Source organism: Microcoleus sp. AS-A8 (genome assembly GCA_039962225.1).
Taxonomy (GTDB): Bacteria; Cyanobacteriota; Cyanobacteriia; order Cyanobacteriales; family Coleofasciculaceae; genus Allocoleopsis.
This window is the reverse complement of record JAMPKV010000031.1, coordinates 1-57671: the sequence shown is the minus strand read 5'-3', so window position 1 is coordinate 57671 and position 57671 is coordinate 1. Positions and strand designations below refer to the sequence as shown.

Below are 57671 nucleotides of genomic sequence, written 5' to 3'. Positions count from 1 at the left end.
TCGGCACTGTGATCCGATCCGCATTCCGTACTACTAGCACGCGACGAATCGCTTCAGCGCCCTCTCGAATCCCTCGGACTTCACCCGCTTCCTTACACTGAATTTCGGTGCGAGCCACTACAGCTCCGGGGGCAATTTCGTCTCCATCGGAAACCAGAAGCCGTGTCGTCGTGCTTCCGCCCAAGGGATCAGCCGCTGTATCACGGCGAATCACCAGGGATTCAAGAATTACCAACTGTAATCGCATATCCGTCCCGGCAGACGGCGTACTATCACTATCGTCGGCGCTATTATCCTCATCCGTACTGACCAACTCAATGTCAGCACTGAGCTGGGCGGCCCCCGCATGTTCATCTGCCGATTCCTGGAGCATCTCCAAGACTAGCTGAGTGCGGAGTAACTCCAGTCCTTCTACGGACTTCACCCGTTCTCCATCTTTATAAGGCAGCCGCTGGATCGCCCGCAGTTCAATCTTGGTCGCTCCACGAGGGGCTTTTCCAGACTGGATGATATCCTCATTCTTATTAATCGAAGCCTGAGATGGCACAGGCGGTTCATCGGGTACTGGAAACTCGACCACAGGGCGCAACAGGATGGCGGCTCCCTCTGGAGTTTCCACCGCTTCGCCATAACGCAGCTCGGCGGCGACAAGCCCCGGTATCGCTTCGGTGCCGGGATACACAAGCTGACCCTCAGTGATAAAAGCCTCTGGAACTTCATCAACCAGATGCAGTTCCCCTGGCTTAATCACGATTTCCCGCAGAATGTCGTTTTTCTGAACGACTTCCACAATACCCCCGGATTGGCAGAAGATATCCTTCACCACTTCGGTTCCGGCTTCTACATATTGACCGTCTTCCACCAAGAGTAACGAGATATCTTTGTTGACCTCGTGGCATTCTTCGGGAATCCAGAGCAAGGTGCCGCCTTTGACAACTTCGTAACCCTGCTTGGCCTTACCGCGCTTAGAAACTTCGACGCCGGCATATTTAACGATGCCACCCGTCTGGGTGCGATATCGGTCATCAATGAGTTCCGCCACCACCTGGTTGTGGAACACTTTCGTACCGGGAGTAGCCTTCAATAAAAACCGCTGATTATTGGTGGTGTAAATCACATACTGGTCACGACCTGCCGTACTTTCTATCCGTACCATGGCTTGGTCTAACAGTACTGAAGCCGTGATGATGTCAATTTCTCGCTTACCTGGGGTGAGTCGAACGACACCCCCGTTGGCGGTGACTAACTTGGTTTCGGCGAGGACACTTCCTTGGTGGACAGCATCACCGTTTTTAACAACGGGTTCTGCACCTGGCGGTAGGTTATAAACTTCTCCCGATAAAACCCAGAGTAAACCTCCGCGCTGAGCAATCCGGGTGGTATTGCCCTGACGGTCAGTTTTTTCCTCTGGAATCAAGTCAGCAAACAAGACTTCCCCAGCGAGGTCGCTAGCCACGTCTTTCGCCGCTTTTTCTGTGGAAAGGCGAGATTTACCCAAGGCAACTTCTGCCAAGAGTTGATTTTTTGTTACTTTTTCCCCATTGCCTACCATCAGCAAGGAACCAACGGTAACAGGAAAAGTCTGGGACTTTTGAGTTCCATCGGCTGGCTCTAAAATCAGATCCGCCGCCACTTCTACTTGTTCGCGGTCTTCCCCGTGGCGAGTCCGTACCCCTCTGGTTCGTAGTTTTTTCGCGAAGCGTACCACCCCATCAAATGGGGCTTGTACCTGCCGTGCGGCTTCACCCGTGAACACACCACCGGTGTGGAACGTCCGCATGGTTAGCTGGGTTCCAGGTTCTCCGATCGATTGGGCCGCAATAATGCCGACTGCTTCTCCCAAATCCACCATGTGCCCGTGGGCTAAACTCCAACCGTAGCAATGCTGGCAGACCGATCGGGAGGCTTCGCAAGTCAGGGGCGATCGCACGAACACTTCTTTGACACCGGAACGGGCAATTTCTTTGGACAACTCATCTGAGATATCCTGGTTGCGTTCGGCAACGACTTCGCCGGTGGTTGGGTGAATCACATCTTCTCCCAGGACACGACCAAACAGACGGTCTTCCAGAGGAATCAAAGTGCGATCGCCATCGGTCATCGGTATGACTGTCACGCCTCGCGTCGTCCCGCAATCCACTTCTCGCACGATCACATCTTGGGCCACGTCCACCAGACGCCGGGTGAGATAGCCAGAGTCAGCGGTTCTGAGCGCCGTATCCACCAAGCCTTTCCGTGCGCCATAGGATGAGATAATGTATTCGGTAACCGTTAAGCCCTCCCGGAAGTTCGTCTTAATCGGTAAGTCAATAATCTCTCCTTGAGGGTTGGCCATCAGACCCCGCATCCCCACCAACTGACGCACCTGAGCCATGCTCCCCCGCGCCCCAGAGGTAGACATCATGTACACCGAATTCAGGGGGTCTGTGGTTTTGAAGTTGCGGACTACTTCATCTCTTAAGGCTTCAGAGGTGTTATTCCAGGTGTCAATTACCTTTTGAAACCGTTCAACTTCCGTAATTTCGCCCCGTGTGTACCGAGCCTCAGTCTCCCGAATTTGGGATTCCGCTTCCTCCAGCATCTGGCGCTTAATCGGCGGGACTTGCAAATCATCGACACTGATCGAGATACCCGCCTGAGTGGCATAGCGGAAGCCCAGGTCTTTAAGCTGGTCAGCCATCTGGGCGCTACGGGCACTGCCGTGTTCTGTAAAAGCCCAGGATATCAGCTTTTTCAGCTCGCTTTTACTAACAACTCGGTTATAAAAAATCGCTTCGTTCTGGTCTACCATCTGCTTTATCCTTCGTCCTCAGTCTTTAGTGATTAGTCCCAAAAGGGGTTGAAAGTGGGTCGGCAGGAAAGTTAACCGATTCAACCTTCAACCTTCAACTTTTGACTAGCTAATCAGCGCCTCTTGAATGGCTTTGTTGTAAATAATCCGACCTGGAGTAGTACGCACATACTGGGAAATGATTTCCCCATCAGCGGTTTCCCGCACCCGGCGCTCTCTGTAGTGTTTGGTTACGCTGCCATCGGATAATTGTTCCGTCTTGATCACTTCATTGTCAGGTACGGCTGATTCGACGATGCCGTCGAAGCGTAACCAGACATAGGCATGTAAGTCTATTTGCCTTTGTTCGTAGGCTTTAATCGCATCATCTAGATTGGCAAAATATTTATTAGCGCCTTTTTGAGCGTCTAGATTTTCAGCCGTCAGGTAATAGCATCCCAAAACCATATCCTGGCTAGGCGCAACAATCGGGCGACCGGTTGCGGGTGAAAGGATATTATGGGAGGCCAACATTAACAGACGTGCTTCTGCCTGCGATTCTAAAGATAGGGGAACGTGAACCGCCATCTGGTCACCATCAAAGTCAGCGTTAAAAGCCGGACAGACTAAGGGGTGAAGTTGGATGGCGCGACCTTCAACCAAAATGGGTTCAAACGCCTGAATCCCCAAGCGGTGCAACGTGGGTGCGCGGTTGAGGAGGACGGGGTGCCCCGCAATCACTTCCTCTAAGACATCCCACACGCTGGGATCGCCCCGTTGAATCAGCTTTTTCGCCGCCTTGATGTTATTCACCAGACCTTGACGGATCAAACGGTGAATCACGAAGGGTTGAAACAGTTCGATCGCCATTTCGCGGGGCAAACCGCACTGGTGAATTTTCAGTTTGGGTCCGACCACGATCACGGAACGACCGGAGTAGTCAACCCGCTTACCCAAGAGGTTTTGCCGGAAGCGACCTTGCTTACCCTCGATGATGTCGGAGAGGGATTTGAGGGGGCGATTGTTCGCTCCCACCACAGTACGACCGCGACGTCCGTTGTCGATTAAGGCGTCCACCGCTTCTTGGAGCATCCGCTTTTCGTTGCGGACAATAATTTCCGGTGCCAGGATTTCCTGGAGACGTGCCAGTCGGTTGTTGCGGTTGATGACTCGCCGATAGAGGTCATTCAGGTCTGAGGTAGCAAAGCGACCGCCGTCTAGCTGTACCATCGGGCGCAGGTCTGGAGGAATGACCGGAATGACCGTCAGTACCATCCACTCCGGCAGAGAACCCGTGGCGATGAAGTTGTCAATCACCCGTAAACGTTTGATCAGTTTGGCGCGTTTTTGCCCCTTAGCCGTGGTAATTTCTTCGCGGAGCTTTTCACCCTCAGCATCTAAATCAACGTCCTGCAAAAGCCGCTGGAGTGCCTCCGCACCAATTCCCACCTCAACACCGGTGAGTTGAGAATCTTCGCTATAAAGCTGCTCTTCAATTTCCAGCCATTGATCTTCCGTAAGCAGCTGCTTGTAAGTGAGATTCTCGGCATTGCCGGGACTCAAGACAACATAGGCGTTGAAGTAGACAATCTGTTCCACATCACGCAGGGGCATATCCAGCAGAATGCTCAGGTAGCTGGGAATCCCCTTGAGATACCAGACGTGAGCGACGGGTGCGGCTAGTTTGATATAACCCATCCGGTGACGACGCACCCGTGACTCGGTGACTTCTACACCGCAGCGTTCGCAGACAATGCCCCGGTGGCGTACCCGCTTGTACTTGCCGCAATGGCATTCCCAGTCCTTAGCTGGCCCAAAGATTCGTTCGCAGAACAGCCCATCCATTTCGGGTTTGAGCGTGCGATAGTTAATCGTTTCGGGTTTAGTGACTTCACCGACCACCTGGCCGTTGGGGAGGGTTCTTTCTCCCCATTGCCGAATCCGCTCTGGAGAAGCGATCGCAATTTTGACGTAGTCAAACCGCTGTTCTAGCTGATGTCTCATTCGATTAAGGATTGAAGGTTCAAGGTTTAAAGGTTGATGGTTGGAAGAGGGGAGTTGAAGGTTGGAACAGGAGGCTGAAGGTCTAAGGTCATTCACTTTCAACCTTCAACCTTCAACCTGCTAACTTTCAACCTTGTTAGACTTCGTCTTCTTCAAGTTCCTCGCGGTTCAGAGATTCATACGTGGGTCGGCTGGGGGTTCGGCGGCGATCCACATCTGCCATCAAATCGACTTCCACATCCCGACTGGTTCCATCCTCTGCGGTTTCGACTTTGTGAACCGCTATATCTAACCCCAAGGATTGGAGTTCCCGCATCAACACCTTGAAGGATTCAGGCGTACCGGGTCGGGGAATCGCCTTACCCTTGACAATCGCATTGAGTGCCTCATTCCGCCCCTGCATATCGTCGGACTTCACTGTCAGCAACTCTTGCAGGGTATAAGCCGCACCGAAGGCTTCCAGTGCCCACACTTCCATTTCTCCGAAGCGCTGACCGCCCTGCTGTGCTTTCCCGCCCAACGGCTGCTGCGTGACCAGAGAGTAAGGGCCTGTCGAACGCGCGTGAATTTTGTCGTCCACCAAGTGAACCAGCTTCAACATATAAGCCTTACCTACCGTGATCGGTCGGTCAAACGCTTCGCCAGTGCGACCATCATAGACCTTGATTTTTCCGGGGTGTTCCGGGTTAAACACCCAGTCCTGATCTTCCTCCTCACTCGCTTGCTTCAGCTTGCCGTGGACTGTCGTTCGGGAGGATTCTTCCCCATACATTTCATCAAACGGGGTCAGCTTAAACCGGAGGCCCAAGTTCTCCCCAGCCCATCCCAGTAAACATTCAAACACCTGACCGACGTTCATCCGTGACGGCACACCCAGAGGATTGAGCACAATATCAAGAGGCGTCCCATCCGGGAGGTAGGGCATATCTTCCATCGGCAAAATCCGGGAAATAATCCCCTTGTTGCCGTGACGTCCCGCCATCTTGTCCCCAACCTGGATTTTCCGCTTCTGGGCAACATAAACCCGAACCACCATGTTCGCCCCAGGAGGGAGTTCATCGCCCTGCTCACGCGTAAACACCCGGACATCAACCACGCGACCTTTTTCGCCGTTGGGTACTCGCAGGGAGTTGTCTCGGACATCTCTGGCTTTTTCACCGAAGATGGCTCGCAGCAGTTTCTCTTCCGGCGGCTGGTCAGATTCCCCTTTTGGCGTTACCTTACCCACCAGAATGTCACCGGCTTCCACCCAGGCCCCAATCCGAATAATCCCGGTTTCGTCTAACTGACGTAGGGCATCTTCCCCAACGTTGGGAATTTCGCGCGTGATTTCTTCGGGTCCCAGCTTCGTCTGCCGCGCCTCAATCTCATACTTCTCGATGTGAATACTGGTATAGACATCATCCATCACCAGCCGTTCACTAATCAGAATCGCGTCCTCGTAGTTGTAGCCTTCCCAAGGCATATAAGCCACCAGGATATTCTGTCCTAGTGCCAGCTCACCACCCTCGGTTGCCGAGCCATCGGCAATCACTTGACCGGCAACAACATCATCGTTTTCAAACACCAAAGGGCGCTGATTCAAACAAGTATCTTGGTTTGAACGCTGATACTTTTGAAGCTCATAGGCCGTCTCCCGACCGGTCTTATCCTTGACCCGAATGTGACGAGCATCTACATGGGTGACTTCCCCATCGGTTCGTGACACAATCACCATCCCCGAATCCCGTGCCGCTTGCGCTTCCAAACCGGTTCCCACTAAGGGGCGCTCCGGTCGTAATAGGGGTACCGCTTGCCGCTGCATGTTCGATCCCATCAGCGCCCGGTTGGCGTCATCGTGTTCCAAGAAGGGAATCAGGGAGGTAGCAACCGAGATAATCTGCACGGGCGACACCGCCACATAGTCCACCTGATCCGGCGTGGTTGTCGTAAAGTCTTGCCGATAGCGCACGGGTACCGACTCACCCAAGATCTTCCCGTCTTCATCCATGGGAATATCCCCTGGTGCTACCCGCAGGTCATCCTCTTCATCCGCTGTCATGTACAGGGGAGGACGGTCTTTGAGGACTCGGCCATTTTCTACTGGGTAAAACGGCGTCTCGATAAATCCGTAGGCATTCACCCGCGCATGGGTGGCCAACGAGCCGATTAGACCGGCATTGGGACCTTCCGGTGTCTCAATCGGGCAAATCCTCCCGTAGTGCGAAGGATGGATATCCCGCACGGCAAAGCCAGCTCGTTCTCGCGTTAAGCCACCTGGGCCGAGGGCAGATAGCCTCCGTTTGTGGGTTAGCTCTGCCAACGGGTTGGTTTGATCCATAAACTGGGATAGCTGCGACGAGCCAAAAAATTCTTTAATGGCTGCAACCAGCGGTTTCGGGTTGACTAAGCTAGCGGGTGTGAGGGTATCCGCATCGCTGACTGTCATCCGTTCCCGGATGATTCGCTCCAAGCGGTTAAGACCGACTCGCACCTGATTTTGCAGCAGTTCACCGACTGAGCGCACACGGCGATTGCCCAAGTGGTCGATATCGTCGGTGCTACCCACATCAAATTCCAGATTAATCAGGTAATCAATCGCTGCCACAATATCCTGCGACGTGAGGACTCGCATCGTATCCGGAACGTTCAGGCGCAGCTTCTTATTGATTTTGTAACGACCCACCCGACCTAAGTCATAGCGTTTCGGGTCAAAAAAGCGCGAGTCCAGTAACTGCTGACCACCGCTGACCGTCGGTGGTTCCCCTGGACGCAGCTTGCGGTATAGCTCCATCAGCGCTTCTTCTTCCGTTGGGTTACCCTCTTTATCCAGGGTTTTCTGATAGTAGTCTGGATGGCGCATTGCATCCATAATCTCACTATCAGAAAGTCCCAACGCCTTCAGCAGTACCTGTGCCGACAACTTGCGGGTTTTGTCAATCCGTACCCACACCAAATCATTTTTGTCGGTTTCAAATTTCAGCCATGCCCCCCGGTTCGGAATCAGCGAAGCACTGTAAGTCCGGCGTCCGTTTTTGTCCGTTTCAGACTTGTAGTATACGCCAGGGCTACGAACGATTTGGTTCACAATCACTCGTTCCGCCCCGTTGATAATGAAGGTACCCCGGTCGGTCATCAAGGGCAGATCCCCGATGAATACCTCTTGTTCCTTAATTTCACCTGTTTCCTTGTTGATCAGGCGGGTGGGAACATACATTTGCACGGCATAGGTGCTGTCTCGCCGCTTCGCTTCATCAACGTCGTACTTGGGTCGTTTGAGCTTGTAGTCTTTACCCAAAAAGTGGAGTTCCAGCTTACCGGTGTAATCGGTAATGGGTGAGAAGCTGTTGAGTTCTTCAATCAGCCCTTCTTCCAGGAACCAGCGAAAGCTGGAACGCTGAATCTCCACTAAGTCGGGCAACATATAGTTGGCTAGAGTGTATGTTTGAGTGGAGGGGGTGTAAATTTGATTAGTCATGCGTCTCCTCTTACGGGGTGAGTCAGCTTCGGAATAGGAGTCCGAGCCAAAGGTACCACGCCGCTGCAACAGCACCGATTGTATCCCTGATTGATAGGTGATACTAATCCACAGAGTGATTTCTGCTAGATAACTGGCGATGATCGCTAATTATCTAGCAACTCTTGCTGTTCAGTTGTTAACTCGTGGCAGCAACAAAATGATCTTGGGAAATGGCTAGTGGATCTAACTATGAGCGTTGCTCGGTTTAAAATTTAGGGCTTTCCCTAGAGACCCGATGAACCGTGTCTCTACGATGTGGCTTTTGACCTTCAGGGGTATCTGCTGTGGATGAGTGGCAGCAATTGAGTAGGGGGAGGGGAAATTTTATTCATAGTAACTCTTCTTAATAATAGTATGGCGCAGAGAAACTGAATCTGACTAAAGGGTGAAGGCTAAAGGCTGAAGGCTAAAAAATTCCTACTTGCGAAGGATACAATAGAGCTTGAAACTCGCAATGACCTATTAGAGAGACTATCCTCCTAGGGAGTGAATCCATCAACCCTATAATTTCTGGGTTCCGTGGCTTTTCCGACTTTTGTCAGGTCGCTATCGCTTGCTAATATCCTTTCCCCTTCTACTTTCTATGGACTGCTGTAACATTCGGTACTCGAAACCGCTCCCCTAGGGAGGGGTAGACCAAAAAGTTCTATGGCATTCTGGGTTGTCTGGGTAGCTAGGGTTTCGACAGGGATATCTCGCAGACGGGCAACGCACTCTGCCACATAACGAACATAGGCAGGTTCATTACGTTTGCCTCGTTTGGGAACGGGTGCCAGGAAAGGACAATCTGTTTCAATCAGAAGGCGATCTAAGGGAACCATCACTGCCGATGCTTGAATCGACTGGGCGTTTTTAAACGTCACAATGCCACTAAAACTAATGTAAAAGCCCAGATCCAAAAACCACTGAGTCTCTTCGGGAGTGCCTCCCCAACAGTGCATTACACCCTTGACGGAACCATGACGTTCCCAAAACTCCTGCAACAGCGTTCTCATAGGGATGGCGGCGTCGCGACAGTGGATAATCACGGGTAAATCTAACTGCTTCGCGATCGCCAGTTGTGCCTCAAATACCGCCTTCTGCTCTTGGGGGTTCTCCGCTTTGAAGAAATCTAATCCCGTTTCCCCAATCGCCACTACCCTGGGATCACAACGAGCTAACGAGAGAATTAAGTCTGTTGTCTGGGATGTCCATTTCTCGGCATCCAACGGATGCAACCCTACCGCATAGAAGAGTTCAGGAAACTGGTCAGCCAAGGCTCGAATGGCCGCTACCTCAGTTGGCTCCACACAAGAATGCACGAGATAGACCACACCAGCTTGACGCCAGCGGTCTCGTATGGCTTCCAGATCTGACTGGAAGGTTTCAAAATTGATGTGGACATGTGTGTCTACCAACGGCATCTGCACAGTCTTCTATCTATTCTAGAGCTATTTTTAACAATTAGCAGGAGCCAGCCGCTCAGCCTGACAAGAATAGGGGAAAGAAGGCTATTCCCCTAGCCCGAGTTAGGTCTTGACAAAGAATCGGCTTAGACTGGAGTACCATTTTCTCTCTTCCGGAGGAAACTCAGCAAGAAAGAGTGGTGCTTTTAGGCCGAGGCTTCTGCTTGCTCAGCCGAGGAATTGACTCCCGGAGTGACCTTTTTGAGCCGAGCCGCCAGCCGAGATTTTTTGCGAGCGCCATTGTTCGGATGCAACACCCGCCGCTTTACAGCTTTGTCGATTTTGCTGTAAGCCTCGGACATACAACTCTTGACTTCCTGCAACGCCTCTGGGTTTGGTTGGCGGGCGTAATCTTCTACGGCAGCGAAGTATTTCTTGATCAGCGTTTTCACCGCTGACTTGTAGGTCTTGTTCCGAACTCGGTTGCGTTCGGCAATTTCTATACGCTTGAGCGCGGACTTGTTATTAGCCACAGTAGCCTTGAGGAAACCTTACTTTTGATAACAAACAAAATACCTGAATGACCACTATAACATCTATTCAGAAAGTATCGCGACCCTTGAAAAATCCAGTTAAGCTATAGGAGTAAGTCCGGGGACGATGCCCCCTTCTTGTCAAAGAGAAGGCTGATGGACCTGGTCTCGGACGGGTAATACCTAAGGATGGGCACTCCGACTCCATGCTGCGAATCATTACTCAGCAGGCTGAGGCACAAACTGAACTGCGACGTATCCGCGATCGCACTTCCCAAGACCACGTTATTCACAAAGAAGCAACAGTGCGGGAGGTCTTACAGGCGATCAAACGCCAGGGAGACAAAGCACTCTTGCACTATACCGAGGAATTCGATCACCAAACCTTAAGTATCGATCAACTTCGCGTCAGTGGCTCAGAATTGGATGCTGCCTACCAGCAGGTATCCAAAGAATTACTCGATGCCATTCAGTTGGCAGCAAAGCAAATAGAGGCATTTCATCGACAGCGCGTCCCGAAATCTTGGGTACAATTTGGCGACGATGATGTAGTCTTAGGCAAGCGCTATACGCCGGTGGATCGAGCAGGACTTTATGTTCCTGGGGGTAGAGCCTGCTATCCCAGTACCGTGTTAATGAACGCCATCCCCGCGAAGGTGGCTAAGGTACCTCAGATCGTGATGGTGACGCCTCCTGGCTCAGACAAAACGATTAATCCGGCTGTCCTTGTGGCAGCGCAGGAAGCCGGGGTTCAAGAAATTTACCGGGTCGGTGGGGCCCAGGCGATCGCGGCTTTAGCTTACGGCACGGAAACCATTCCTAAAGTTGATGTGATTACGGGGCCTGGCAACATTTACGTCACCCTAGCGAAAAAATTGGTCTACGGAACGGTAGGCATTGACTCTTTGGCTGGCCCATCGGAGGTGCTAATCATAGCGGATGAAGCCGCTAATCCCGTCTACATCGCCGCTGATCTTCTGGCTCAGGCCGAACATGACCCGATGGCCGCGGCTATTCTCCTCACATCCGAAGCCCAACTGGCGAAACAAGTGCAGAAAGAGGTGGAACGGCAACTCAAAGACCATCCGCGACGCCTGCTGACCGAAAAAGCGATCGCTCACTTCGGTTTAATTGTCCTAGTGGATTCCCTGGATGAGGCGGCTGAACTCTCTAACGAGTTCGCCCCAGAACACCTGGAACTCGAAATTGCTGAACCTTGGGATTTACTGGAGAAAATTCGCCACGCGGGAGCAATTTTTCTCGGTCACTCCACCCCCGAAGCCGTAGGAGACTACCTGGCCGGGCCCAATCATACCCTACCGACCTCCGGTGCTGCCCGCTACGCCTCTGCTTTGGGTGTCGAAACTTTTATGAAGCACTCCAGTCTGATTCAGTACTCATCGACAGCCCTCAACAAAGTTTCGAGTGCCATTCAGGCGCTAGCTGAAGCTGAAGGGTTACCGTCCCATTCGGACTCGGTGCGATTGCGGACGCAGGAGGAGCTTAGCGATTAGTTGACTTTGACAGGGCAAGCTTATGTCTCTATGTTGATTGATGGGTTCAACCCTGTCACCCAGGTAGACAAATTCTCTACCCAAGGGTGACAATCCCAATAGCTGAAAGCTGAACGCTCAAAGCGGCTTTATGCTTTGCGATCGCTCGCTTTGCTATCCCTGATAGGAGACATTGGTGTTAAAGACAATTCTTGTGGCTATTGACAGTTCAGAACACACACTGCGCGTGATTCAGTTCTTCAAAGAGCTTCAACTACAGCCAGCAACAAAAATAATCCTTGCCCATGTCATTCCCTCACCTGAGCCTGACATGGATATCGCCGTTGACCGACCTCATACTTCAGAGGAGCTTTTGTATCAACAGGTTGAAAAACAGCTACAATCCTACCAAGCTGACCTCCCTGGCGACAGTACTCTAGAAATCGTTACAGGTGACCCACCTGCCGAAATCATCCGCCTCGCTCATATTCACCAGGCTGACTTAATTGTGATTGGCAGTCGCGGTCTAACAGGTCTCCAGCGAATTTTAGAAGGCTCGGTGAGTAGCCAAGTGGTGGCTGAAGCCCCCTGTTCTGTGCTGGTGGTCAAGCCAGACTAGCACTCTAAAGGGAAGTAGCAGTGGATAGGTTTTGTTGCCGTATTGGCAGCTCAATCACAAACTCAGCCCCTTGACCCGGTTTGGAAATGCACGTCAGATGACCTCGGTGTTGTTCAACAACAATCGAATATGCGATCGCTAACCCCAAACCCGTGCCCACACCAACGGGTTTAGTGGTGAAGAAGGGGTCAAAAATCTGTGTTTTCACCGCCAACGGGATACCAGGCCCGTTGTCGGCAATGCGAATCACAACGAATTGGGGATTGGGGCATTCGTCGCCCCTCCTCGTAGGCTCTCCCGTAGAAATTGGGGTCAATGGAGATGGGCAATTGGAGCGAGGGGAGGCTTCGCCTTGGGCAGGCGAGCCAGGGGCAGCAGGATAACCATCTTGTGAGATGTTACTAAAAACCTCTCCAGGATTACCAGGCTCTGCCTTGCTCGATCCTTTTGACTTTTGATTTTTGACTTTTGACTTGACCCAGTGCCCAATCTCTACTGAAGTACGGATGGTAATGATTCGTGGCGAGGGTTGGGGTTCCAGAGCATCAATGGCATTATTCAAGAGATTCATGAATACCTGATTGAGCGCACCCGCGTAACACTCCACTAGGGGCAGTTGTCCATATTCTTTTCTCACCTCAATCTCTGGCTTACCCACCCATCCTTTCAAGCGATGCTGCAATATCAGGAGGGTGTTATCAAGTCCCTCATGAAGATCGACGGGTTTGAGTCCCGCTTCATCCAGGCGGGAGAAGTTGCGTAGAGATAAAACAATTTGCCGGATACGGTTGGCTCCCGCTTTGATCGAGTTCAGCAGTTTGGGAAAGTCTGCTTTCAAAAAATTCAGATCCAGTGCCTCTATCTCGTTTTGAATTTCCGGTACGAGTTGTGGATAGTGTTTGGCATAGAGTTGGAGCAGCCTCAACAAATCATCTGCATATTGATGGGCATAGGAGATGTTGCCATAGATGAAGCTGACCGGGTTGTTAATTTCGTGAGCAATACCAGCAACGAGCTGTCCCAAGCTCACCATTTTTTCATTCTGAATCAGTTGGGCTTGAGTTTGTTTCAGTTGGTGTAAGGTTTGCTTTAACTGTTGGTTTTTGGCTCTTAACCGACTCTCGGATTGCCGTAAAGCGGCTTCTGCCTGTTCGCGTAAGCGAAGTTCCTTGTAGATAGCGCTGATATCCTGCACGACCTTAATAAAATACTTTGGCTCTCCCGATGACCTGCGCCGCAGCGATACAGTGAGGTTAACCCAGACTATTTCACCCGTTCGAGTCATGTAGCGTTTTTCGAGGGAGTAGGTCTGAATTTCCCCCGATAACATCTGATCCAGGTAGGTGAGATGAACTTCCAAGTCGTCTGGGTGGGTAATATCCTGAAAGCTTCGTGTCAGCATCTCCTCCTGGGTGTATCCCACAAGGTCACAAAACTTTTGGTTAATCCGGAGAAACTTCCCCTCTAGACCCACATGGGCAATGCCCACCGCCGCCTGATCGAAGGTGGCACGAAATCGTTGCTCACTCTCTCGCAGGGCTTTTTCGACTCGCTTGCGATCGCTAATGTCGGTAATCATCCTCAAGACACCGACAAACTGACCTGTTGAGTCTAAAATGGGCGTGGCAGACACGAGCGCCCACAAATCGGAGCCATCTTTGCGGCGAAATTTGAAATCATGGCGTTCTTGAATCCCTTGGCGGCGACGCTCTATATAGGCAGATGCGATCGCACGACTTTCTTCATCCATGAAGTCAAATAGCGATCGCCCCAGCATTTCCTCCATCGTATAGCCCAGCATTTGAAGCATACGACTGTTGGCAAAGGTCGTTTGGCTGTCGGCATCGAAGATCCAAACGCCCTCCGTCGCCGTCTCCACAATGCTACGATAACGAGCTTCGGATTCCCGCAGGGCTTTCTCGCCTGGCTTCCGCTCCGTCATGTCTTCACAAATCCCCAACAGATACCGAGGACTGCCGTTTTCGTCGAACAGAGAGACTCTTTTGGTAGAAACGAACCGCTCACCCCGATGAGGTGTATTGATCGGGACTTCTAAACGATCCACCCGTTCTCCACCCGCTAGAACCTGTCTGTCTTTGGCGCGGAAGTACCGAGCCTGTTCTTGGGGTAAAAAATCATAATCGTTCTTGCCCAATACTTCTTCTCTGGAATAGCCAAACAATTCTTCACTGGCTTTATTCCAGTACATCACTCGCAGATCGTCTACCTCTTTAATAAAGACCGCCACTGGGAGATTGTCCAGGATGGAATTGAGGAACGTTTGGCTATACCGTAAATCAGCTTCGGTCTGTTTACGTTCCGTAATGTCCAAAATAACGCCATCCAGCCAGAGGATTTTACCGTTCTCATCAGAAATGCCCTGACCTTTGTCATAGACCCACACTAAACTGCCATTGGCTTTTACAATCCGGTACTCAAGGACATAAGGTTGTTTAGTACTGATACTCTGACGAATTGCCTGATCCACCCAAGCTCGATCTTGAGGGTGAATGATACTGGTGAAAGACCGTACTCGATTATTCATGAAGTCACTAGGCGGATAGCCAGACACAGCCTGAATGGCTTCACTGAGAAAGACCATTGTCCTTAGAGACAATCCTTGGAATTGCTCGTCGTAAGTACAGCGGTAGACAGCTCCCGGAATATTTTCAACTAACGTTCTAAAACGTGCCTCGCTGTCTTGGAGCAACTTCTTTGCCTCTGGGTCATTGATGGAAGAGTGGGGCAATTCTGGAGAAGTAGAATGAAAATGCATGATTTTCTCCACACCGCAGCGGGTGGATAACTGAATCCAGGAACAGCAGGCACTGCCGTGGAGCGGATTAAATCTTAAAATATCTCATTTAATTTTAATATTAAAAAATGAAAATTAAATAACTCTAAAAATAGTAATTATTTATGAAGTCAATTAAATTTTTATAAAGAGAATTATTCGACGATGAGAGAATAATAATCTGTGCTATTTATCATCTTCGTTACAGGTATTGAGGCTAGCAGAACACATAGATAATTAGGTAATAGGTTTTACTTCAATTACCTATTACCCATTACCATCTTCTCTCGGTCTCCAAAAATTTCGGAGAAGGCTTCATACTTCAGATTGACCTGTTGTTCTAACGCCCAGTGGTGAGAAATTGACGCAGCCGCAGCAACGAGAGGGTTTGACCGAGATTCAGCGGGAGTAGAGAAATCCCTTCTAGACGAGACTGAACCCAACCGTCTCCCCAATACCACTCGTGGTAACCGTCAATTCCCTGACTTAAAAGCAAGCGTAAACAGTTAGACTGGGCGACTTCCACCTTGTGCTGGATAGCAACTGGCCCCATCCAAGTGGTGAAAGCTAATTCTGAATGCAACTGTTCCGGTAGCCCTAGGGAAAACCGTTGAGGCCATAGCCATTGCTGTAGACGCTCAGAATAGAGCAAGCTGTCACGGATGACGGTTTGTGGGGCTTCCACTTCAATGCGGATATGGCTTTGTTGAAAGGTTCCTAGCATGTTATTCTGAGTCAGTTTAAATCAGATTTTGACATTAAGCATTTTCCGTATCTTCCCAACTCCCCCATTCCCCTGTCGAAATCAACATCAAACTTTAGATAACCGTAGAGGGCAATTTTTGGGGATGGGAAGATAATAGGTCTTGACAATGAACTTCTTGCATAAATGGCCAAGCCAGGGATGATAAGTCCTCAGCTATGTAGCAACAACGGACTTTGGCAAGAGTTCTTATCTATTAGTATTTCGTTATTTCATGGTATCCCAACCATTCTTGACTGTTGATGACCAACCGATTTATTTGGCACAAGCGTTGCAATATCTGCAAGCCGGTGGAAAGTTAAAAGCCTTTATTGGTGATATTTTGCGGCAGCACGTCATCGAGCAAGAACTGCAAGCTCGTGAGGATATAGGCGTAAATCCAGCTCTGATTGAGCAAGCAGTGATTGATTTTCGGCTACAGCGTCAACTGACTGACCCCAAAGTGTTTGCCGACTGGCTCCAGAGCAACGGACAAGATTACACAACGTTTCATAGCTCAGTTGCTTTTGGCTTCAAGCTAGAAAACCTTAAAGCCCAGATAACGGGTTCAAAGTTACAAGAATATTTTATTGAGCGCAAGCTGTTTCTCGACCGCGTGGTACTTTCTCGCATTTTAGTGAATGAACAGGAACTGGCTGAGGAATTAGCGAGCCAAATTGAGGAGGGAGCCAGCTTTGATCAACTCGCCAGAGAGTATTCGATCGCCGATGACCGAGTCCTCAACGGTATGATGGGGCCAGTGAGTCGGGGTGCGCTGCCCGATATCTTAAGAGCCTCAGTGGATGCCGCCAGTCCTGGAGAGCTAATTGGGCCGTTAGCATTGGAAGGACGTTGGCTGTTGTTTCGAGTCGAGCAATTCCTCCCAGCCTCACTAGAAGACGCTCAGCTCAAGCTAGCGCTACAAAATGAACTGTTTGAGCAGTGGATAGCCCAAAAGATCCAACAAATGGCTGTTAAGCTTCAGGTAACTTGAGATTGTGGATGAATCTGTAGACACACAGACGATGAACGCTAACACGTCTCAATCTTCTCTCCCCTCGATACCCTGGGATGTTCCCCCCCTGGCTCTGTTAAGTCCCGAACAGCAAGTTCAATTTCAAAATCAGGCTCAGACTCGCCGCTACACACTTGGGGAAAAGATTTGGTCTACCGATAGTCGGGGAGAGCTGTTTTTAGTCGTGGGGGGGAAGGTGCGCTTAAGGGAAGAAGGAGCCACTAAACCGCTTGCCACATTGGGCGTGGGGGATTGGTTCGGGGACTGGCTCCAGCTTTCCGGAGCATTCAAAGCCGTTGCGTCTGGCAAAGAAGTGGTGGTGGTGTGTTGGGACACACCACTTTGGCAGGAAGTATTATCACCAGATCTCGAAAGGTTTTGGCATCAAACGCGATCTCGCCTCGTTCCCCCAAGCGCCGATGCCCCTCAACCCGTTTCCGGTTACCCATTTGTCTCTACCCTTAATACCGCTGCGGGTTGCTTGACAATGGTGGCACAGCAACTCTCTAATCCAGCCCAACTGGATTGGGTGCAACGCCAGTTACGAGGACAACAGCCAAAACACCTGGTAGAGGCGGGTGAAAAATTGGGACTCCAGTTGAGACGCTTGCAGACAACGTGGAGTGACTTGCGGCAGCTGACATTCCCCGCTTTGATGCGCTGGAATCAGGAAACAGGGGACTGGGGACAACCAGAACAAACCAGCAAAAGCACTCCCCCTCTCTCCCCCACCCATTCTTCTCATTGGGTTGTGGCGTATGGCATGAGGGGCGATCGCCTGATCATCGCCAACCCCCTCAACCCCGATCGCACTTGTGAAAGTCTGCCCAAGTCACTGGTTGAGGCCGCTTGGGATGGGCAATTATGGCAAGTGGAACTCATCCAGAAGCAGGACAAATTTAGCCTAGCCTGGTTTTTACCAGCGGTTTGGCACTATCGCCGATTGTTAGGGGAAGTTTTATTCGCCTCATTCACCTTGCAGTTATTGGGGTTAGCAACGCCCATCCTGACTCAGGTGATTATTGACAAAGTGATGGTGCAGGGTAGCTTGCCCACCTTGGATGTCATGGCGATCGCACTTTTGAGTGTTGCCATTTTTGAAGCCATTCTCGGCATCCTGCGGCTATTCATCTTTACCCACACCGCCCGCCGCCTTGATTTGAGCTTATCCGCTCAAGTGTTTCGACACTTGATGCGTCTCCCTTTAGCTTATTTTGAAGCGCGTCGGGTCGGAGATACGGTAGCACGGGTGCAGGAACTGGAAAACATCCGGCAATTTCTCACCGGAACAGCCCTGACAGTCATCTTAGACAGCATTTTTGCGGTCGTTTATCTGGCGTTAATGTTTTACTACAATGCCCAACTTACCTTGGTTGCATTGGCTGTTATTCCCCTATTTGCCATTCTCACCCTTGTTTCTACACCGATCCTCCGTAACTGGCTCAATGAAACCTTTAATCGCAGTGCAGATAGTCAATCGTTTTTGGTGGAGACGATTACAGGAATTCACTCGGTGAAAGCCCATGCGGCAGAAAGAACGGCACGCGATCGCTGGGAAGGATTATTTGCTCGCTACATCCGCACCGGCTTTCGTGCCTCTACAACTTCTAACATTAGTAATAACATCGGCACCTTCCTAACTAATTTCTCCTACCTCCTCATCCTCTGGTTTGGAGCCAAATTAGTCATTGATCAAAAGCTCACGATCGGGCAACTGGTTGCCTTTCAAATGCTTTCCGGTCGCATGACTGGGCCACTTCTACGTTTAGTACAACTGTGGCAAAATCTCCAACAAGTTTTGCTTTCGGTAGACCGCATTGGCGATATCCTCAATGTTGCCCCGGAAGCAGAACCGGGAAGCGGTTTAGTACTCCCTCCCCTGAAGGGACAGGTCACCTTTGACCAAATCTTCTTCCGTTACCGCTCGAACCAAGAAGCCATTTTACGAGGAATTTCTTTTACTACAGAACCAGGTATGTTGGTGGGGATTGTAGGTAGGAGTGGTTCGGGTAAAAGTACCCTTTCTAAATTGTTGCAACGTCTTTATCTAGCTGAGTCAGGTCGTATTTTGATTGATGGCTTCGATCTTAAAAGTGCAGATCTGGCTTCTCTGCGGCAACAAATTGGGGTTGTGCTGCAAGAGGATTTTCTGTTTAACGGTTCTATCTTGGAAAATATCACCCTCGGCAACCCCGACATTAGTGCAGAACAGGTGGTAGAAGCAGCGCGATTAGCGGTTGCCCATGACTTTATCAGTGAAATGCCCCAAGGTTATGAAACTAATGTTGGGGAGAGGGGTACAGCTTTATCAGGGGGACAGCGGCAACGCATTGCTTTGGCGCGTTTGTTCCTGTCTCAAGCACCCATCTTGATTTTGGATGAAGCAACTAGCGCCTTGGATAGTGAGACGGAGCAACAGGTATTACAAAACATTCAACGAATCTCTCAAAATCGTACTGTCTTCTTAATCGCCCACCGTTTTGCGCCTCTGAAACGCGCTGACTTGATTTTGGTGTTGGAAAAAGGGGTGATTGCTGAAAAGGGTACCCACACTGATCTGTTGCAGCAGAAAGGGCTTTATTGGTCACTCTACCAACGTCAGCAATCAGCGGTGTAAAGATTTTTAAAGATTGTGTGAAGCGTGGCACAACTTGTGTTATTAGCAAAGGCTTTCGACCTTCTTCACTTGTTCAGAGATAAAAATATTCAGCAAGCCTTGGTTTTCTAAGGGGTAAAGCTTCAATTATTTTTTTCTTGTCAGAGAAATAAAATCTCTATAAATCACAGGGCGTTGCATAGTTGCGGGATGAATTAGGCTACTAGGGGTACAAATCCCTAATGGAGGTAGTGCAGTAACAATCGAATTGATAGCTTAAGCATTTTTTTTGATTTAGAATAGCAAAGAGTTTTTCGATGAAGGCGTGCCAGATAATGTCTTAATCTGGTATTTTCTCCTTCTCTCTATAAAATTACAACGAGAGAATAAAAGATTTGATAAAGCTCATTAGTATTGGATAATACAAATTAAGAAGTATGTTCAAAATAAGAATATATCCTGGCGTCGAGTGTCTGAAAAGCTTAGTCTAACGCAGGATAGTTTGTCATATCCGTTTGTTTCCTTCTTCTTGTCACTGTTGTAAAGAGAAGATGAGGAATTAGCTGTTTTGCACTAAAAACAGTATAAATACCTATCAGAACTTGGTTTAGAGCTAGTGGCTATGAAACATAATTCCGATTCCGCATCTATAAGTTGTTTCTGCTCTCATAGCTCTGACCTGTTGAGTTCCTCCTCGGAATGGTACATGCGACCAGGGGAATTACAAGACCCCCTACAATCTGGCAATACACTGATGAGATCGAGTTCTGCTCTCTCGACAGTGATACCAGATCCTGGTAGCGGCCCTGGTCAAGCTTTTAATATTGGCACCTTAACAGGAAATAATAGTCGGACATTCAGTGATGTTGTCAGCCCTACTGACTTCCATGACTACTTCCGCTTGGATTTGAGTTCCCCGGGCGGTTTAAATCTCGAACTCGCTGGACTCAGCGCTGATGCCAATTTACAACTGTTCAATAGTAGTAATACTCTGATTGGCAGTTCTGCTCAGTTAGGCAACCTTACAGAGGTCATTAATCTCTCCGGTTTGGCAGCAGGCACGTATTACATTGATGTCCATGCGTCCCCAGCCAGTGGTGATACGAACTATACCCTGAACTTGTCTACTTCCCTAGAAAGTGAACCCAGCGAACTCTTGGCGAGTGCGACGACAAGTAGCATTAACGCGACTACCCCAGGGGTTAGCACCGACGCCAGTAGCGCCCTTGCGACGAACTTTAGTGTAATTGATGCATCGGGGGATAGCAGCGTATATACCGTCTTTCAGGGGGGAGCGATACGCGTTAGCTATGACTTTCAAAATGTTGCCTCGTTGTCGAGTGTTCGGTTAGAAGCCTTGAGTAGCAGTAGCGTTGTCTCAACTCTAGGGACTTGGAGTGGAGCGAGTCTATCCAGCGCTTTAGTTAATCTTGCCAGCTTTTCGGGGCTAACGGCGGGTGATTATCAGCTGCGTGCCGTGATTCAAACCACCGATGGACAAGAACTGTTGGCGGCAACTCAATCGATGAGTATTCTGTCCAATACCCGTATCAATGGCACCTTCGCCGCTGATACGCTGGATTACTCAGCAGGTCTGGGAAATGGATCAATCATTCTGGGACGTGGGGGTACGGATACGTTCAATTTAGGAGCGGCGGGTCTTTCGGCTGCTAACGTGACCAGTATCAACGGACTTAGCCTCAGTGCGTTCAATCCCTTATCTGGCTCAACAGCGAGTCAAGCGATTTATGGGGGTACAGCCTTTGATTACCTAACCCTTTCGGATGGGCGAGAAATTTACTTTCAAGGGATTGAACTTCTCAAGTTTGCCGATGGGTCAACCTTAGAGTTACAAGTTCACCCTAACGATACTTACTTTGGTGCTCAGTGGAATCTAGCGGTTTCTGATGTACCGAGTGCGTGGCGCTATAGTCAAGGAGCGAGTAATGTTTTGCTCGTTTCTCTGGATACAGGACTCGCTGTAGGAGCCAATGGTGTGGTGAATACGGTTGACATTGCCACCAATCGCTTGACTTCTTATTATTGGCCTTGGGCGAACGACGACTTCAATGATTATGGTCACGGACATGCTGCGATCAGTATCATGGGTGGTACAGCTAACAACGCTTCCGGTACGGCTGGGATTAATTGGAACAGTCCCGTATATGTCAATGACGTGTATGGGGGTAACGGAGTAGGATGGCGCTTAACGTTACAGAGTGCGATCGCCAACGCGATTAATTACGCACGAACCTACAATATGAAGGTGGTTTTCCAAGGGGGTATTCAGGGGGATGGCTGGCTGAATGATGGTGGTACACAGGCACAACTTGAACAGTTGATTCAAGCCAACTCGGATATCGCTACCTTTGCCATTGCAGCAGGAAATGGTGGCCCTGGTGGGAATTTATCTGATCCAAACTATCTAACCAGTGTGAGTGGCGTTGCCAAACTGGAGACGACTTATAGTAATGTGATGTCGGTTGGTGCACTTCAGTATCAAGGCACCAATGCGGTGAATGGCATCACAAATGCTACTGCTGTAAATCTGGCAGGCTACTCCAATCGCGGCTCTAATTTAACGTTGGTAGCACCCACTGATTCTCCAGTGATGGATCAATTTGGGAACTTCGTCTATTTCAACGAAACTTCTGCGGCTAATCCCAATTTAGCGGGTATTGCTTCTTTGGTGTGGAGTGTCAACCCGACACTCACGGGAGGACAAGTCCGCCAGATTTTAACCGATACGGCAATGGATTTGGGCACACTGGGTCGGGATAATACGTTTGGCTATGGTTTGGTGAATGCCGATGCGGCTGTTCGCCGTGCAGCGGCGCTACAACGTAACGTTGAGGTGGCTAATCTCTACGCTGGTAGCTCATTGTACGTGTAAAATTTGTCAATTTTTCACTCTCCCCTCTTCCACCTCACCCAGATTTTTTCAACTCTTCCTTTAGCATCCGCTGATAAATGGTGGGCAAATACCCTGACATGGAATTAGTCTCTATTCCATAACCCAAACTTGTCCAGGTTCCCGACAGCCGACGCAAAACATCATTCACTCTTCCCTTACGCAGTTGTTTAGAAAGATCGACGCCCCAAGCGTTTTTATCACTCAACCAACGGTAAACCACAGCATCCTGATACTCCGGCTGAAAGCCATAGTTTCGCCAAAATAAAAAACCTGAAGGTTGGGGATGATAGCGCTGCGCCATCTTATCCCAGGTAGTATTAAGAAACTGATAGCGTCCCGCCGCTGTTGTACAGTTGCCCACATTGGGACCTGCCACAATCCGGACACAGCGGTTCGGATGACGGCTCAAATCCCAGGCGCGATCGCCGCCATAGAGGAGTGTATAAGGTTGAGAGTCATTGGCTTCACTTGCCGTGATCGTTCGCATCAACGCACGAATGTAGGGATCGCCCCCCTGCATCACCAAAGGCGGTGTCCCATAAGCACTTTTTGGATACTGAAGGTAAGGGTAAAAGCGTTGTACCCAATTGCCTTTAGACAGCTCAAACAGCATGACTGCTAGCGCTAAGGCACTGATTTTCGCAAGTAGATTCTTCAAGGCAAATCTGGAGAAAAATCTCTTTTTGAATTTTAAGCTAATAAATTTTCGCCAGGGTGATCGATGTACCCAATTGAATGCGCCTCACGCAGCTCAAAAAAAGGCGCAAGCGTTGCCCACTGACCAGAGATTATTTAACCTATCAGACCACTTTAGCAAATAGCTGATCCCAGCTTTGCTCCGGAACCTCTGGCTTAGCAACTACTTCTACAATTTTATTGCGTGCTTCCGATTGTGACAGCGCCTCGACACAAACTTGTGCCACCTTTGTGCGAGGAATACTTCCATCAAACAGAGTATCGGCTGATGACATGACAACAGAGTCTGGGTTATCTTCGTTCTTGAGGCCCCCAGGTCGCACAATCGTATAAGTCAACCCACTTTTGGTGAGGTATTCCTCCGCTTGCTTCTTCCATACCAGAATCAGCCAAAACAGGTTGAGCGGATGGAAAAGTTGGGATACACACAGAGAAGAGACCATGACAAAGTGTTCAATGCCTTTGCTCTTGGCTACGTCTACCAAGTTTTTTGTACCCTCATAGTCTACTTTGTAAGGCCCCGTTGGATCGAGACTGGGTTTGGCACCCGTCGCTGACAAAATGACCGTACTATCTGCGATCGCTGCACTGAGACTCTCTGGCTTTAACACATCTCCCACGATCAGTTCCGCTTGGGGCGGCAGAATTTCTTTCGCTGTTTCCAAATTCCGGACTAACGCCCGAACTGGAATATTGCGCTTAACCAATTCTTGTACAATCCGGCGTCCTGTCTCGCCTGTAGCTCCGGCAACAAATGCTTTCATTCCTCTCTCCGTCATTCACTAATGGTTGACTACAAGATTCACAAGCTATGCTAGGTGAGCAAGAAATTCTCTCTTTAGCAGTAAACCTTAACTCCTCAATTGTATGAACTTTATAAATGTGTACTCGTCTTGACCGTAAATTGACGAAACTAAAGTGAGAATTTGTACCGCAAGTGGGAATCCTTAACATAGGCAATAGTCAACCGACGTAGTGGAGCAGGTATGTATTCGCAATTCGCTGACGATCAACCGTTTGAAGCCGAAAAGACCCATTTGAATGCCCAATCCGGTTTTGCCGAGGCTGACAGTTTAGTGACACCAGTACCTGACTTAACCAGTGAAGTAACTCAGTTTCACAGCTACTTTCAAGACTTTATGGAACTGTATGCGGAAGCTGAGAAAGTCACTGCCTATCTAGATGCTCATGAGAATTGGTTTACCCGTTGCGCCCATCCCATGAAGGTAGAATCCATTGATCGGAATGCCTACGCCTTAGTCATTGGGCGCTTTGGGTCGTTTGGCTATGAGGTGGAGCCAAAAATTGGTTTAGAACTGCTTCCTCAAGAGGATAAAATCTACCGAATTCGGACAGTCCCCATCCCCAATTATGTGGCTCCGGGCTATGAGGTTGATTTCCAAGCTTCTCAAACCTTTGTGGAAGTACCCGGCAGTGAATATTTTCAAAACTACGAACAGAAGGAAGCATCCCTACCCAAGGCCGTCACTCGTGTAGAGTGGGAACTGGATCTGAGGGTTGGCATTCGGTTTCCCCGGTTTATCCACAAATTACCCCAGTCATTGATTCAAAGCACAGGCGATAGCCTCATGCGCCAAGTGGTGAGACAAGTTTCTCGGCGCTTGACGCACAAAGTACAGGAAGATTTTCACTCTAGTTTGGGTATACCCATGCCTAAAAAATTGAAGAGGCGCTAAGGGATCGTAAGTCAAAGGGTTAAAGGTTGAAAGTTGATAGCGTAGCGCTAGTGAGCCTGCGGGTGTCAGGTTTGAACGCTAGAACCTATCAAGCTGTCAACTTGTCAACCTACCCAGTGTCAATCCTTGCTCAGATTCAGGACTAAGGACAAAAAAGCTACATTTTGCTCACAATCCGTTGGACAATTTCTACACCGGTGACGGCCTGCCAGCCAAATAAGCCCAAAAGAACGACATTTAGAGCAATGTGGGTGAAGCGTGCCCAGTTTTGCCCCTTCTGCATAAACGGGGAGAGAGAGGCAGACATGGCAATGAGTGCTGTCATGCCTAAACCAGCGACCAAGTGAGGACCCACAAATAGCTTGCCATTGTTGATGTAGGTAACCGCCATTCCCCCGATCGCGCCGACAACCATCAGACCGAGAAGCACTGAACCCATTTGATAGTGCTTCACGTTATATCGGCCTTTAATCAGCTCTTTCTTGATATCACCGTCAGCATAGCGAGTGCGTTGCACTTGAATCCCTAAATACAGTGCATAAATGGAGAGCGCCAGGATGACCCACATGATGATTGGGTGTAGGAATTGAGACCAGACTTTAACCGATTCGGGAATTGTGAGGTTCATAGGATTGGAGAGAGCCGTTTAAGAATCTTGATAAAACTTAACTTAGCATAGCTGTCATTTTCTCTAAAGTCTGATTAGCTCTCAATCGCATCTCTATCTAGGAGCGATGACTCACAGAGCTGATTTGGCGCTAAGTTTACACGGCGCTCTTGACGTGGCTGAAGAAATGACCTCAAACCAAGACGTTTTATTCCTAAAAGCGGCTCAAAGGGGTGACCTGACTCAACTCAAAGCCATCCTGGCTCAGGGGGCGAATGTCAATACCTGCGATCGCGATGGCACCACTGCTTTGATGTTTGCCGCCCAATCCGGCTACACCGAAATCGTTCGCGTGTTGTTAGCTGCGGGAGCCAATCCTGACCAGCGAAGAGAACGCTATGGCCTTGTGGCTTTAATGCTGGCCTGTGCTGCCGCTCAGGCTGATGTTGTACACACGTTGGTAGGGGCTGGCGCAGATGTCAATATCACAAATGATGATGGCAGCACAGCCCTCATGGTAGCGGCACACAAAGGTTACCTCAAGATCGTCCAAATTTTGCTCGATGCGGGAGCCGATGTCAATGTCCAAGATCAAGATGAAGATACGGCCTTAAACTTAGCCGCTCAGAACGGTCATGCCGAAGTCGTGAGAGCCTTGCTAAAAGCGGGTGCAGATGCCACCCTAAGTGAGGGTGCCTTAAACCTAGCCGCCAGTGAAGGTCACGCTCAGGTATCACAAGTTTTGCTAGAACATGGAGTCAGGGCAGACGCCCCTAATCCGGATGGCAGAACCCCTCTCATGCAGGCCGCTGAATTAGGATATTTGCAGGTGGTCTATCTATTAACCGCCACTACGGATATCAATATCAATGCCCAAGACCAAGACGGTGAAACAGCTTTGACTTTATCTGCTGACCAAGGTCATACAGATGTTGTGCAAGCCTTACTCAATCAGGGGGCTGACGCGAATCTGCCAAACTGGACAGGAGAGACTGCTTTGATGGCGGCGGCGGCTGGGGGGCATCATGCTGTGGTCACAGCCTTGCTGAACGCTGGGGCTGATATCAATCTCAGGAACCGCGACCAAGAGACAGCTTTACATCTGGCAACTGTGGAAGGTCATGGTGGAGTGGTCGGTCTCCTGCTTCAAGCAGGAGCTGATCTTGAGGCGAGGAATCATCTGGGCGATACAGCCTTAATCCTGGCAACCTTACACGGTTATACCGAAATTGTGTCGGATTTAGTACAAAAAGGAGCAGACTTGAATGTAACAAACCAGGGTGAGACACCTCTAACGCTGGCAGTCTCTCAGGGTCACGCAGAAACCATTAAGGTTTTGCTAGATGCGGGTGCGCCTGCCAATATCACCACCACTGACGGGAAGACCCTGTTGATGAAGGCAGCAGACCAAGGAGACACGACCCTCATGCGACACCTATTGGACGCAGGTGCCCCAGTCAATGGCCAAGATCAGACGGGTGCTACCGCTTTGATGTGGTCAGCTCATCGGGGTTATGCCGTGGCGGTGCAACTGTTGCTGGATGCTGGTGCACAGGTCAATGTGAAAAATCGGGGAGGCTATACGGCTTTGATGCTGGCAGAGTTTAATGGCTATCCTGAGGTAGTGAAACGGCTGAAGGTAGCTGGAGCACAAGAGTAGTTTAAAGCGGCTGACTGTTATTATGAGCCAGCACAAGACTTTAGGTCGAGAAATACCTGATAATCTTAGAATTCTGCATCATTTTCTGCCTCAATCAGCTCTTAACTCAGAGACGCTTTGCACTGAGGCATCTGATTCAGGCGTTCCTCCAAAACCACCAAGGCGCAGACCTCCTACTTCGGGGGAGTTTTAGTTAAATCATGAGCTTTGGTTAAGTATATAAACTTATGGAGCCAATTCCATTTGATAGTGATGACCTGCTAGTGGTCAATAGTCGGCGTCGAAATGGTTTAATTCTTTATAAGCGCTATCATGCAGAATTTGCAGGTCCAGGCGCGGCGGTAGGAGGATTCATCGATCACGATTGTAAACTAGCGCTGCCATTGGGCAACTTTTCGTTGATCCGTCCCGAATCTGCTGAAGATCGACAGCGGGCTTATGCGCTGCGGCGGCAGTGGATTCGATTGACGAAACAAATTACAGACAATCCAGTACCCGTGAAACGCGCTCAGCAGATTCTCACGCAGTTTGAATACTACTTTGACTCTGAAACAATCAGGCAACTGCCCGATGAAGCACTGGCACTTTTGGTGGGAGTGTTGCCACATACGATTAGGATGGCGCGTGATTTGGAGACTTAGACAAGAGTGAGTCGAGTAGGCAGACTCACAAGTGAGGAATCAGCGCCTAGTTATGGGAATATATCAGTGACTTTATGTAGCGGCTAGGAGTATTCATGACACTCATAGAGATTCTTTTGTTGCTGTTGATTGCAGCCATCTGTGGCAGTCTCGGACAAGTATTAGTGGGTTACTCGACAGGTGGCCTCTTGGCCTCAATTGTTGTTGGGGTTATTGGCGCGTACATTGGAATCTGGGTCGCTCGTGAATTTAACCTCCCAGTATTCTATGCTCTCAACTTGGGAGGTCGTTCGTTCCCGATTATTTGGTCAATTATCGGTTCTGCTATCTTTGCCGCCATACTCGGTCTGATCAACCGGGGGACACGACGGTAAAGTTTTTTAAGGGTAGTTGGTTATTGGTCAACTCACAACTGACTAGCGAACTCTCGAACTCATGACTGATGTTGATATGACTTTATCGAGCAGACCCTCCAGAAAGTTGGTTCCTTGGTTCTGGATTGGAATGGCGCTCGTATTTTTGCTGTCAGTGTCGTTGCGTTTTTGGGGACTGAGTAGCCCTAATATTTTAGTATTTGATGAGGTTTACTTTGCCAAATTTGCCAATAACTATCTAACCCATACGGACTTTTTTGATACTCATCCGCCCCTAAGTAAATACTTAATTGCTATTGGTATCTGGTTAGGCCGTCACTTTCCCTTTGGAAAGGATACAGTGAACAATTTGACGGGAACTCAGCTCACGACTTTTAGTTACCGTTGGCTGAACGCCTTTACGGGTTCCCTAATTCCCTTAGTGGTGGGGGGAATCGCTTATCAGCTAAGTCACCGCCGTAGCTATGGGTTCACCGCTAGTCTGTTTGTGGCAGTTGATGGTCTATTCTTAGTGGAGTCTCGTTATGCGCTGAATAATATTTATCTGGTTATTTTTGGGCTGTTGGGTCAATGGTGTTTACTTGTAGCCTTGGAGAATCAGCAAAAGCGGCGTGGGTTGTGGTTGGGTCTTTCTGGTATTTTTTTTGGAGCCTCAGCCTCTGTTAAGTGGAATGGCCTCTGGTTTTTATTGGGTATTTATCTAATTTTAATCCTGGCTTGGGCGATGCGATCACTACCATTTTTCCGCTCAATAGCCGCTGAATTATTCCCCAAAGAGTCTTCATCAAATCCTGAGTTGGGTAATCCGAAAGCTACCCTGACGCCTTTGCAGAATTTAGGACAACTGAATCTCCAACAGATATTTTTGAACTTAGGTATTATCCCTGGCTTAGTCTACTGCTTGGTTTGGATTCCCCACTTGCTACTCTATCCAAAACCAGGATTCTGGGAAATGCAACAGAAGTTGCTAAGTTACCATCAAAACGTTGGTAATGGCCCACAGGAACATCCTTATTGCTCTGCTTGGTACACTTGGCCTCTGATGATTCGTCCTATGGGGTATTATTTCCAGAAAGTGGACGAAACTCCCTCTCCAGGTTCACCGTTATTTTTCCCCACTAAGCCGAGTCCCCCCAAGATTATTTACTACGATGTACATGGAATGGGGAATCCAGTGTTGTGGTGGCTATCTGCGATCGCAATTCTTGTTGTGCTTTCGCTGTTAGTTTTCACCATCCGAACTTGGGTAACGGCATCTGATACCACAGCCAATCCGACGATTCCTGTGCTTCAAAGGGCTGAGTTTTGGATTGCAGTTTACTTGATTTTGAACTACATCGCTAGCTTACTACCTTGGGTGAGAGTAACGCGCTGTACTTTTATTTATCACTACATGGGAGCTTCTATTTTTGCTTTCTTAGCATTAGCCTGGATTGTGGATCGATGTTTACGAGGTTATGACCTTTTCTTGCGGATGGTGGGGGTGACCATAGTCTTTTTAGTTCTTATTTCTTTCGTATTCTGGCTACCTGTATTTCTCGGTTTTCCCTTGTCTCCTGAGGCATTTTACAGCCGTATGTGGTTCCCTTCTTGGATATAAATTATTGAAATTTTTTTATGAATTAGGGGTGTGTCTCGGAAGTAAGTTTTTAACGAACCACAGAGGCACAGAGAACGCAGAGAAAGAGAAAAGAAGAGAAGACGAGAGAAGGCTAAAGAGGAGATGTACTGAGTTCTTGTTTTTTAAAGGTTTTCAGACAGACCTTAAACTTGACGACGCACCCAACCATTAATCGTAAATCGGCTATCGGCAAACGCTTTTGAAGGGCAACTAACGGGTAACACTTCGTGTAAATAGCGGCTCAAAAAAAACACGATGCTGTTATTACGTGGTTCAACCCTTTTGTACGAATCTGCCTTTACATAAAAATTGTTTTCAATTTTGCTGTCATAGATTAGCAATTCTCCCCCAGAGAATGCTTTTGGCTCCTGATGAAAGTAGTATACATAGGTGAACTCTCTAGTTGCTGTGTCTGGACTTCCGTTATCATTATGAACTTTATAATAATTTCCATCATTGTGGGAGGTTAGCTGAGCCTCAATTTCAGCAATGGCAAATGATGGCAGGTTTAATTTTCTGAATACATCAGGAAGAATAGCCTGAATTCGATTGACGACAATTTGAGAAAATTCCGGAAATGAGTGGAGAATCATTGACCGACGATAGTCCAAATCGCCTGTAGAAGTACTCGTAGGAACAAACGCTGATTCTCGTTGAAAAACATAATTAAGGAGTCTCTGATGTTCTTCTATTGTCAAAAAATTATCAATTTGCACATACTCAGATTCTAAAACAGCTGGAATCTGAGGTTTAGTAGGCTCATTTTGCTGCCAATAAACAGGAGGTTCGGTAACCAAACCAACGAGATGTTCACTCGGAAAAGATAGAGTCGCACGACCTCCTTCAATTGAAACTTGAAATAAATAAGAAAAAACCGTTTCTTGCTTCTGAGCGCGAGTCATAATTGTAGTCATGAGACTATGCAGGAGGGGGTCATCTGGCTTGAGGTAAAGCGTGTACTGATGCCCCCCGGTTAGAAGCAACGTAACTTTGACATCCTGTGATTTGGTTTGTTGTGGAGTAAAATCCATATCAGTTGCCTACTATGATGTTAAGAATTAAAGTAACTAACGCGACTTATTTCAAGAGTGACAAACACTGAGCGTGCAAAAGTGAATGCCTGTTAGCTTTGTCATCCCCCCTAAACACAACTTCTAATCAACAACTCTTTATGCCTGACAGCCAACCTCTACGCATTACCCTACCCCCTTTGCAGATTACCTTAACAGAGAACCAACAGCTCGACCTGCAATGGCTGACGCCAAACCAGTTACACTCAGCAGAGGCAATCCAACAGGGACTCTCCAACTCTTGGAAACAATGGATTGCCGAAAATAAATTCCATCACAACTCGGATGATTCGATTATTCAGGCAATGCTACAAAATGGTATCGATTTTCAGGTTGCCATACAAGAAGTCAATCGTATTGCCTCTGATCCGTCCTTCCTAGCTGGCAGAAACTTTGTCCAGCTCTTGAGAAAGCTAGAATCAATTTTAGAAATTAACCAAAAACTTGCTGAATTGTCTCCCAATTTTGGCAAGATAGAACGCAGAAGCCGTCTTTCAGGACAAGAATTCTTAGAAAATTACTATGCCAAGAATACACCCGTGATTCTGACTGACATGATGAAGGATTGGCCAGCGATGTCTTTGTGGTCGCCAGATTATCTTAAGACCAAATATGGCAATGTGCCAGTTGAAATTCAATCCAATCGAAACTCCGATCCGGACTATGAAATTAACAGTGAACAACACAAAAAGACAGTAAGGCTATGTGAATACGTCGATATGGTAGCCAGCGGCGGTGAGAGTAATGACTACTATATTGTTGCCAATAACAGTAACTTAGACCGAGAAGGACTGAAAGGTTTACTCGATGACATTCACATGTTCCCTGAGTTCCTGGATGAAGCTAATACTCAAGGCAGAGTCTTTTTCTGGTTTGGTCCATCTGGCACAATCACTCCGCTACATCATGACCCAATTAACCTGATGATGGCTCAAGTTTATGGACGCAAGCGGTGGCGACTTATATCTCCGGCTCAGACGCCACTTCTCTACAATTACGTTGGTGTTTTCAGCAAGGTTGACTGTGAGAATCCAGACTACAACCGATATCCCCTATTTAAGGATGTCAATATCATAGAAACTGTTTTAGAAGCAGGAGAGGTTATTTTCATTCCTGTTGGTTGGTGGCATCAAGTTAAAGCCCTGGATATCAGTATTTCTCTTTCTTTTATTAACTTTGTTTTCCCGAATTCATATAATTATAAAGACCCCCAGATTCAATCCTGGTAAGGTAATCTCAACGGAGGTAATGCTTATTGCTAATTCATTTTTTTTTCAAGGTTCTATCTGTAGCTATTAAGAATAAATCAACCTCGGTAGTATAGCCCTAGAGGATGCAATAAATTGAATAAAAATTATGAAAATATTTGTTCCAGGTCGCCTGTGCCTGTTCGGTGAACATAGTGATTGGGCGGGAAACTATCGCCGCCTCAATCGTGAGCTAAAACCAGGCTACACATTGCTGACTGGAACCAATCAGGGACTTTATGCCGAGGTGAAACCTCATCCCACTCACTTGATTCTTCGCACTTTGCTGCCTGATGGCACTCGTCCAGAACCGTTGGTGTTGCCTATGGAACCGCAGGCTTTACTGGCTGAAGCTGAACAGGGTGGATTTTTTAGCTATGCGGCTGGTGTTGCCTACCAATGTCTCACTTACTATCATGTCGGTGGTCTTGAAATTGACAATTACCTGACAGATTTGCCAATCCAAAAAGGGTTGTCTTCAAGTGCCGCTATTTGTGTACTCATTGCCCGTGCTTTTAATAATTTGTATAACTTAAAACTCACTATTCGCGGTGAGATGGAGTTAGCCTATCTGGGTGAAATTACCACGCCCTCTCGCTGTGGGCGGATGGATCAGGCTTGTGCTTACGGAGGTCGGCCTATATTGATGATATTTGATGGCGAACGTACAGAGGTAATTGAACTCAATGTACCGAAGAATCTGTTTTTTGTCATTGTCGATCTCGGCGCTAGTAAAAACACTCAAGAAATTCTCAATCAACTTAATCAGTGTTATCCATTCGCCACCACCCAAGTACAGCAGAATGTCCAAAACTATCTGGGTTCCATCAGTTCTACCATTACTCAGGAAGCCGTTGACGCTTTACAAAAAGGCGAGGCTGAACGAATTGGTAACTTGATGAGAAGAGCACAAGCTGAATTTGATCGATATCTAATTCCTGCCTGTCCTTGGCAATTAACGGCTCCCGTTCTGCACAAAATTTTGAACTATGCACCGATTCATCCCTATATATTAGGGGGAAAGGGTGTTGGCTCTCAAGGAGATGGTACAGCGCAATTTATTGTGAAAGACGAGGAAAGCCAACAAAGCGTTATTGGAATTATTGAACGTGATTTTCCTCAAATGCAAGCTTTGAAATTAACCATTTATGCCAATTCATAACGTTCGCAAAGCGGTGATTCCAGCAGCGGGTTTTGGAACCCGATTGTTTCCAGCCACCAAAGCGGTTAAGAAAGAATTTTTTCCCATTATTGATCGTGATGGGCGAGCGAAACCCGTGATTATGGTGATTGTTGAAGAGGCAATTAGTGCGGGAATTGAAGAAATTGGGATAGTTGTGCAAAAGAGCGATCGCATCCTTTTTGAGGATTTCTTTAAAGTTCCACCCCCACAAAAACTATTCAACAAACTATCCCTACAAAATCAGGAATATAGCCAATATATCCAAGAATTAGGACAGCGAATTACGATTCTCACGCAAGACGAACAGGAAGGCTTTGGTCATGCTGTATTCTGTGCCAAGGAATGGGTCAATAATGAGCCATTTCTCCTGATGCTTGGCGATCATCTTTATGCCTCTGAGAATAAAATTTCCTGCGCTCATCAACTTTTAGAGGTTTATCAACAAGTCTCTCAAAGTGTGATTGGTTTGCGAGTAACACCTGCCGAGGTGATTCATCACTATGGCTGTGCCACCGGAACCTGGCAGCAATCTGACTCGATTATTAGTATGACTCAGATTTATGAAAAACCGAGTCTTGAATATGCGAGAAAACATCTTCATATTGAAGGCATGAACGATGACCAATTCCTATCCATATTCGGCATGTATATCCTCCAGCCAAAAATCTTGGACTATCTGGAATACAACATTAGCCACAATCTCCGCGAACGGGGAGAATTTCAACTCACCTCTTGTTTAGACCGATTGCGGCAAGAGGAAGGTATAACGGGGTATGTTGTCAAAGGACAATGTTTTGATACGGGACTTCCTGATGTCTACCGACAGACGATGTTTGATTTTCGCCATGCCGGTTATCCCATTTCGGATGTTGGCTTTTAAGTTTAAGTTTTGGCTTGGCATCTACAGCAATCACTTCCTCCTCTAGCCGTCCTAAATAATTCATGAGAACCTCCCTTTCTATCCTCTGTGCCCTCTGTGCCTGGAGTGGTTTGTTAAAAAGAATCCAATCTCACAAATGATTTAGGAGCGCTCTATCTTTTATTTTTGAATCAAGGCTTAATTAAATGCCCTTCTAATTTGCGATAATTAGCAATGCGCTTGGCACGCTCTAGGGAAGGATAAAGAATCATTGTCGCTAACGGTACACTTGTGCCTACAATCGCTGAGGTTACTAGCTGATGGACAAATCCTAGCTTGAAGCCAAGTCCGAGGCTAATTCCCAAAGCCGTGGATAACAGAGAAACCCCGATGGCGATCGTTTTACTAAATCCTCGCTGCAAGCAACTTTGAGCCACCCCTTCACCCTCAAAGGCTGCCATAAATACCACGGCATCCACCGCCGCAAAGGCGGCATGAAGCGAAGCAACCCCCCAGGTACTCGCCGTATCCATCTCTCGAAAGTCGGCACCGAATCGGGCAACAAACATTGCTGCTATCCCAGCAAAAAACACAGCCGCTACTGTATCCATGGCTTTTAATCGAACACCTAACCGGGTGCGGATTTTAGCCACTAACTGAGAAATCGCCTCAGAAGTCACAGCCGCCGCCAATCCTAGTATGGCGACAAAAGCTGACACAAAAATTGCGATCGCTATTCCCAGTGACCCATTTTTGCTGACAATTCCCTCCCAAGCCGTTACTTCAAACCAAGTTGCAGCCGCCGCAAACAAGACGAGTAGGCTGAGAGAAAAATACGGTAATTTTTTCGCTGCAATGGGTACAGGGGCGGTTTTAACTTTAATCTTTAAAACCTGTGTTTCGGGTTGAGAATTGGTGTGAATTAAAACCTCTCGCTCAAAGGTTCTATTCGCCATGAGCTTACGCGTGTCAACGGTAATTTTACACAACGCCTGGTTACTGACAAAATGAGATTGATCAAACTGAATCCACTCGTGAACATGGGGGGTGTGAGGGGGGTCACTCAGATGCGATGCGACTTGTAAACGGCTTTCTAGAACCGTCTCTGGAACTGAATTAGTAATTGTGAGCGTCTGAGTCAATTTTTCACCCAGTTTGGTTGCCGTAAATTCTAAGCACGAGTGATTGAACTTAGCTTCGGGGACGCGCATCACATAGATCGGCTGAAGGGCTTCTAAAGCCGTCGCCGCATCGGGAAAGCGGTTTTTGGGTTTGAGTTCCACCATCTTTTCCAGCCACTCAATCCAACGTAAACTGAGCTTGGGAACCAGATGCTTGAAATTAATCCGGTAGTCATCATCAATCAGGTTACTGATAGCTGTGGATGGGGTGCCCGTCAGTAAACAAATTAAGGTTGCGCCTAACCCATAAAGGTCTGAAGCTTCACTCAATTGTCGATTAAATAACTGCTCTGGAGCCATAAAGCCGATTGTGCCTTTGGCAACACTGCTCATCGCCACTTCCGAATCGCCAATCCGAGCTAAGCCAAAATCGACCAGAAAAACATTAATTTTCTCATCAACCAAGATATTTTCCGGTTTAATATCCCGGTGACTAATCGTCGGAATTCGATTTTGCAGATAAATCAGAATATTCAGTAAAGAAACCGCAATTTGCTTAATTTCATCCGGGTCAAAGCTACGGGGCGCAGCCAGAGAAGGAGCTTTTTTGTATTCTTGTACCAGGCAAAAACCTGTGGGTGTTTGAAAAGACCCGAAGCAACGCGGGATACCGGGATGATTTAGCCCCTGCAAGACTTGAATTTCGCGTTCGATCGCCTCATAGTCTGACCAGTGGTTGTTCCCTAAAGCAAACTGAAACTGCTTAATCACAACGGGTTCTTTCCCCGCCCCCTGCTTGACTCCCCTCTGTTGGTGCCGCTGGGCAAGCGGTTCTCCCTGGGTCAGGGGAGAAGATTCGGAGAGCGTTTTATTGTGGAGGGATGCCGTAGCATCGGGGATGGCGAGATAGGTCACTCTCCCGCCAGTCCGATTGTGTCCTAATTCTCGAACGACCCTGAAACCGTGGCTGGACAAATCTGGAAAATTGCTCATGAGTCTGAGGAGGAAGGCAAATCTTCGTGCGAACTGCACTCTCTTTCAGGAAATTCTAATCCTTCTCTGGGAAGTTAAGCTTCCGGAGAATAGGAAACGGGCGTAACCTTGCTAGCCGCGTCTGGGATCACAGAGTAAGGAGTGCTCTTATCCACGATATCGCTTTCCTCCCATGGATAGAGCGATCGCCAAATAAGAGTTAAACCCATAGCACCCACTTCCCTAGACAGACCTTCCGAAAACATTGATATTTATGAGCTTCAGGCACTCAGCCAACTCTTTACGAAGGCGTGCCACATTTTTCGTTAATTCGGTCTTGTTGATAAAGCCAGACCGAGCTTTTAATGATTGAGCAATGATTTAAATATTGCCTAAAAATTCCCCAAAGTTGTCCAAAAATAAATGCGTGACGTTCCGGCGTTCGGCTTCTTGGAGTAACTGAGCAGGGAGTATATCGCTCACCGATTGGGATGGGGCGTCAACCAACAAAGGCACTTCTTTCACTAAACCGACGGCAATTAACCGAAAAGCAATTTGCTGCACTTGTTTGATGGGGAGTTTGAGCTGTCTTGCGATCGCTTTGAGAGAAACGGTTCCATTGGTATACTCCCAAACCTGCCATTCTAAAGTATTGAGCCGATGGTGGGGGTGATGAGTAATTGTACTGATTAAACCTTGATTAGGATGGGGTAATTGAGCGGCTAAAACGTCCGAGTTTGGCAGCGACTCTTTACCCTGTCGATGGGATTTCTCACTCAGAACTCGTTGCGCTTCACGTAACCCGATCAATGTCGCTTCCGTCGCCGGTATACTCAACCCCGTCAATTCTCGCGTCGGTAGTTTTACCGTAGAGTTGAACTCAAACTCAGCATCCTTGAGTTGAAACAAGCTACGCATCGACTGCAAAACTTGAACCTGAAATAGCCATTTCAGTTGTTGGGCTTGTAAGACACCTTTGTATTTAAGATAGGAACCTAAGGGTTGATGGGTCGGGCAGGTCTGAACGAGTTGAGCAAATCTCGGCTGATTAATCCACTGACATTGTGCAATTAACGATATTAAACTTTGTTGGTCTAACTGAGGAGCGACGGCTACAAGGCGACCTTGATAGACCCAGATATAACGCACAGCAACAGAGCTTGCTTGAGTTGGGTTGCAGGCACGAAGTGTCAGCAAGCCTGTTTGCTTTCCTGTCTCGATCAGGTGACAAATTTCTGCTAGGGAAAAGTCTGATAAGTAACCTGCAATGCACATCGTTGTTTCTGGGGTTGCATTATTAAGTTTTTGCAACAGTCAATGAAGACGTGTTTAAGTATCTGGTTAATCTGCCAATCGGCCTGTGATTAAACTCCGTTCAATTTGTGAACCTAACTGAGATTTTGTGTGATTGCCGAACTCCAACCGAGTGAGGGAATACTACTAGTTTGAGTGATTTTGCTCACTTTTTAACAGAAACCTCGCTGAAAAATAGGGAATGGAAACAGAAATATTTATTCCCCTGTCTATATAAATCGCACATGGGGTCTGATATGAACAAAAAGAAATGGCTGATTAACACTTTACTTGGGTTGGTATCCCTGAGCCTTACGGCGATCGCATACTCAGCTTGGAGCATTTATCGTTATGGCAGCAACTCCACCCGTATTCAGGCGGATGCGGCGATTGTTTTGGGCGCGGCGGCATGGGGAAACCAACCCTCTCCCGTGTTTAGAGAACGGCTCAACCATGCGATCGCGCTCTATAAAGCGGCAAAGGTCAAAACCCTGATTTTTACGGGGGGAAAAGGCGATGGCGATGAACTGGCAGAGTCGGTTGTTGGCAAGCACTACGCCATGCAACAAGGTGTAGCAGAAGCCGACATTTTGACCGAAACGCGATCGAGAACGACACAGCAGAACCTCTATTACTCCCATCAGGTGGCAACGTCTCACGATTTGAAACGGATACTGATTGTCAGCGATCCCTTGCACATGAAGCGATCTCTACGAATGGCGCGAGAGATGGGAATGGATGCCTATCCCTCTCCCACACCAACCACCCGCTATCAAAGTGTGAGTAGCCAAATGAAGTTCCTAGCCAGAGAAACCTATTTCTATCTGGTTTACTTGGTTTTTAAGATTTGACTCCACTGTGGCACGAATAAGTTAACCTACGCTTTCACTGGCGTTCGATAATTACTCTCCTCTTCAACTTCTATCGGCGGTACAGGTTCTTGATTGGTAATCAGACGTGCCCCTTGTTTGCGGGTGAAGTAATTCCACCCCCACTGAATCATCACCAAAATCTTATTGTCAAACTCAATTAAGAAGAAGATGTGAACGAAAGTCCAGATGAGCCATGCCAGGAACCCGGAAAACTTGATGAAACCAAAATCTACGACTGCCGCATGGCGTCCAATCACTGCTAAGCTGCCGTAGTCCTTATAGTGGAAGGCTGGCAGAGTCTCTCCTTTAAACCGCTTTTTGATCAGATTAGCCACATACTGCCCTTCTTGCATCGCCACGGGTGCGACTCCTGGTAGGGGTTTGCCATCTTCGTATTGGTGCGGGAAATTGGCTAAGTCCCCAATCACAAAAATATTCGGATAGTCCGGTATCGTCAGGTCGGGCTGCACAATTACTCGTCCTGCGCGATCGCAGGGTACACCCGTAGCGTTGGCGAGTATCTCCCCCATCTTAGAGGCTTTCATGCCCGCCGCCCAAAGAATCGTCTGCGATGGAATTTGCTCAATTTGGTCACCCCGACGAATCGTGACGAGATTGTCCTCAATATTAGTCACTAAAGTGTTTGTCTGCACCGTAACCCCCAAATCCTCCAGGGAGGCTTGGGCTTTTGCCGACAATTCGGGTGGGTAAGGCGGCAAAACGCGGTCTATCCCTTCTAAAAGCAAAATTTTGGCTTCCGAGGTATTGATGCTGCGGAAGTCGTCCTTTAAGGTATTGTGAGCCAGTTCAGCTAAAGCCCCGGCTAATTCAACACCGGTCGGGCCACCTCCCACAATCACAAAGGTTAACCACGCACGACGCTTTTCGGGGTCAGTTTCTTTTTCTGCGGCTTCAAACGCTAGAAAAACACGACGACGAATATCCAGGGCGTTTTCCACAGTTTTCAATCCAGGGGCTTTCTCTGCCCATTGTTCATTACCGAAGTAGTGGTGGCTCACGCCAGTGGCAACAATTAATGTGTCGTAGCTTAGTTCTTGATCATTGAGTCTAATTTTTTGCTGTTTGGGGTCTACATCCGTCACTTTCCCCATCAACACTTGGGTATTTTTCTGACGGCTCAAAACCGCTCGTAAAGGGGATGAAATATCACCCGCCGATAAGCCCCCTGTCGCCACTTGATAAAGTAAGGGCTGAAACAAATGAAAGTTTCGTTTATCAATTAATGTGACCTTGACGGGAGCTTTTCTCAGCGCTTGTGCGGCATAAAGCCCACCAAATCCGCCTCCAACAATGACAACATGGTGAAGAGGCTGGTTGTTGGCTGCATTTAACATAATACTTCTTTCCTGGAGTTAATTTCGTCGATGATTAATTGAGAAGTAATTGGGTTTAGAAGGCTGAATTGTCAAGAATAAAGGATGAAATCGGGGATGAGCGGCACATGACGAACCCCAATCCCGTAGCTTTAGTGAGAAGGCAAAAAAATTGTTTTTTCAATATCTATGCCTCATCCCTCTATAGGAGGATTAGTTTCATCCTTCATCCTTCGTTTGACTGCCTCAACCTTCTGAAAACTTCGGCTTTACACAAGTTTATGTTAAAAATCTAGAAATGCAAGTATCAAACCATACGAGTTAGTTTGCCATTCTTGTTATTCTCTGTTTGTCCAAAATGTCTGGGGCAACTAACGCCAGGAAGTGGGTAATAGAGGCACTGAAAACATCAACTATCCAAAGCTACTTCAGTGAGGCGAAGCGAATACCGAGGACAGCCGTTGCCAAAAGGGAAACGGTAACGTGCCTATCTCATCAAGGAAGAACAACGGAAACTTAATACACCCTGATTCCGTGGAGCTTAATGAGTCCAAGGCAGCTTACGTCTATCTTAGCTAAACCCCTGCTTCTTGCCAGAGTGATAAGCACGTTGAATTCTACAACACTAGCTCAACCTATTCCAGAGGCACGAATTCCTTCTCCTCGCATGATATTAACGCTCAACCAGCTCAATAGCGACGCCAGCAAGGATGGCGGGACTATGATCCCAGATGTATATTTGGAATACCAACATTCTATAGGCGTCTCATGAAGCTATTCCGCAAAGGCTTCAGTTTACTATTAAGTAGCTTGACGTTGATCGGATTGAGTCCTCTGGCTGAAGCAAAGGTAAAACTTCAGCCCATCACGCAAGAGGCAGGCACTACCATAACTGCCCAAAGGCAGATGCCAACTCTTCCTATCAACAAGCTACCTCGTGAAGCGCAAATTACTATCAACTTAATCAACCAAGGAGGCCCATTTCCTTATCGACAGGATGGTACTATCTTCAGAAATCGTGAAAAAAGACTGCCTCTCGCACCTGTCGGATACTATCGAGAGTACACCGTTCCCACTCCAGGCTCTCCGAATCGAGGCGCACGACGGCTTGTTACGGGACAGGGGAATGAGATTTATTATACCGGCGACCACTATAGAAGCTTTGTCAGAGTGCAATAAAAAAAATGGATAAACTGCTCGCAATACTTAAGGGTGAACTGAGTTCTGGGCTATACAGACTTACCACGGAAGTAAACATTGATGAGCTATCCTCTTGGTGCAAAGAGTATGGTTTTCAATTCTTCTACATTAATGGAAATGATGTGGCAACCAAAGCTGAGTTTTTCCAAGCCTCGGCTCAAACGATGAATTTCCCAGACTATTTTGGTGATAATTGGGATGCGTTTTCTGACTGTATGAATGACCTAAGTTGGTTGTCAGCGGATGGATATATCTTGTTGTATACTCAACCCGATAATTTTGCCCACAACGAGCCTTCAGAGTGGTCAATTGTACTAGATATTTTCCAGGAAGCTGTCGAATCTTGGAAGGAAACCGATACTCCGATGTACGTCTTGCTGAGAACGGATAGTTTGGCTCTGGATACGCTGGAAGTTCTCTAGTTCAATAGCCTCACCGAGGATAGCCTATTAGCTGCTGATTAAGCCAAATTAACAACCTCGTCTCAAAGTATCCTTTAAAATTTTGTATTAATTTACACCATTGAGGACACACCCTGCCAATCACGCGTCTAAGTATTAATCCTCATTTGTCAGGAATTGTTAATAATAATTAGCTCTTGGAGTTGCATTTAGGTACAGTTTTCGTCTATCTTCCTCGGATGGGATACAGTTCGTCACTCAAGGGAATAGCGAACCCTTAAATTAGCCACGCCTCAATGAGTTTGGGTGTGCTAGCTTCATTTCACTTATCCGTAGATGAAGCAGATTCATCAATGAACAACTGGTGTTAACCTGCCCAATTTTCCCGTACTCTCAACCCATTCGAGGACACCAGAGTCAGCAGAGTTTCATCGTCTATTCTCTCTTGGTTCATAACTTAATTACCCAATTGCTCGGACTCAGAGGCTCTATTCCGTGGGGACGGTAGGACACACTCCACACTCGTAAAATGACTTTCCACTCTAACAAACGGGAGGATACAATTTATCCTCTCAATATTCGGCTGGCTATATCGCTAAAGCTACCTCCATGCCACATCTTTAGACTCAAGCCACCTTTTTAATTCAGTCGGAAGTTGGAGGTGTACGTTCATGAACAAACCTGTCTACTTGCGTGACGGAGATTTAAAAGTGATTCGCCATAAAATTTTCAACCATGACATCATGACCTGTACTCATGAGTCTGTACTCGGTAATCATCTTTATTCCGGCAGAGTTTTAGGCCAGACTGAACCTGAAGATATTATTCAGTTGTACCCGAATTTAAAGCCACAATGGAATGCGATTACCGCTCATTATGCACGGATTGGTTTAAGCCATAGTCAAAATATTATTTGGGATGTTTCGCTGAAAATATTGGCCGATTATCCTAACTATGACATTTCGGTTTTTTATTTTGGTGATAGTACAAATCAAGCTAGTTTGGAGGCAGATTGGTTTCGCCAGATGGATTCTGACTGGTGTAAGGTTGTTGAGTCGATGAACTCCAAGAATAAGTTTATACAACTGGCACAAGAGCTGGGAATTAGCGTACCAAAAACACTTTGTTTTCAAAACAAAGCCGGAATCAAAAACGATGAAACTTTACCCTATCCGTGTTATCTCAAACCAGCAGTTTCTGTCGATGGTGCCGGAATTAGTCGATGTGAAAACCAAGAGCAGCTAAGTCAAGCATTGAAAATACTTGCCGATGATTTACCGTTACAAGTTCAGGAGGAGATAACGGCTTCAAATTTTCTCAATTTGCAATATTGTGTTACAGCTGATGGGGTAAAACGTCTCGCTGCAACAGAACAGATCCTCGATGGGTTTGCACATAGCGGTAATCGCTATCCTAGTACACATCAACCTTGGGAAACTGTGGAACCGATAGCGGAGTGGATGGCACAACGAGGAATGAAAGATGTGTTTGCATTTGATGTTGCGGTTGTAGAAGAGGGAGGACAAACTCGTTATTTAGCCATTGAGTGCAACCCACGCTTTAATGGTGCTTCTTATCCCACCGGTATTGCGAACAAACTCAAGCTTAAAAGTTGGAGTCACGAAACCTTCATAACCCAATATCGCTCACTCGATCAACTTGATCTCAGGGGTATTGAGTTTAATCCTCAAAATGATACAGGTGTTGTGCTGGTTAATTGGGGTAGTATTCTGGTTGGAAAAATTGGTATTCTGTTAGCTGGCTCGATTGAACAACAGAGTGAATTCAGGGCTATTTTGAAACAGCGGCTTTGAGCTGATTAATATCAATTAAAAAAAATATCCCCGACTTCTTTAAGAAGTCGGGGATATGAACCCCTGGCATTTCACAAGATGCATTTACTGCCCAAACAGCCGCTTTTATTCGATGAACGTACTGAGCAATTACCTCAGTAAAGCTTCACCACGTCGATAAAATTCACGCGCATAATCTGTCCAAGTTCCCTGCCCCCAATAGCGGAAACAACTCGTTTGCAGTAATAAGTTATACAGCAAAGCTTGCTGGTATTCAAACTGTTTGGTGGTTGAAGCATCTTGCTGCACTAGGGAGTCATACTTTTGGTGAAATGCAGCGCTGAGTTGATTCATTGGCCCTAAAACATTTTCATAGCCTTTGACCCAACTTAAACTATTCGTCCAAGACGCACCATCCATGTGGAACTGATGATCAGTTTCTTTCAATTGTACGATCGCCTTTTCTACGGCTTCTGGTGTTGCATTCTCTGGGTCAACCCGTTGCCAAATCTTATGCTGATTAATCCCTTGGCAAGTGGGATAATCCTCAGAATTAACCCCGGCTGCCTCCATCAGTTCCAGATATTCCGTACCATTGATGGGAACAACCCCTGTTCTCCCGCCCCCTTGATCGCGCAATTCATGATAAATTCGGAAGAAATCACGGGGATATTCATTCATCATCACACCGCCGTTTTCCCCATCGGCAATTTGGGTCACAACAGAAGGAACGCTGAGATTACCTAATTGTTGTTTTTCCCGTCCCTTGGCCTCAAAATAAGGCTGCATTTGAGCGACTAACTTTGTATCCGAACCCTGAGTTTTAATCAGTGCCGTGATGCTGATTGTTTCGCCTTGAGAATTGCGAGCAACTAAACGATTGGGAATATATTTCTGTTCATGCCCTAATCCTGAACCATCCAGTTTTTCCACCGAATGTTCCTGTACCATCAACCAGCGATAGCCGCATTCTTTTAAGGCTTTGATGTATTCATACAGAGTATCTGGGTGATTAGGTAGGTGCATTTCTGGCGGCGAAAAACCTTTAACCCGCTTCAGGGCATCGTAGCCAAAAATGGCGGCAAAATAATGTTGCCACGCCTGAATGTGGAGTTTAATATCAGGAATTGGTGTTGAGGGCACGACAGCATGACTCCACATCGTTCCTAACCATTCCACATAAGGCTGGTACTGGGAGTCACAGGTAATCCGTTTGAGATTGTTGAGAATGTCCTCTCGTCCCAATTGGCGCAATCCCCACAATAAATTGCCAGAGTAATCGAGCATAATTCGAGGATTGCAACCCTCCCAAACCAGTTGGGGAATAAACTCTCCCATGCGGCTATAACACCAAGCAAAGGGTTCCGCATTGTGGTTATCCCCTTGGTTGGGATGTTCAAACATGTGCTGGAGATTGCTGATGAGTTCGCCATTGGCACCCGCCGGGATGGTGGGTTGGTGCATGTGGAGGGCGCAGGCAAATCCCGCCGTGATGTCTTCCAAACGAAGATTCGTCCTAGGCAAAAATACGGGTTCATGATGGTTCACCACCGAACTGATTTCTGTCTCCCATCCGCAGATATTGGGTAAACCTGACCTTAATTCCTCTAAAGTCGGTAGGTTGGTAGAGGGTACTGTTGCAGTCATAGGACATTCCTCGATACTCATTGAGCGATCACCTCTGGCGCTGCGCTGTGTGCAATCGCCTCTGGCGACGCCTTCGGGCTAATTGCCCTCAACTCTAGCCTAAGACAGCGATTGCTGAGTTCGGATGCAGGAATAAATTAATCATGCCCTCAAGCTAGCCCAGAGATAGGTGAAGTTTCTCAGTTATGCTTCCAGTGCGATCGCGCTTTTGTGACATGACTTGGAGGTACTCTTCCTAGCCGTTTTGCCCTAATCGTATTATTAAATCCACTAAACAAAGACTAACGCAATGCTCATTAGAGAATTTAAAAATAGTGATACTCAAGAAATAATGCACTTATTCTATGACACCATTCATAGAATTAATATTCGAGATTACTCTAACGAACAAGTCGATGCTTGGGCACCCAAGGATATGAATTATGCCCAATGGAGCGAGCGCTTGCAGAGTAAAATGACTTACGTGGCTGAGGAAGAGGGAAAAGTCATTGGATTTGCGGAGTTAGAAAAAACGGGTCATATTGGTTGTTTCTATTGCCACGCAGACTATCAAAGCAGGGGCGTTGGAACTAGATTGATGAATCAAATTCAGTTAACAGCAAAAAACTTAGGCATACAAAAATTATTTACAGAGGCTAGCATCACAGCTAGACCGTTTTTTGAACGCAGGGGATTTAGAGTGATAACTCCCCAAGAAGTTGAGCGCAGAGGAATGAAATTCATCAATTATGTAATGGAAAAGGATATCCAACTTAATAGCTCAGATTCATGAGTGCGATCGCACATTCCCAGAGGGTACGTATAACCTTCGGCATGGCTTTGCTAAATCACTAGCGTAACGCATCAAATCATCTTGCAAAAGACGGTACAGGTAGCTTACCATTTGCGATCGCTTCCTCAAAAAGTCAGACGAGCTTTGTGCTCCATTCTACGGATTGCAACCAATAGGCAAAGCTCCGAACCTAACCGTTACAGCGCAATATCCGGCAGTAGCGAACGCAGCTTTTCTACAGGAATCGCCCAACTAGTGTTAGCTGCGGTTCTTATCTGCTGTTTATTCCCAAAGGTCAGGTTGCGTATTTCCCCAGAATATATATACTTCTGTGAAATTAAGAAGATATTTTGTTACTGAGTCAGGAGGAAAAATGTATATCGTACAAATCGCCTCTGAGTGCGCTCCCGTCATCAAAGCTGGAGGCTTAGGCGATGTCGTTTACGGACTAAGTCGGGAGTTAGAAATTCGGGGGAATACGGTAGAACTGATTCTGCCGAAGTACGACTGCATGAGGTACGACCATATTTGGGGACTCCATGATGCCTATCGTGATTTATGGGTACCCTGGTATGGCGGCGCAATTCACTGTTCTGTCTATTGCGGATGGGTACACGGGCGGCTGTGTTTCTTTATTGAACCCCACTCTCCAGATAATTTCTTCAACCGGGGCTGTTACTACGGTTGCGACGACGACAATATGCGGTTTGCCTTCTTCAGCAAAGCCGCTTTGGAATTTCTACAAAAGAGCAATAAGCGACCTGATGTGATCCATTGTCATGACTGGCAAACTGGCTTAATTCCCGTCATGCTGTTTGAGGACTACAAGTATGAGATGGGAAATCAACGGGTTTGCTACACCATCCACAACTTTAAACATCAAGGGATAGGTGGTACAGAGGTTTTGTGGGCAACGGGATTAAATAATTCATCTTATTACTTCCAATACGATCGCCTGCGTGACAATTTCAACCCCTTTGCCTTGAACTTCATGAAAGGGGGCATTGTTTACTCCAACGCCGTAACCACCGTTTCGCCCCATCATGCCTGGGAAGCTCGTTTCACTCCGATTGGATATGGATTAGGTCACACCTTGCATGTGTACCAGGAGAAGTTCACCGGGGTACTCAACGGCATTGATAATGATTTCTGGAATCCTGAAGTAGACCGCTACATTCCTCATCACTACAGTAAGGAAGACCTAGAAGGCAAAGCCAAGAACAAAAAAGCCCTGCGGGATCGGCTTTTGCTGCGCGATGTCGATAAACCCCTGATTGCCTACATCGGTCGTTTAGATGACCAAAAAGGCGTTCACCTCGTCCATCATGCCATCTACTACGCCCTCCAGCGGGACGCGCAATTTGTCCTCTTGGGTTCAGCCACAGAACCGGGAATTAACGCCCATTTCCAGCACGAAAAGCGCATTTTGAACGATAACCCCGACGTTCATTTGGAGCTTGGCTTTAACGAAGAATTGTCCCACCTGATCTATGCCGGGGCCGATATGATTGTCGTTCCCAGCAACTACGAACCCTGTGGACTCACTCAGATGATTGGGTTAAAGTACGGCACAGTGCCAATTGTCCGGGGAGTCGGGGGTTTGGTCAATACCGTGTTTGACCGAGACTACGATGAAAAATACCTGCCGGAGGAGCGTAATGGTTATGTATTCTACGACACAGACCCTTATGCCCTGGAATCGGCAATGGATCGGGCGATTGGGTTGTGGTATCAATATCCCGAAGAGTTCCGCAAACTCGTCAGTCAAGGTATGAGCTACGACTACTCCTGGAACCATCCAGGGAAAGACTATTTGGAGATTTACGAGCAAATCCGTCACAAATAAAACCAATACCCATTGCCGTAGGGGCGCACGGCTGTGCCCCTTAAACCCCCTCCAGTCAATCCCCTAAAATTGTCTTTCAAAAAAGAAGTTGACAAACTTAGAGAAGGTATGAATAATTAGAGAGGCGCAAAAATTGGGACTGTAGTTCAATTGGTTAGAGCACCGCCCTGTCACGGCGGAAGTTGCGGGTTCGAGCCCCGTCAGTCCCGTAAAAAAGAGGAATAAGTGAGTCGGTTAGTTGATGTCCGGTGGGCAGTGCAGGTAAGCGCTAGTTATTGCGGCTGAGGCTGTGCTTGATCGCCACCCACCCACCACCAATGAATGTATTGCTTGAAAGCTAGGCGCAACTTTCAGGAATGACTCAAGCGGCTGTTGAAGTAACAGTTAGGGTTTGAGCCAGAGGCTCAGGTACCCAGTTGATGTCTTAAACGCAGGGGTATTTGCCACACACCCACCCAGAAGAAGAGACAGACAATGCGCCTAGTCACGACTTTGACAACAGCCTTGACCCTATTCGCTATCGCACTGCCCGGTATGAGTCCTGTGTTCGCACAAGAATCCGAGGTTAGCGAACGTTGGCTGACAATGGGTAAAACCCAAAAAGGGGATATCTTATCTCTGAATGTGAACTCTGTGCAAACAAAACCCCATGCTGGTAACTGGCTCTGGTTTGCTTATCGCATCACCGATGGTGTGGAAACTCGTGAACGCATAGGCTTCACAGGTGCTTGCCGCAGAGGACAGCTTGTGTCGAAGCCGATGTGGAACACCGAAATCCAGAACAAAGATGGAGTCCTTGAGGCAATCGAAATTAAGGCGGATTCTCCGGGCAGTCTCAGGTTGCTCAAAACAGTATGTTCCAAGGGCTACTCCAGAGCAGTACCTTCCAAATGAAAATTAAGCCAAGTCACGAAAACCAATGTAGAGGCACAATTCACTCTCTCCATAGCGGTGAGATACCTGCAAAGGTGATAGCTTAATATACTTAAGTTTGTAACACTAGAGAGATTCATCTTGTGACTGTTAGAGTCCGGATTGCTCCCAGTCCAACGGGAAACTTACACATCGGTACAGCAAGAACAGCCGTTTTTAACTGGCTATATGCCCGTCATCATGGCGGTCAGTTTATTTTACGCATTGAAGACACGGACTTGGAGCGATCGCGCCCTGAATATACCCAAAATATCCTCGATGGTCTTACCTGGCTGGGATTAACTTGGGATGAAGGCCCATTGTTCCAATCCAAACGTCTTGACCTTTATCGGGGTGCAATTCAAACGCTTTTGGCTCAAGGCTTGGCTTATTACTGCTACACCACAGAAGCCGAACTCAATGCCTTGCGGGAAGCCCAAAAAGCCCGGAAAGAAGCCCCCCGCTATGACAACCGCCATCGTAACCTAACCCCAGAGCAACGCTCGGCATTTGAAGCCGAAGGGCGACAGCCGGTGATTCGCTTCAAGATTGAAGATGACCGGGAAATTGTCTGGAACGACTTAGTGCGCGGTAAACTCACCTGGAAAGGCCGCGACTTGGGCGGTGATATGGTGATTGCTAGAGCCTCTAAGCAAGGCGAAATCGGTCAGCCACTCTACAATTTGGCAGTAGTTGTGGATGACATTGATATGAAGATTACCCAGGTCATCCGAGGCGAAGACCACATTTCCAATACCCCTAAACAAATTTTGCTTTATGAAGCGTTGGGGGGAGCCGTGCCGGAGTTTGCTCATACACCTTTAATTTTGAACGAGAAGGGAGCCAAGCTCTCGAAACGGGATGGCGTCACTTCCATCTCGGACTTCAAAGACATGGGATTCACGGCAGAAGCGCTTGTGAATTACATGACGTTGCTGGGTTGGTCGCCACCGGACTCGACTCAGGAAATCTTTACCTTGGAGCAAGCGGCACAAGCCTTTAGCTTTGAGCGTGTCAACAAGGCAGGGGCAAAGTTTGACTGGGCGAAGCTGGATTGGATTAATAGTCAATATCTCCACCCGATGCCAGTCTCTCAGCTTGTGGATCTGCTGATTCCTTATTGGCAAAACGCTGGATTTGAATTTGACCCAGTTGGCGATCGGGCTTGGTTAGAACAGTTAGCGGCGGTGATTGGGCCGAGTCTGTCGCGCTTACCGGAGGCGGTGGATATGAGTCGGATGCTGTTTACAGAGTCAGTGGAGTTGACGGCTGAGGCGATTGACCAAATGAAAAAAGAGGGTGCAGCTGAAGTGGTGCAAGCCATCCTTGATACTCTTGGTAATTACCCGGAATTGACGGCTGAGCAGGCTCAGGAGATTATTAAAACGGTAACGAAAGAGAAGAACGTGAAGAAAGGATTGGTGATGCGATCGCTGCGTGCGGCGCTTACGGGTGACGTGAATGGCCCTGACCTCATCCAGTCTTGGGTTCTGCTCCACCAGCAGGGACACGCTAAAGCCCGCTTGCAACAGGCATTAGCTCAGGCCGCCTGAACAGTGGTGCATGACCTTCACGCTTGAGCCATAGGCTGGTTGGAACCAAACGGTGATATCCTCGTCACTGCGTACATTAAAGCCGTTCATAGCCGTTAGAATACACAAACCAGTGAAGCAACGAGGCACCAAATTTGTCAGAACTTCTCGCTGGGTAACCCCACTCAGCCTAACGGCTTGCTTGGTGCTGGGAATGATCCCCAGTGTCTGGATTAGCACTAAAACCCAAGCCCAGCCAGCCCGCTCCCCGACGATGTTCGAGAACGTTACGATTGGACCCAAGTTTTCCCCAGAGCCTATGGTGCTTCGGGGCATCAGTGGCGGTTCGGTACCGGCGACTCAGGTGGCTGGTCGTAAAGAAACGCCAACGGGTCCGTGTGTGGGTTTTGTGGATGAATCGCCGAACCATACCATCAATCTGAAAGCCTTTTTCAACTACCTGAGTCTGCAAGTCGAAAGTCCTAAGGACACCATTATCGTCATTAGTGGGCCGGGTGGGACTTGGTGTAACGATGACTTCCAGGGCAAAAATCCTGGGATTGCGGGTCAGTGGCAGGCGGGGATTTATAAAGTGTGGGTCGGTTCTTACAATAAGAACAACTTCGACCCCTACATCATCAAAATCAGTGAAGTTCGGCTGCTCAATCCTGGCCCGTTCCGGCGCTAGGGGGCGTTAAGAAACATCAAATGTCAGAAAGTTTCTCTGAACAAGACATCTCCGAATTTGGCGAATGGCGGCAAAAAATTGAGGTAGCTAACCACAACAATATTTTTTGCCACTGTCGCACCTGTGGTGCCGAATGGGTTGACTCCTCGTTTGATGCTGTCTGTAGCTGCGGCAGTTCTGATGTGGAACGTATTTCGTGCTGGCAGTTCCCAGATGATTAAATCTTTTGACCAGTTATGAGTTAAAACTGATTGAAATCAGGAATGTTACGCTGTTGGCATCAAGCACGAATAGGTTAATTCTAGGGAAAGCTTTATGACTACAGTTACACCAGCAGAAATTGAGAAGTTTCGCTCTCAATTGGCGGAGTATCCGGAGGCGATCGCAACGCTTAATGTCATTGAGGCTTGTGAGGGAGATTTGAAACGTGCGTCTCGCGTGCTAGCACGTAGGGCAGGGGCGGAAGACGATAGGTTTGTTTCAAATTGGCTAGAGCAGGGATTACAGCAGTGCCGTCAGGTTATTTGTGAAGAAGACTTTAAGGATAACTTATTACCGGAACTGCTAGAAGCGGTGAAGAACAGTCTAGCGGCGAGTAGCCAGCCTTTCTTGGTTGCGCTAGAAACCCCAATTGCTCTATACATTGCCAAAGTAGGCATGAAGAATTTTTGTAAGTCTCCTGACTCAGTATTAGAGAGTCAAAAAAGCAAGTTTCTGCGTCTGGATTGGGCAGGGGGTCTAGCGGATTTAAAGGAGCAATATACCTCTCTGGAACTCCAAAAACAATCCTTAGAAGGATGGATTAACGAGTAATTATATGTATCTAGTGGATACGAATGTTTGGCTTGAACCCCTGTTGCAGCAAGAGAGGGCAGAAGAAGCCGTTCAATTTCTTACCCAAACTCCTACAGAAAATCTCTTTATTACCGATTTTTCTTTTAATTCGATTGGGATATTGCTGACAAGGCGAAATAGATTTAATGTGCTGCTAGACTTTGTTCGGGATGTTTTTACCGATGGTGCTGTGGGGCTAGTTCGTTTGGAGCCTCAAGACACGCCTAACTTAGTGGCAGCAATCAATCAGTTCAATCTAGATTTTGATGATGCTTACCAGTACGTAGCTGCCCAGAGACATAATCTGATACTGGTGAGTTTTGACAATGACTTCAACCGCACACCAGAAGGTAGAAGAACACCTGCTGAAATCCTCGACTAAACTCCTGTAGCTGTGAAAGCAGCCCAATAGTAAGGATTAGCAAAGGGTTTTGGCTGGCGATCGGGAGCCTGAATTTTCCTTCGAGCTTGGTCAAGAGAGTCCTGAAATTCAAAGCGATCGCCTTTGGGTAGCTGGGCAAGAATTTCATCAATTTGCAGTTGGTATTTGGTAAAGACTGCTTCAAACTCCTCACTGGTCAAATCTCGCAGCCATATCTGAGCTTGATTGAGGGCAATGGCAACCTCTCCCGCCTCTAGTTTGGGAAAGTTTCTGAGATTTTCATAAAACTTGATCATCAAGAAGCAGGTTGAGAAGTCATTCGCTAGCCAAAGGCTGCTGACGACACTAAGGGCACCAGCATATAGAAAGCCGCTGGGCAAGCCAACATACTGATCGCTGAGACCGTTGGGGCTATTTATGCCAGTTTCGCAGGCAGAGAGGGTGACAAGGCGGCATTGGCTGAGATCGAGACCAAAGATTTCCCCTAGAGTGAGGGGTTCCTCGTCAGCTAAGAGCAGCGCTGATTTTACAGGCGATTTAAAGTTAAACTTGCCGTGACAAGAGAAGTGAACGCAATGGGCAGCACGCAGATGTTGTGTGTGGGGGATGGTGCTGAAAGCATCTTTTTTCGCATTTTTTTCAATGAGAACATAGGCAGGCTCAAAGAAACGACGCACGATTTGAAGCTCTAAATTGGCATAGGTCAGGTCTTGAGTGGGGTTTTGAATTCCAAAGAGGTAGCTGAAGTCAGGGCGTTCTTGTTTTTCAGTTAGTTGTAATAGCTGGCAGCTAGGGGCATAGCGGACGCCTTGGGGGAATTTGTCTAAGAGGCACTTGTCCTTTTGGTTAGGCAAAGGCAAAGCGTGAAGGGGAAGCAGGTGCAGTAAGAAATGGGGAATCAGAATCACCCTGTCACAGCCATCTGGTATGTGAGTGAGAACTTCCTCCAAATGCAGGATTTCAGCAAGGCGGTAGAGACAAGACTCTAAGTTATCTTTCCAATGTATTTTTGAGGATTGCTCGTAGTAATGCAAATACTCATGGAGCCACTCAACAAAGGCTTGACCATCTTCTGGAGAAGATTGCCAGACGCTGATACCAGGGTTGTGGCGGGTGATGATAAAAGTGAGGAAGGTTAAGGTTTCATCCAGGATGTACCACTCAATGAGGGCAGTTTTGTCATTGGGTAGCAATGTCTGAATCTTCTCAAAGGAGATGATTTCAACCCGTTGAGTCAAGCTGAAGCTGGGTTCTATAGTCTTGAATCGATCCAGCAACTCATTGAGTTGTTGCTGCAACTGATTTAGTTCTTCCTGCAATTCGTAGTCACGGTTCAAGAGTGGGCTATCTTCACCGATGCCAAAGGCGACATTCTGTTGCATACTCTCCATCTGCCGCTGTTTGGCAGTGATTTCCCGACGCAGGTGCTTCAGTTGATTGCAGTCACTTTCTGAAGCGCCTCTGGGGCAGAGGTCGCGATTAGCCAAGAGGTCTACCAAGTTGCGGGCTTTGCTGCGCTCGACGTACTCAATCGCTTTCTCAGGTTGGTTGATTTTAATGTAGGCTTGCACAATTCTGACGTAGGCATCCATCGCTTCTGTCTGAATCTCTTGACGCCGAGTATCAGTACTAGCCCAAGCGCGGCGCAGCTCGACGGCTTCAATAGCAACGCCATACCCCTTAATGGCTTCTTCCCAACGTCCAGCGTTAAAAGCCATGTCGCCCAGGCTTTTTCCAGAGTAGAAGCATTCGATGGGAAAAGCGGTGGGTGTGAAAACTTCTAGAGCTAATTGGTAAGACGCACTCGCATTATCAACCCATCCTTCCTCTGTGTAAGCATGACCCAGATTGTATTGGGTTCTAGCCCATGTTTCTTGAAACTCCTCGCGGGTGTAAACTTTTAGGTTGTCTTGGTAGATTGCAATCGCCTGAGTAATCTGCCCTTTTTTGCGGTATACAATTGCCAGGTTGTTTTGGGTTTCTGTCCATTTTTCTGTCCCACGGCTACGGACTGTTAGAGCCTTTTCGTAAGCTGCGATTGCCTCGTCAATCTGCTCTTGGTCGCTGTAGGCAATGCCCAGATAGTTTTGCGTGTCTGCCCATTGTTCAGACAACCCCTTAGAGCTATAGAAGTTCAGGGCTTCCTTGTGAACTGCGATCGCTTGCTCAATCTGCTCTTGATCTCTGTAGGCAAGACCCAGATTGTTTTGAATAGCTGCCCTTAATTCGGGAAATTCTTCGGGGATATATGGCAGGGCATCTTGGAGAACCACAACTGCCTTTTCTATATTTTGTGGCTTGTCACCGCGAATCCGGTTACGGTAAGCTTCACCCAGATTGTTCTGAATCTTTGCCCACTTTTCTGGAAAAGCTTCGCGGATAAAAACTGTGGCAGCAATCTCGTGACCTGTAATGGCAATCTCCAAGTTATTATCTTTGCTGCCCAATCGGAACTGCTGAATTAGGAAGCTGAAATTCCCAATATCCTCCGCAATGCGTTGTGCTTCCTCTGGCTTTACTTGAGACAGATTAGCCGTTGCCCAGTGGTGCAACAGATGAGCAAAGTTGTCATCCAGCTTGTCTAGGTTCATTTGCAGAAGAGGATACACCGCTTCCAAGTTACCTATGTTGTCCAGGGTTGCCTGCAATACCTGCAAGAGGAAGTCAAGTTGAGAGTCGGAATTAGGGAGTGGGGAAGAAGAGGGGGTTGATGAGGACAATGTCAGTGCCTTAGCTAGCTGACGGGCAACATTGATTAAAAAATCAGCAGCGTTGCGATCGCCCCTCTTCTCCAAAAACTCTGCTACCTGTGCCATTGCTTGCAATAATCCAGCATCAAGCAAATCTTGGTTGGCATTCAAAATCTGCGGTTCCTCGCCAGTGGGACAATTCAGCAGCGCATTGATGAGATTCAGATAGGCTTTGCGGCGTTCTTCGTCCATATTCAGTCATCAAGGTGTAGGGGCGTTAGCGAAGCGGTAGCGAGGAACGAGCGTCAGCATTTGCGCCAATAACTTATCGGGAAGTCCTAGATTTTTGTACGCGAATGCTTCGCCCTGTCTGCGGGAAAACAATCAATCCCAATCCTTCTAATATTCGGGTTTAAATTTAAGAGGATTCTCCTCATCTTCATCCCAACTTAGAGGATTTTCCACAATGTACCGCCTGATGTTTTCATAGGCTTTCTCATTACGAATAATCTCTTCATGATAATTCCGTTGCCATAAAGTCCCTGAATTCCGAGTTATGCGGTTAACTCGGCGTGTTGCTACTGATTTGAAATTTTGAAGAATTGCTCCTATTGAACCGGATTGCGTGCCGCGAGGTGGTGATGTGTCGTTATATCCAGGAAAGGACGAAGCATTCGTGGATGAAGATTGTTGTGGTGTGTTGTTACATTTTGGCACGAATGCTTCGCCCCTACAATTAGGGTTACTGTTATTGTTACGGTTAGAGTTAGAGTTACCAGGGCTGTCGGTAATAACGATAATTCCGTGTACGTGATTGGGCATGACTACAAAAGCATCCAATTCAATTAACGGAAAATGACGGGGTAAATTCTCCCATACATCTTTAACAGTCGCACCGACAATATTTAGATGCATGACACCAGCCTGAATTTCTCCCAGTAAACATCGCCTTTGATGACAACAAATGGTGAAATAGTATGCACCTTCCCGTGTATAGTCATATCCTTTGAGACGAATTGAGCGGCGATGATGTTTTTCCGGGTTATAGTTCATATTTACCCCTTAGATGCGACCCCTTCCACGCGATCGCACTACGGATGAAAATAATCGTAAATCTCTTGCGCCAAACGCGGCCCAATACCTGAAACTTCCGCTAACTTTTGCGGCGTTGCCTCCCGAATATAATCAAGCGAGTGAAAATGCGCTAACAGTTGTTTTTGCCGATGGAAACCAAGTCCCGGAATATCATCTAACCGGGAATGACGTAACTTCTCACTCCGTTGTTGTCGGTGGAACGTCACGGCAAAGCGATGCGCCTCATCCCGCAGACGCCGCAACAGTTGCACGCCTGGTTGTTCTGCATCCGTCGGCAATGGGGTTGACTCACCCGGTAGAAAGATTTCCTCTCGCTGCTTGGCTAAACTCACCACACGCAAATCTTCCATTAAATTCATTTCTTGCAAGACGGCGACAACCGATGAAAGCTGACCTTTACCCCCATCAATCATCACCAAATCCGGCCAATCAGGATTCCCCACTCGCTGTAAGTTTGGGTCGTCTCCATACTTACGAAAACGGCGACGGATGACTTCAGCAAGGCTGGCAAAGTCATCGGAATGACCGGCTTTTACTTCTGGGTTTTTAATCTTGTAATGGCGATAGTGCTGCTTCGCCGGTTGACCGTCAATAAATACGACTTGTGAGGCTACGGCATTAGAACCCTGAATATGAGAAATATCGTAGCCTTCAATCCGGTGCGGCAAGTCTGGCAGGTCAATAATATCAGCTAAATCCTGCATGGCCTGAGTGTTGCGGTCAGCCAATTTCTGGGTGCGCTCTAGTTCATATCTGGCATTGCGCTCTACCATTTCAATCAGTTCGGCTTTGACTTGCCGCTGAGGCACTACAAGGGTGACTTTACGACCTTTGCGATCGCTCAGATATTCCGCCAACATCTCCGCTTCGGGTAACTCATGCTGCACCAAAATCTCTGTGGGAATTTCCACTGAGTCTGCGGCTTGGTAATGTTCTTCTAATACCCGTTGTAAAATTGCCCCCGATGTCCCTGATTGAGCATCAGCGAAAAACCCCAAACGTCCCACCAATCGACCCGCCCGAATCTGGAATAGCTGAATACAAGCATGTTGCTCGTTAGCGGCCAGTGCGATCGCATCCCGCGAAACCGTATCATCCGGTAAGGACACTTTTTGGTCAGCACTTAAAGACCGAATCCCGGCAATCTGGTCGCGAATCCGTGCGGCTGCTTCAAAGTTCAAGGATTGAGCGGCTTGATTCATGGTCTCGGATAAAATATCAATCAATTCCTCCGCTCGTCCCTGAAATACCATGGCAATCTTTTGGATCGTCTTACGATAGTCTTCGGCTGTAATCAGCTGTTGACACACACCCGGACAACGCCCCATATCATAGTTGAGACAGGGACGGTCTTTAAATAATGGTTGTGGACGTTGCCGCATGGGGAAGAGTCGTTTGGCTAGACGCAGAGTGGTGCGAAGTGTACCCGCATCGACAAAGGGGCCGTAGTATTTATCTTTCTCCTTCGCCAAGCGCCGGTTACGGGTGATGAAAATCCGGGGATATTCCTCTGACCAGGTAATCAGAATATAAGGATATTTCTTGTCATCTTTGAGCAGCACGTTGAAGTAAGGTTGATGCTGCTTGACAAGATTGGCTTCTAATGCTAAAGCTTCGGCTTCAGTATCGGTAACGATGAACTCAATCTCAGCGATTTGCCGCACCATCATGGCGATGCGATCGCTAAGTTTTTGGGATTCGCGGAAATAAGAACGAACGCGCACGCGCAATTTTTTCGCTTTACCAATATAGAGGATGCGATCGCTCGAATCCCGCATTAAATACACCCCAGGTTCAGTAGGAATCTCCTTGAGGCGTTTTTCCAAGCGTTCTGGCTCTTTGACGAGTGGCAGGGTTTTAGCAGAGGTCGTCACGAGAAGCTACTTCAATCTGTGAGTGTATCTCTCATGATAGAAAAGGCAGGCTTTTTTTACAGTAAGGTTTCTCCCGCCTCAAGGTGTGGCAAACCCTCAGTCTTCCTTTAGAGCAAACAATAATGTTTTTTGCCAAAAAGGTTGACTTCGCTTCTATGTGGTTTTAATTTTCGTATTCCCTGTTTCAATAGCTTCTAAGTCATAAGCAGAGTTCAGGATAAGAACGAAATCTCCCTTTGAGATGAGGCTTAGGGGGGGGAGCATCCCTGTGCGATTGCAGAGTATGTACTACGGAGCTTTTTTCGGAGATAACCAGAGTTTGATTGATTACGTCAATTCCCAACCCTTAACTAACCCATTAGTCTGTTTGGGGGATGGTCATGATGGGGTGTGG

Annotated in this window: 42 protein-coding genes, 1 tRNA gene and 4 pseudogenes (1 of these 47 running past the window's edge); 28 read left to right on the top strand and 19 right to left on the bottom strand. The window is 47.7% G+C overall.

Annotation, left to right across the window (positions count from 1 at the left end; translation table 11 throughout):
- The 5 genes from NDI48_28620 to rpsT form a co-directional block, all read right to left on the bottom strand.
- Positions 1–2791 carry the 5' portion of a DNA-directed RNA polymerase subunit beta' gene (locus NDI48_28620; protein ID MEP0835128.1) on the bottom strand. Its footprint begins 1265 nt before the window's first position, so the window shows 2791 of its 4056 coding nt (coding positions 1–2791); it begins with the start codon at positions 2789–2791; its stop codon lies off the left edge, out of view.
- 105 nt (positions 2792–2896) lie between these two features.
- On the bottom strand, positions 2897–4774 hold the full coding sequence (locus NDI48_28615) for a DNA-directed RNA polymerase subunit gamma (GenBank protein MEP0835127.1): 1878 nt from the start codon (positions 4772–4774) through the stop codon (positions 2897–2899).
- 136 nt (positions 4775–4910) lie between these two features.
- Positions 4911–8231, bottom strand: coding sequence for a DNA-directed RNA polymerase subunit beta (gene rpoB, locus NDI48_28610; GenBank protein ID MEP0835126.1), 3321 nt, complete (start codon positions 8229–8231; stop codon positions 4911–4913).
- Positions 8232–8854: 623 nt separating this feature from the next.
- Positions 8855–9676 carry a TatD family hydrolase gene (locus NDI48_28605; GenBank protein ID MEP0835125.1) on the bottom strand — a complete coding sequence of 274 codons (822 nt, stop codon included), beginning with the start codon at positions 9674–9676 and terminating at the stop codon, positions 8855–8857.
- Between the two features lie 188 nt (positions 9677–9864).
- Positions 9865–10191 (bottom strand): 30S ribosomal protein S20, encoded by a 327-nt coding sequence (gene rpsT, locus NDI48_28600; protein MEP0835124.1) that lies wholly within the window; start codon positions 10189–10191, stop codon positions 9865–9867.
- Positions 10192–10397: 206 nt separating this feature from the next.
- On the opposite strand from rpsT, the gene hisD reads away from it, so the two are divergent.
- Both hisD and NDI48_28590 read left to right on the top strand, forming a co-directional pair.
- Positions 10398–11705: a histidinol dehydrogenase gene (gene hisD, locus NDI48_28595; protein MEP0835123.1), complete on the top strand. Its 1308-nt coding sequence runs from the start codon at positions 10398–10400 to the stop codon at positions 11703–11705.
- 175 nt (positions 11706–11880) lie between these two features.
- A complete protein-coding gene (locus NDI48_28590) occupies positions 11881–12303 on the top strand; it encodes a universal stress protein (protein MEP0835122.1) in 423 nt (140 codons plus the stop codon).
- Between the two features lie 4 nt (positions 12304–12307).
- Here NDI48_28590 and NDI48_28585 read toward each other — a convergent pair whose 3' ends face one another.
- Together NDI48_28585 and NDI48_28580 are read right to left on the bottom strand one after the other, a co-directional pair.
- The gene (locus NDI48_28585) at positions 12308–15079 is read right to left on the bottom strand and encodes a PAS domain S-box protein (GenBank protein ID MEP0835121.1); all 2772 of its coding nucleotides are present in this window, start codon (positions 15077–15079) and stop codon (positions 12308–12310) included.
- A 358-nt stretch (positions 15080–15437) separates the two neighbouring features.
- On the bottom strand, positions 15438–15821 hold the full coding sequence (locus tag NDI48_28580) for a hypothetical protein (GenBank protein MEP0835120.1): 384 nt from the start codon (positions 15819–15821) through the stop codon (positions 15438–15440).
- A gap of 253 nt (positions 15822–16074) precedes the next feature.
- On the opposite strand from NDI48_28580, the gene NDI48_28575 reads away from it, so the two are divergent.
- Together NDI48_28575 and NDI48_28570 are read left to right on the top strand one after the other, a co-directional pair.
- The gene (locus tag NDI48_28575; protein ID MEP0835119.1) at positions 16075–16833 is read left to right on the top strand and encodes a peptidylprolyl isomerase; all 759 of its coding nucleotides are present in this window, start codon (positions 16075–16077) and stop codon (positions 16831–16833) included.
- A 31-nt stretch (positions 16834–16864) separates the two neighbouring features.
- Positions 16865–19471: a peptidase domain-containing ABC transporter gene (locus NDI48_28570; protein MEP0835118.1), complete on the top strand. Its 2607-nt coding sequence runs from the start codon at positions 16865–16867 to the stop codon at positions 19469–19471.
- A 218-nt stretch (positions 19472–19689) separates the two neighbouring features.
- Here NDI48_28570 and NDI48_28565 read toward each other — a convergent pair.
- Positions 19690–19812: pseudogene (locus NDI48_28565) on the bottom strand (IS1 family transposase).
- Between the two features lie 392 nt (positions 19813–20204).
- Between NDI48_28565 and NDI48_28560 the strand changes: the two are divergent.
- Together NDI48_28560 and NDI48_28555 are read left to right on the top strand one after the other, a co-directional pair.
- Positions 20205–20471: pseudogene (locus tag NDI48_28560) on the top strand (serine protease).
- A 1083-nt stretch (positions 20472–21554) separates the two neighbouring features.
- A pseudogene (locus NDI48_28555) lies at positions 21555–22271 on the top strand (S8 family serine peptidase).
- Between the two features lie 106 nt (positions 22272–22377).
- Here the strand turns inward: NDI48_28555 and NDI48_28550 are convergent.
- Both NDI48_28550 and NDI48_28545 read right to left on the bottom strand, forming a co-directional pair.
- A complete protein-coding gene (locus tag NDI48_28550) occupies positions 22378–23022 on the bottom strand; it encodes a glycoside hydrolase family protein (protein MEP0835117.1) in 645 nt (214 codons plus the stop codon).
- A gap of 142 nt (positions 23023–23164) precedes the next feature.
- Positions 23165–23824 (bottom strand): SDR family oxidoreductase, encoded by a 660-nt coding sequence (locus tag NDI48_28545; protein ID MEP0835116.1) that lies wholly within the window; start codon positions 23822–23824, stop codon positions 23165–23167.
- Positions 23825–24046: 222 nt separating this feature from the next.
- Between NDI48_28545 and NDI48_28540 the strand changes: the two genes are divergently transcribed.
- Positions 24047–24757 carry a DUF1997 domain-containing protein gene (locus NDI48_28540; GenBank protein MEP0835115.1) on the top strand — a complete coding sequence of 237 codons (711 nt, stop codon included), beginning with the start codon at positions 24047–24049 and terminating at the stop codon, positions 24755–24757.
- Positions 24758–24914: 157 nt separating this feature from the next.
- On the opposite strand, the gene NDI48_28535 is transcribed toward NDI48_28540, so the two are convergent.
- Entirely contained in the window at positions 24915–25385 is a 471-nt protein-coding gene (locus NDI48_28535; GenBank protein MEP0835114.1) for a DUF4079 domain-containing protein, read from the bottom strand.
- Between the two features lie 166 nt (positions 25386–25551).
- On the opposite strand from NDI48_28535, the gene NDI48_28530 reads away from it, so the two are divergent.
- From NDI48_28530 to NDI48_28515, 4 genes are all read left to right on the top strand, one after another.
- Positions 25552–27024 carry an ankyrin repeat domain-containing protein gene (locus tag NDI48_28530; protein MEP0835113.1) on the top strand — a complete coding sequence of 491 codons (1473 nt, stop codon included), beginning with the start codon at positions 25552–25554 and terminating at the stop codon, positions 27022–27024.
- A 227-nt stretch (positions 27025–27251) separates the two neighbouring features.
- Positions 27252–27665 carry a hypothetical protein gene (locus NDI48_28525; GenBank protein ID MEP0835112.1) on the top strand — a complete coding sequence of 138 codons (414 nt, stop codon included), beginning with the start codon at positions 27252–27254 and terminating at the stop codon, positions 27663–27665.
- Positions 27666–27760: 95 nt separating this feature from the next.
- Entirely contained in the window at positions 27761–28039 is a 279-nt protein-coding gene (locus NDI48_28520) for a hypothetical protein (protein ID MEP0835111.1), read from the top strand.
- A 61-nt stretch (positions 28040–28100) separates the two neighbouring features.
- Complete coding sequence (locus NDI48_28515; protein ID MEP0835110.1) at positions 28101–29639, top strand: phospholipid carrier-dependent glycosyltransferase; 1539 nt, start codon at positions 28101–28103, stop codon at positions 29637–29639.
- A 164-nt stretch (positions 29640–29803) separates the two neighbouring features.
- Here NDI48_28515 and NDI48_28510 read toward each other — a convergent pair whose 3' ends face one another.
- Positions 29804–30691: a 2OG-Fe(II) oxygenase gene (locus NDI48_28510; GenBank protein ID MEP0835109.1), complete on the bottom strand. Its 888-nt coding sequence runs from the start codon at positions 30689–30691 to the stop codon at positions 29804–29806.
- A 140-nt stretch (positions 30692–30831) separates the two neighbouring features.
- On the opposite strand from NDI48_28510, the gene NDI48_28505 reads away from it, so the two are divergent.
- The 3 genes from NDI48_28505 to NDI48_28495 all read left to right on the top strand — a co-directional run bounded on the left by NDI48_28505 (position 30832) and on the right by NDI48_28495 (position 34040).
- Entirely contained in the window at positions 30832–31959 is a 1128-nt protein-coding gene (locus NDI48_28505; protein MEP0835108.1) for a cupin-like domain-containing protein, read from the top strand.
- 127 nt (positions 31960–32086) lie between these two features.
- The gene (locus NDI48_28500) at positions 32087–33139 is read left to right on the top strand and encodes a GHMP kinase (GenBank protein ID MEP0835107.1); all 1053 of its coding nucleotides are present in this window, start codon (positions 32087–32089) and stop codon (positions 33137–33139) included.
- The gene (locus NDI48_28495) at positions 33126–34040 is read left to right on the top strand and encodes a UTP--glucose-1-phosphate uridylyltransferase (GenBank protein ID MEP0835106.1); all 915 of its coding nucleotides are present in this window, start codon (positions 33126–33128) and stop codon (positions 34038–34040) included. Before NDI48_28500 ends, NDI48_28495 begins: the two co-directional genes overlap by 14 nt.
- 170 nt (positions 34041–34210) lie before the next feature.
- On the opposite strand, the gene NDI48_28490 is transcribed toward NDI48_28495, so the two are convergent.
- Both NDI48_28490 and NDI48_28485 read right to left on the bottom strand, forming a co-directional pair.
- Entirely contained in the window at positions 34211–36133 is a 1923-nt protein-coding gene (locus NDI48_28490) for a serine/threonine protein kinase (protein ID MEP0835105.1), read from the bottom strand.
- A 360-nt stretch (positions 36134–36493) separates the two neighbouring features.
- Positions 36494–37423, bottom strand: coding sequence for a DUF4388 domain-containing protein (locus tag NDI48_28485; GenBank protein ID MEP0835104.1), 930 nt, complete (start codon positions 37421–37423; stop codon positions 36494–36496).
- Positions 37424–37662: 239 nt separating this feature from the next.
- On the opposite strand from NDI48_28485, the gene NDI48_28480 reads away from it, so the two are divergent.
- On the top strand, positions 37663–38256 hold the full coding sequence (locus NDI48_28480; protein MEP0835103.1) for a YdcF family protein: 594 nt from the start codon (positions 37663–37665) through the stop codon (positions 38254–38256).
- A gap of 26 nt (positions 38257–38282) precedes the next feature.
- Here the strand turns inward: NDI48_28480 and NDI48_28475 are convergent, their stop codons facing one another.
- The gene (locus NDI48_28475; protein MEP0835102.1) at positions 38283–39632 is read right to left on the bottom strand and encodes an NAD(P)/FAD-dependent oxidoreductase; all 1350 of its coding nucleotides are present in this window, start codon (positions 39630–39632) and stop codon (positions 38283–38285) included.
- Positions 39633–40379: 747 nt separating this feature from the next.
- On the opposite strand from NDI48_28475, the gene NDI48_28470 reads away from it, so the two are divergent.
- The 3 genes from NDI48_28470 to NDI48_28460 all read left to right on the top strand — a co-directional run bounded on the left by NDI48_28470 (position 40380) and on the right by NDI48_28460 (position 43026).
- Positions 40380–40790, top strand: a complete 411-nt coding sequence (locus NDI48_28470; protein ID MEP0835101.1) for a guanyl-specific ribonuclease Sa — start codon at positions 40380–40382, stop codon at positions 40788–40790.
- Positions 40791–40795: 5 nt separating this feature from the next.
- Positions 40796–41233 carry a barstar family protein gene (locus tag NDI48_28465; GenBank protein MEP0835100.1) on the top strand — a complete coding sequence of 146 codons (438 nt, stop codon included), beginning with the start codon at positions 40796–40798 and terminating at the stop codon, positions 41231–41233.
- Between the two features lie 650 nt (positions 41234–41883).
- On the top strand, positions 41884–43026 hold the full coding sequence (locus NDI48_28460; protein ID MEP0835099.1) for an ATP-grasp domain-containing protein: 1143 nt from the start codon (positions 41884–41886) through the stop codon (positions 43024–43026).
- 129 nt (positions 43027–43155) lie between these two features.
- Here the strand turns inward: NDI48_28460 and NDI48_28455 are convergent, their stop codons facing one another.
- Positions 43156–44652 carry a glycosyl hydrolase family 57 gene (locus tag NDI48_28455; GenBank protein ID MEP0835098.1) on the bottom strand — a complete coding sequence of 499 codons (1497 nt, stop codon included), beginning with the start codon at positions 44650–44652 and terminating at the stop codon, positions 43156–43158.
- Between the two features lie 289 nt (positions 44653–44941).
- Between NDI48_28455 and NDI48_28450 the strand changes: the two genes are divergently transcribed.
- From NDI48_28450 to NDI48_28410, 9 genes are all read left to right on the top strand, one after another.
- A complete protein-coding gene (locus tag NDI48_28450) occupies positions 44942–45424 on the top strand; it encodes a GNAT family N-acetyltransferase (protein ID MEP0835097.1) in 483 nt (160 codons plus the stop codon).
- Positions 45425–45797: 373 nt separating this feature from the next.
- Positions 45798–47270: a glycogen synthase GlgA gene (gene glgA / locus NDI48_28445; protein MEP0835096.1), complete on the top strand. Its 1473-nt coding sequence runs from the start codon at positions 45798–45800 to the stop codon at positions 47268–47270.
- Between the two features lie 135 nt (positions 47271–47405).
- Positions 47406–47479 (top strand) — tRNA-Asp (locus NDI48_28440).
- A 265-nt stretch (positions 47480–47744) separates the two neighbouring features.
- On the top strand, positions 47745–48164 hold the full coding sequence (locus NDI48_28435) for a hypothetical protein (protein ID MEP0835095.1): 420 nt from the start codon (positions 47745–47747) through the stop codon (positions 48162–48164).
- A 122-nt stretch (positions 48165–48286) separates the two neighbouring features.
- Complete coding sequence (gltX, locus tag NDI48_28430; GenBank protein ID MEP0835094.1) at positions 48287–49735, top strand: glutamate--tRNA ligase; 1449 nt, start codon at positions 48287–48289, stop codon at positions 49733–49735.
- A gap of 112 nt (positions 49736–49847) precedes the next feature.
- On the top strand, positions 49848–50402 hold the full coding sequence (locus NDI48_28425) for a hypothetical protein (protein ID MEP0835093.1): 555 nt from the start codon (positions 49848–49850) through the stop codon (positions 50400–50402).
- A gap of 20 nt (positions 50403–50422) precedes the next feature.
- Entirely contained in the window at positions 50423–50623 is a 201-nt protein-coding gene (locus NDI48_28420; GenBank protein ID MEP0835092.1) for a hydrogenase maturation nickel metallochaperone HypA, read from the top strand.
- A 94-nt stretch (positions 50624–50717) separates the two neighbouring features.
- The gene (locus NDI48_28415; protein ID MEP0835091.1) at positions 50718–51215 is read left to right on the top strand and encodes a hypothetical protein; all 498 of its coding nucleotides are present in this window, start codon (positions 50718–50720) and stop codon (positions 51213–51215) included.
- A gap of 4 nt (positions 51216–51219) precedes the next feature.
- Entirely contained in the window at positions 51220–51618 is a 399-nt protein-coding gene (locus tag NDI48_28410) for a PIN domain-containing protein (protein ID MEP0835090.1), read from the top strand.
- Here NDI48_28410 and NDI48_28405 read toward each other — a convergent pair.
- The 3 genes from NDI48_28405 to uvrC form a co-directional block, all read right to left on the bottom strand.
- Positions 51615–54560 (bottom strand): CHAT domain-containing protein, encoded by a 2946-nt coding sequence (locus NDI48_28405; protein MEP0835089.1) that lies wholly within the window; start codon positions 54558–54560, stop codon positions 51615–51617. The two genes, NDI48_28410 and NDI48_28405, sit on opposite strands and share 4 nt — an antisense overlap.
- A gap of 147 nt (positions 54561–54707) precedes the next feature.
- The gene (locus NDI48_28400; protein ID MEP0835088.1) at positions 54708–55361 is read right to left on the bottom strand and encodes a transposase; all 654 of its coding nucleotides are present in this window, start codon (positions 55359–55361) and stop codon (positions 54708–54710) included.
- Between the two features lie 38 nt (positions 55362–55399).
- Positions 55400–57277, bottom strand: a complete 1878-nt coding sequence (uvrC, locus tag NDI48_28395) for an excinuclease ABC subunit UvrC (protein MEP0835087.1) — start codon at positions 57275–57277, stop codon at positions 55400–55402.
- Between the two features lie 268 nt (positions 57278–57545).
- On the opposite strand from uvrC, the pseudogene NDI48_28390 reads away from it, so the two are divergent.
- Positions 57546–57671 (top strand): annotated as a pseudogene (locus NDI48_28390) (ISKra4 family transposase).

Bases quoted from the DNA above. Each gene is read 5' to 3' on its own strand.
- NDI48_28615 (MEP0835127.1), bottom strand. From the start codon at position 4,774: ATGAGACATCAGCTAGAACAGCGGTTTGACTACGTCAAAATTGCGATC.
- rpoB (MEP0835126.1), bottom strand. From the start codon at position 8,231: ATGACTAATCAAATTTACACCCCCTCCACTCAAACATACACTCTAGCC.
- NDI48_28605 (MEP0835125.1), bottom strand. From the start codon at position 9,676: ATGCCGTTGGTAGACACACATGTCCACATCAATTTTGAAACCTTCCAG.
- hisD (MEP0835123.1), top strand. From the start codon at position 10,398: ATGCTGCGAATCATTACTCAGCAGGCTGAGGCACAAACTGAACTGCGA.
- NDI48_28585 (MEP0835121.1), bottom strand. From the start codon at position 15,079: ATGCATTTTCATTCTACTTCTCCAGAATTGCCCCACTCTTCCATCAAT.
- NDI48_28580 (MEP0835120.1), bottom strand. From the start codon at position 15,821: ATGCTAGGAACCTTTCAACAAAGCCATATCCGCATTGAAGTGGAAGCC.
- NDI48_28575 (MEP0835119.1), top strand. From the start codon at position 16,075: ATGGTATCCCAACCATTCTTGACTGTTGATGACCAACCGATTTATTTG.
- NDI48_28570 (MEP0835118.1), top strand. From the start codon at position 16,865: ATGAACGCTAACACGTCTCAATCTTCTCTCCCCTCGATACCCTGGGAT.
- NDI48_28545 (MEP0835116.1), bottom strand. From the start codon at position 23,824: ATGAAAGCATTTGTTGCCGGAGCTACAGGCGAGACAGGACGCCGGATT.
- NDI48_28540 (MEP0835115.1), top strand. From the start codon at position 24,047: ATGTATTCGCAATTCGCTGACGATCAACCGTTTGAAGCCGAAAAGACC.
- NDI48_28535 (MEP0835114.1), bottom strand. From the start codon at position 25,385: ATGAACCTCACAATTCCCGAATCGGTTAAAGTCTGGTCTCAATTCCTA.
- NDI48_28530 (MEP0835113.1), top strand. From the start codon at position 25,552: ATGACCTCAAACCAAGACGTTTTATTCCTAAAAGCGGCTCAAAGGGGT.
- NDI48_28525 (MEP0835112.1), top strand. From the start codon at position 27,252: ATGGAGCCAATTCCATTTGATAGTGATGACCTGCTAGTGGTCAATAGT.
- NDI48_28520 (MEP0835111.1), top strand. From the start codon at position 27,761: ATGACACTCATAGAGATTCTTTTGTTGCTGTTGATTGCAGCCATCTGT.
- NDI48_28515 (MEP0835110.1), top strand. From the start codon at position 28,101: ATGACTGATGTTGATATGACTTTATCGAGCAGACCCTCCAGAAAGTTG.
- NDI48_28510 (MEP0835109.1), bottom strand. From the start codon at position 30,691: ATGGATTTTACTCCACAACAAACCAAATCACAGGATGTCAAAGTTACG.
- NDI48_28505 (MEP0835108.1), top strand. From the start codon at position 30,832: ATGCCTGACAGCCAACCTCTACGCATTACCCTACCCCCTTTGCAGATT.
- NDI48_28500 (MEP0835107.1), top strand. From the start codon at position 32,087: ATGAAAATATTTGTTCCAGGTCGCCTGTGCCTGTTCGGTGAACATAGT.
- NDI48_28495 (MEP0835106.1), top strand. From the start codon at position 33,126: ATGCCAATTCATAACGTTCGCAAAGCGGTGATTCCAGCAGCGGGTTTT.
- NDI48_28490 (MEP0835105.1), bottom strand. From the start codon at position 36,133: ATGAGCAATTTTCCAGATTTGTCCAGCCACGGTTTCAGGGTCGTTCGA.
- NDI48_28480 (MEP0835103.1), top strand. From the start codon at position 37,663: ATGAACAAAAAGAAATGGCTGATTAACACTTTACTTGGGTTGGTATCC.
- NDI48_28475 (MEP0835102.1), bottom strand. From the start codon at position 39,632: ATGTTAAATGCAGCCAACAACCAGCCTCTTCACCATGTTGTCATTGTT.
- NDI48_28470 (MEP0835101.1), top strand. From the start codon at position 40,380: ATGAAGCTATTCCGCAAAGGCTTCAGTTTACTATTAAGTAGCTTGACG.
- NDI48_28465 (MEP0835100.1), top strand. From the start codon at position 40,796: ATGGATAAACTGCTCGCAATACTTAAGGGTGAACTGAGTTCTGGGCTA.
- NDI48_28460 (MEP0835099.1), top strand. From the start codon at position 41,884: ATGAACAAACCTGTCTACTTGCGTGACGGAGATTTAAAAGTGATTCGC.
- NDI48_28455 (MEP0835098.1), bottom strand. From the start codon at position 44,652: ATGACTGCAACAGTACCCTCTACCAACCTACCGACTTTAGAGGAATTA.
- NDI48_28450 (MEP0835097.1), top strand. From the start codon at position 44,942: ATGCTCATTAGAGAATTTAAAAATAGTGATACTCAAGAAATAATGCAC.
- glgA (MEP0835096.1), top strand. From the start codon at position 45,798: ATGTATATCGTACAAATCGCCTCTGAGTGCGCTCCCGTCATCAAAGCT.
- NDI48_28435 (MEP0835095.1), top strand. From the start codon at position 47,745: ATGCGCCTAGTCACGACTTTGACAACAGCCTTGACCCTATTCGCTATC.
- NDI48_28420 (MEP0835092.1), top strand. From the start codon at position 50,423: ATGTCAGAAAGTTTCTCTGAACAAGACATCTCCGAATTTGGCGAATGG.
- NDI48_28415 (MEP0835091.1), top strand. From the start codon at position 50,718: ATGACTACAGTTACACCAGCAGAAATTGAGAAGTTTCGCTCTCAATTG.
- NDI48_28410 (MEP0835090.1), top strand. From the start codon at position 51,220: ATGTATCTAGTGGATACGAATGTTTGGCTTGAACCCCTGTTGCAGCAA.
- NDI48_28405 (MEP0835089.1), bottom strand. From the start codon at position 54,560: ATGGACGAAGAACGCCGCAAAGCCTATCTGAATCTCATCAATGCGCTG.
- NDI48_28400 (MEP0835088.1), bottom strand. From the start codon at position 55,361: ATGAACTATAACCCGGAAAAACATCATCGCCGCTCAATTCGTCTCAAA.